Here is a 56,467-nt window from a genome sequence, read left to right on the forward strand (position 1 = left end):
TGCATCTGGGCCGCCGCATATCGCGGCGCAGTGCCGGGCAACGCCCCGCCAGCGGTCCCGCACCGCTGGCGGGGCTCCCCGTCTGCTGCAGGTGCAGCGCTTCGCCGCTGCACGCCTTCGCCGGAATTGAATGAGCGACCCCACCTCTTCCCCCAAGTTTATGGATGCCCTGCGCAGCCTGGCAGGATCACTGGTGGCAATGGTGCAGACTCGCCTTGAACTTGCCAGTGTCGAACTCGCGGAAGAACGCTCCCGGCTGATGAAGATGGCCTTGCTGGCCTGTTTCGGCCTGGTGTTCTTTGGCCTGGCCATGGTGACGCTGACCGTATTGATCGCCATCGTGTTCTGGGACACCTACCGCTGGCAGGCCCTGGGCGTGCTGGTTGCCTTATACCTGGCCGCCTGCGCGATCTGCCTCGCGGTTGCCCGCCATCTGGTGCGCAATGCCCCGCCCCTGTTCGAAGCGACGCTGGCCGAGATCGATAAAGACCGGGAGATCCTGCGCCGATGAGCACACCACACACCCCAGGCGAGCCGGCCGACAACACGGCCGGCACCGCATCCACCGCCAAAGCGCCTCGCTCGCACCAACGCCCCGTACGTTTCGCGCGGGAGGTGCGCCTGCCCCTTGCCATTCGCAAGGAGCTGCTGATCACGCGTGCCGCGCTTGAGCGCTACGACTGCGCCCAGGCGCTCCATCACGTCCGTGGTAGCGCGACCCGCCTAGGCCGTTTCAGCGCCTGGCTGCCGCGCATGACCCGGCCCGCCTCCTGGCTCAAGCTGCTCGGTCTCGCCAAGGAATACCCGCTGCTCAGCTCAGCCGTGTCCCTGGCGCTGCCGCTGCTGCGCAAGACCCCGGTGCTGCGCTGGGGCTGGAAGCTGTCCAAGCTCGGCGCGCTCGCCGCAGCCGGCTACTGGGCCTACGAGACCTTTCAAAAAAGCTCCGTCCAGGATGCCCGCAAGACCCCGTCCGACACCGTCGACACAGGGTTCCGCGACCCGCTGGTGCGTTAGCACCGCGATACGCCATGCAAGGCCGCCACCTGCGCCGGCCTTGCCTACCTAAGGCCTGCCATACGGCAATGAAGGCAATCAGCGCCACGCGCCGCGGCGAGCCGCCGTACGCCACCATAGCAGCGCGCGCTCCAACGCTTTTTCGACGCAAGGTGACAGCGCAATGACCCAACGAGTGGAAATGCAGCAAAAGGCGTTCTACCTGCTGCTGGCAGTAGTGTCGATAGCCTTCTGCTTCGTCCTGCGGCCCTTCTTCGGCGCCGTGTTCTGGGGCGCCATTCTGGCCATCATCTTCACGCCGCCCAACAACTGGCTGACCCGGCGCATGGGCGGCCGGCGCAACCTGGCATCGCTGACCACGTTGACGCTGTGCCTGCTGATCGTTGTGCTGCCGCTGATCTTTGTCACTGGCGCCCTGATCCAGGAAGGCAGCACCGTCTACCAGCAGATCAAGTCCGGCCAGCTCAATTTCGGCGCCTACTTCCAGCAAGCCTTGCACGCCCTGCCGCCGTCGGTGACAAGGGTGCTGGACCGCTTCGGCCTGACCGATATCAGCGACCTGCAGCAAAAGCTCACCACGGGGGCCGCCCAGGCCAGCCAGATCATCGCCGCGCAGGCGCTCAGCATCGGGCAGAACACATTCCAGTTCGTGGTCAGCTTTGGCGTGATGCTGTACCTGCTGTTCTTCCTGCTGCGCGATGGCCCGCAGCTTTCCAAGATCATCATGCGGGCGATCCCGCTGAGCGAGCCGCACAAGCAGCACCTGCTGCGCAAGTTCACCACCGTGGCCCGCGCCACCGTCAAGGGCAACATCGCCGTGGCCGCGGTGCAGGGGGCGCTGGGCGGCCTGGCCTTCTGGTTCCTCGGCATCCAGGGCTCGCTGCTGTGGGCCGTGCTGATGGGCTTCCTGTCGCTGCTGCCTGCGGTAGGTGCCGCACTGATCTGGGGACCGGTGGGGATCTACTTCCTGCTGACCGGCGACGTGGGTAAAGGCTCCATCCTGATCGGCTTCTGCGCGGTGGTGATCGGCGCGGTGGACAACGTGCTGCGCCCCATCCTGGTCGGCAAGGACACCCGCATGCCCGACTGGGTGGTGCTGATCTCCACGCTGGGCGGCATGGCGCTGTTCGGGCTGAGCGGCTTCGTCATCGGCCCGCTGATCGCCGCGCTGTTTATCGCCAGCTGGGACCTGTCCACGTCCACGCGGGAAGAAATCGAGCGCCGGGATGCCGCGCACGACAAGGACCCGACGCCGCCCGCACCGTCCGACGGCACCACCGGGCAAGCCGCGCGTACGGATTGAGCCCTGCCGCCGTTTGCCGGCCCCAAACACACCAAGGAGTGAGCATTGCGTCAAGACAACCCATCGCCCGGTGCACAGGCGCCGGCAAAGGTGAAGCACTACAGCGTACGTGAACTGTTCCGCAAGCCGGACCGCTCCCAGTTCTCGATCTCGCCGGATGGCCGCCACCTGTCTTTCCTCGCCCGGCACCAGGGCCGCCAGAATGTCTTTGTGCAAGCCATCGACGCAGATGGCAACCTGCTGGGCGAAGCCCGGCCGCTGACCGGCGAGAGCGAGCGCGACCTGCCCTTCCACACCTGGAAAGGCAACGCGCACATCCTGTACGCGAAGGACTTTGGCGGCGACGAGAACTTCCACGTGCTGTCGGTGCCGATCGACGGCGGCGAACCGGTCGACCTGACCCCTTACCCGGGCGTGCGCGCGGAGATCATCGACGATCTCGAGGACGACGACAGCCATATCCTGCTGTCGCACAACAAGCGCGACCCGGAAGTATTCGATGTGCTGCGCGTCGATGTGGTCACGGGCGAGTCCGTGCAGATCGCGGAAAACCCGGGCAACGTGATGAGCTGGGGCACCGACCACGCGGGCCGCCTGCGGGTGGCGACCGCCAGCGACGGCGTGAACACCACCCTGCTCTACCGCGATACCGAGGACGAGCCTTTTCGCCCGATCCTGACCACCGACTTCCGCGAGACGGTCTCGCCGCTGTTCTTCACCTTCGACGACAAGCAGCTGTATGTGCAGTCGAATCGCGGCCGCGACAAGACGGCGATATTCGAATTCGATCCCCGGACCGCCAAGGAAGGCCGCCTGGTCTTCGAGCACGACGAGGTCGATGTCGGCGGCCTGTCCTACTCGCGGCATCGCCGCGTGCTGACCGCCGCCTGGTACACCGACTGGAAGACACACCGCCATTTCTTCGACGCCCACGCCGAACAGATCCATGCCGACCTGGAGCGGCAACTGCCGGGCTACGAGCACCACGTCACCAGCATCACGCGCGACGAGACCCGGATGATCGTCTCCGCGTCGAGCGACAAGACCACCGGCACGCGCTTCCTGTACGACAGCGGCACGCAAAAGCTGGTCACGCTAGGCAAGGTGCAGCCTTGGCTGGATGAAGCCGACATGGCCGGCATGCAGCCAATCCGCTTCACCTCGCGCGACGGCCTGCAGATCCACGGCTACCTGACGCTGCCGGTGGCCAGCGCGGGAGAGCCTGTGCCGCAAGGCCTGCCGCTGGTGGTCAACCCGCACGGTGGCCCGTGGACGCGCGACGTATGGGGCTTCAACCCCGAGGTGCAACTGCTGGCCAATCGCGGCTATGCCGTGCTGCAGATCAACTTCCGCGGCTCCACTGGCTACGGTCGCGCATTCTGGGAGGCGAGCTTCAAGCAGTGGGGCAAGACGATGCAGCACGATATCGATGACGGCGTCGACTGGCTCGCCGCGCAAGGCATCGTGGACCCTAAGCGCATCGCGATCTACGGCGCCAGCTATGGCGGCTATGCAACGCTGGCGGGCGTTGCCTTCACGCCGGAGCGCTACGCCGCGGCCATCGACTATGTCGGCGTATCGAACCTGTTCACGCTGCTGGAGACCATTCCCGCGTACTGGAAACCGATGCTGGACATGCTGTATGAGATGGTCGGCAACCCCAACGTGGAAGCCGAGCGCCAAGCCCTGCACGATGCCTCGCCGGTGTTCTTCGCGGACAAGATCCGCACGCCGCTGCTGGTGGCGCAAGGCGCCAACGATCCGCGCGTCAAGCAAGCGGAGAGCGACCAGATCGTCCAGGCGCTGCGCTCGCGCGGCGTGGATGTGGAATACCTGCTAAAGGAAAACGAGGGCCACGGCTTCCACAACGAGGAAAACACCTTCGACTTCTACGAAGCCATGGAAGCGTTTCTCGCCAGGCACCTGGCCAAGGAAGGCTGATTTGCGACGGCTCCGCGCCTGATCTTCGAGCGCGGAGCATGAAACAAAAAAGGCGTAGCGGTTGCCCGCTACGCCTTTTCGCAATGCTGGTGGGTCGTGCGTGACTCGAACACGCGACCAACGGATTAAAAGTCCGCTGCTCTACCGACTGAGCTAACGACCCGGAAAAACTGAAGCCGCGATTATAGGAATATCTTGGCCCTAAAGTCAACCTTTTAACACGAACTACTCACGAACTACTCACGAACTACTCACGAACTACTCGTGCTAGATCATGCGCTCAAGGCGCCATATCTGGTAGCGGAAGCCCAGCACCGAGCCAAGCAGGATGCCGGCCAGCGCGATAAACGAGCCAATCGCCAGCGTGGATACGCCTGACAGCCCCTGGCCGATGGTGCAGCCCAGCGCGGTCACGCCACCCACGCCCATCAGGATGCCACCTACCAGATGGTTGCCGACGTCCTCGGCGTTGCCAAAGCCTTCCCAGCGAAAGGTGCGGGTCACCAGTGCGTACGCAGCGGCGCCGGCCACCACGCCGAACACGCTGACGATGCCGATGGTCAGCACCTTGCTCTTGTCGCTGAACATCATCAGCCAGTCGAGCGTGTAGGCGTAGGGAGCGACAAAACTCAGGCTCTCCATGCGGCCGCTGTTGCTGGCAACGAACAGCTCCTCGAGCGTATTGGGATCCTCAGCGACGTAGCCGAGATGCCCGGACACGTACCACATGGCCACGATGATCAGGCCCACGGCCAGGCCACCAAGCAGGTTATCGAAGGTACGGAAACCGCGTCCCGCCAGCGCCCAGATCACCAGCGCCCCGCCCACCACCAGCGCGATGCCGACTTGCAGGGTGGCGCGCGCCATGCCGCTGGCGTGCGCCAGCACGGAGGGCAGATCCTGCGTGGTGGGCAGCGTGAGCGCCACGGCATCGACGGTGTTCACGCGAATCACGCCAAACAAGCCGCGCAGCGTCATATAGGCCGACAGCCCCAGGAAGACGAAGACCACCAGCGACTTCAGGTTCCCCGCGCCGATACGCACCAGCGTCTTGCTGCCGCAGCCCGAGGCCAGCACCATGCCGAAGCCGAACATCAGCCCGCCCACCAGGGCGGAGAGCCAGCTGAGCTTGCTGGCGGCATAGATGGTCTTGGTGGGATCGATGTAGCCGCCCGCGGCCAGCGCGGCGGTGCCGATCATGGCCACGCCGATGGCCAGCCCCCACATGCGCATGCGGGTCCAGTCGCCCATATTGACGATGTCGGAGACCGCGCCCATGGTGCAGAAGTGCGTGCGCTGAAGCACGGCCCCAAACAGGAAGGTCAGGATGAAGGTGCTAGCCAGTATGGTACGGCTGAGCGCGGCAATATCGATTTCGGGCATGGGTGTCCGGCGGGGGAAGCGGAACGCGTGGGTGCGCGCAAGCGCGCTGGTGGCAACGGCAACTGTCAGGCCGCGCCCTGGTAGCGGGTGGGATCGGGCACGCCAGCGGCCTCGAAGCCCGCGCGGCGGATGCGGCAAGAGTCGCACACGCCACAGGCCCGGCCGTCGTCGTCGGCCTGATAGCACGACACCGTCATGCCGTAGTCCACCCCGAGCCTGACGCCGGCGCGGATGATCTCGCCCTTGGTCATGTCGATGATGGGCGCGTGCACGCGGATGCGCTCGCCTTCGACGCCGGCCTTGGTGGCCAGGTTGGCAAGCGCCTCGTAGGCCGACACGTACTCGGGCCGGCAATCCGGATAGCCGGAGTAGTCGACCGCGTTGGCACCGAAGAACAGGTCGCGGCCGCCGACGGCCTCGGCCCAGCCCAGGGCCAGCGACAGCATGATGGTATTGCGGGCCGGCACGTAGGTCACCGGAATGCCGCCGACGGCACCGTCCGTAGGCACCTCAAGGCTATCGTCGGTCAGCGCGGAGCCGCCGAAGCGGCGCAGGTCCAGGTCGATGATCTCGTGGCGCACCGCGCCCAGGGCGGCGGCCACGCGCTTTGCGGCCTCCAGTTCCGAGGAGTGGCGCTGACCGTAGCGCATCGACAACGCATAGGTCTCGAAGCCCTGCGCATTGGCCATGGCAAGGACGGTGGCGGAGTCCAGGCCGCCGGAAAGCAGGACGATAGCGCGTTTTTTCATGATGGCAGGGCGCGGCGCCCGGAGGCGCCACGCAAAATTCGGGGCGAATCGCGTATTTTAGCGCGACCAAGACAAAGGGCCCGCGAAAAGCGGGCCCTTTGTCTTCTGTCTGCCACCTGGGCCGCGCACCGGCGCCCCAACCTCCCGGGCGCTTACTTCAGCGTCTTGAGGCGGTTGCTCGCCGCCTGCGCGCCCTCGGTGCCGGGGTATTTGGCTACCACCTGCTCCAGGGTCTTGCGGGCCGCGGGCTTCTGGCCCGATTCGATCTGGTTGTTGGCGATGGCGATCAGCGCATCCGGCACCTTGGGGTGATCCGGATAGGCCTGCACCATGTTCTGCAGCACCGAGGTCGAGCCGCGGTAGTCCCGCTGCGCGTACAGCGAGTTGCCTAGCCAGAATTGCGCCAGCGGCACGTACGGGCTCTGCGGGTACTTCTTGATGAAGCTCGCGAACACGTTGCCGGCACCCTTGAAGTCCCCGGTCTGGAACTGCTTGAGCGCGGCATCGTACTCGGTCTTCTCGCCAGGTTGCGACAGCCCTTCGCGGCCATCCACGGTGACCTGCTGCGGCTCGAATTTCTTCAGGCGCGCGTCCAGGTCCGCGTAGTAGTCCTTCTGCTGCTTTTGCAGCGTCGTCACCTCGTTCTGCAGCATCTCGTTCTGGCCGCGCAGCCGCGCCACTTCCTGGCGCAGGCCTTCGAGCTGGTTCTGCATGTCGAGCTGGGCGCGGCTGTTCTGGTCGATGCGCTGCGATGCCGTCGCCTGGAAACCGTTGAACTGGTCCCGCATGTTGACGATGGCTTTGCGCGCCTCGTCATCGTCGAACACGCCAGCCCGCGCCTGTGCCACCGGCAGCAGGCTGGCGCAGGACATCGCGGTAAGCAATACCAACTTGGAGACGCGTGCTTTCATGAGATGGCTGTCCGCGGATTAGTACGTGATGTCCGCGCGGCGGTTTTCCGCCCAGGCGGCTTCGTCGTGGCCGGTTGCCTTGGGCTTTTCCTTGCCCAGGCTGACGGCTTCCATCTGGGTTTCCGGCACGCCCAGCGAGGACAGCGAGCGGCGCACGGCTTCGGCGCGCTTCTGGCCCAGTGCCAGGTTGTATTCGCTGGTGCCGCGATCGTCGGTGTTGCCCTGAATCAGGATGCGGCGGCCCTTGTTGGTGGCCAGGTACTTGGCGTGCTCCGACAGCATGCCCTGGTAGTCGGACTTGACGCTGTAGCTGTCGAAGTCGAAGTACACGCTACGCTTGGCCAGCGGGCTGTTCGGATCGTTCAGCGGATCACGCGACACGTCCACCGGCGCCACGGCGCGGGCGTCGGTCGAAGGCGTGCCCTTGTTGCCGGCACCGGCGTTAGCGGTGTCGTCCAGCTTGACGCCGGAGCTGCAAGCGCCGAGGGCCAGCAGAGCGGCGACGGCAAGCGTTTTGGTCATCATATTGGTCATGGCTAGGAACTCCTCGTTTATTGCATGAATGGTCCCCAGGACGGCTCGCGAACCTCGCCGGACTGGAGCGACAAAACCTGCCGGGTACGCCCGTCAGTGGACACTGCCGCCAGCACCGAGCGACCTCCCACCCGGGTGGCATAAAGAATGTACTTGCCGTTGGCGGCGAAGCTCGGGGCCTCGTCGTTGGCGGTGTCGGTCAGCGAGGTCACATCGCCGTTGCCGATATCCATCAGCTGCAGCTTGAAGCCGCCGCTGCGGGTGATGTAGGCCAGCTGCTTGCCATCCGGGGAAATGCGCGGGCTCACGTTGTAGCTGCCCTTGAAGGTCACGCGCTGGGCTGCGCCGCCTTCTTCGCCGCCGGCCGGCATGCGGTAGATCTGCGGCGCACCGCCGCGATCGCTGGTGAAGTAGATGCTGCGGCCGTCGGGCGCATATTGCGGCTCGGTATCGATGGCGCTGCTGCGGGTGAGGCGCTTGAGCCCGGAGCCATCGGCGCCAACCTGGTAGATCTGGGTATTGCCGTCGCGCGACAGCGCCACCGCCAGGCGTTGGCCGTCAGGCGACCACGAAGGCGCGCTGTTGTTGCCCTTTTGGTTCGACACCAGCGTGCGCTTGCCGGTCGCCAGGTCGTGCACGTAGACCACGGGCTTCTTGGCTTCAAAGGACACGTAAGCGACCTTGCTGCCATCCGGCGACCACGAAGGCGAGATGATCGGCTCGTTGCTGGTCAGCGCCACCTGAGAGTTCTGGCCGTCGGAGTCCGAGATCAGCAGCTGGAAACGCCCGCCGACCCGCGAGACATAGGACAGCCGCGTGGCAAACACGCCGCGCTCGCCCAGCAGCTTCTCGTAGATGTAGTCGGCGATCTTGTGGCCGGTCACGCGCAGCTGGTTGCCGCTGACAGTGAAGGCCAGGCCACCCAGGCTGGTGCCCTTGACGGTGTCGTAGAGGCGAAAGCGCACGTCGTACTGGCCGTTGCCGGTGGGTGTGACGCTGCCGGCCACGAAGGCATCGGCGCCGCGCGCCTTCCAGCTGCCAAGGTCGGCATTGGCGGACTCCGCCACCGTGGCGCCGCCCGGGTCGACATTGCGGAAGCGGCCGCTGCGCTGCAGGTCGCTGCGGATGATGGCGGTGAGATTTTGCGGGGCCTGAGCTTCGCCCTGGAAATTTGCCGTGGCGATGGGGAGCTGGCTGGCGCCAACACCGGTGATTTCAACGTTCAATTGCGCCTGTGCGCTGCCGGCCGAACAAGCCAGCACCACGGCCAGCCCGGCAAACAGGGCGTGCGCGCGGGTGCCGTGCCGCTGCGCGGCCAGCCAAAGGGGGGCCCAAAGCTTTCGCATGCTGCTCCTCAATCGAGATCAATATTCATCGAGCGCGGCCGGCAAACGGGAGCCGTGGAACGGGCAAGCATGCTGAAGGCTTGTCGCATGCCCGTATCGCGTGCCCTGGGCACATTTGCCGGCTGCGTCAGGCAACCTGTCATCGTAGCGTTGGGACTGCAGTGCATCGACGTAGGTTGCAATATGTTGCAATTCGAGTGTTCCCGTGCCGTCGACATCGCCGTCCCTCTTAATCCTTAGGCTTGAAGGTGATCGTGAAGCTGGCTGGCGCCTTGCCGTTTTCGTCGCGGGGGAGCGGATCCGAGCGCTCCACGGCGCGCAGCACGGCGTTGTCCCAGCCCGAATTGCCGCTGGACTTGGACAGCCGCGCGGACATCAAGGAGCCGTCCGGCGCCAGTTGAACCGACACCACCGCGGCCGGATTGCCAGGCACGTCTTCAGTAAATACGATATTCGGCTTGACGCGGCGACGCACGCGATCCGGGTAGCCAGGCGAGGCCTTGCCGCCCGACCCCGCACCGCTGCCAGCGCTGCTGCCGACACCGCCGGCGCCGCCAACTGCCGCCCCGCCGCCGGCCATGGCCTGCAGCCGCGCCAGTTCACTGTGGCGCTGGGCATTGGCGGCGGCGTCGCGCTTGGCCTTGGCATCCGCATCAGCCTTGGCTTTCGCGTTGGCGGCGGCCTTGGCTTCGGCGTTAGCCTTGGCCTTGGCGTCAGCGGCTGCCTTTGCCTTGGCGTCAGCCTCGGCGCGCGCCTTGGCATCGGCCTCGGCACGGCTCTTGGCCTCGGCGCGGGCCTTGGCGTCGGCTTCCTTGCGCTCGCGCTCAGCCTGCTCCTTGCGCTGCTCCTGCAGCACGGCCTGCCTGCGCGCGTCTTCCTTGCGCTGGGCTTCCTTCTTCAGCTCGTCCTTCTTCTGTTCTTCGCGGCGCTGCTCTTCGCGGCGCAGGTCGTCCTTGTGCTGGGCATCCTTGCGGGCCGCCTCCTTGCGGGCCGCTTCCTGCCGCTCGGCTTCCTGGCGCGCGCGCAGGTCGGCCTGCTGGCGCGCCTCTTCGCGGGCGGCGGCCTCGGCCTGGCGGCGCTTTTGCTGCTGGAGGGCGATCTCGGCGTCTTCTTCGGCACGAGACCTCACCGCTGGCGCAGGCGGCGCCGGACGGGCTTGTACGATGGGCAGGGGTGCGGGAGGCGGCGGTGGCGGCGGTGCGGTAGTGGCCGGGATCTCATCCCAGAGCTCGGCTTCGGCACCGACCGGGGTGCTGCTCTGCCAGTGCACACCGAAATACAGCACGATGCCCAGCAGCAGGTGCATGAAAACCGCGAGCAGGAAGGAACGCAGGGTTCCCCGCTCCGGGGCCGGCTGATAAGGATAGGCGGCGGTTTTCATCGCGTGGGGCGGTGCTTACTTGGGCTTGACCATCAGGCCGACGCGCTTCACGCCGTCGGCCTTGAGCACTGACATGACGTCCAGCACGGCTTCGTACTTGACCGAGCGGTCGGCGGCGATCACCACCGGCTGATCGGGATTCTCGTTCTGGCGCTGATGCACGAAGTCGATCAGGCCCTGCTTGTCGAGCTTGCGCTCGAAGCTGTTGCCGGCGTTATCCTTGCCGCGCGCGGTCAGTGTGCCGTCCTCATGCACGGTCACGACGATGGGGGGCGCCTTTTGCTGCTGAGTGGCGTTGGCCACACTGGGCAGGTCAACCACGGCGGGATTCACGATCGGTGCCGCCACCATGAAAATGACGAGCAGCACCAGCATCACGTCAATGTAAGGCACGACGTTGATGTCGGCACTGGCCCGGCGGCGCGAGCCGCCACGGCGCTGTATCGCTGCCATTGCTGGTTCTCCTTGACCGAAGACGTTGGTGGTTTCGGCGCTTTAGCGGGTCTGCCGTTGCAGGATGTTCAGGAACTCTTCCATGAAGCTCTCGAAGCGGATGGCCAGGCGATCTACTTCGGTGGCGTAGCGGTTGTAGGCAATGACCGCCGGAATCGCCGCGAACAGGCCGATGGCGGTGGCGACCAGCGCCTCCGCAATGCCGGGCGCCACGGCTGCAAGCGTTGCCTGTTGCACATTGGACAAGCCGCGGAAGGCGTTCATGATCCCCCATACGGTGCCGAACAAGCCGATGTACGGACTGACCGAACCGACCGACGCCAGGAATGGAAGATGCGATTCCATCACATCCATCTCGCGCTGGTAGGCCGCGCGCATCGCACGCCGCGCGGCATCGAGCAGCGCGCCGGCGTCATTGTTGCGCTCGCGCGCCTTCAGGTACTCGCCCATGCCGGATTCAAAGATCCGTTCCAGCGCGCCGGTGTTGTGACGATTGTTGGCTGCGCTCTGATACAGGGCCTGCAGGTCGCCGCCGGCCCAGAAGTCGCGCTCGAACCCCTCGGTCTGGGTCCGCGCGGCGCGCAGGGAGAAATGCTTGCGGAAGATATATGTCCACGAGAACAGGGACATCACCAGCAGCAGGGCCATGACGGCCTGTGCCAGCACACTGGCGTGCAGCACCAGCGAAATGATCGACAGGTCTTGCGTGACGGTCACGGGATTCATCGAGCGGTCTTGATGGTTGCAAGGACAGGAGCGGGAATGGGAGTCGGGCGAAATGTGCTACGATCAACACACCCAACCCGGATGGCGCCAGTAGCCAGCAATTGCTCACCACGCCAGGCTTCCTGGGCGAATTGGACCGACGCCGGGCCAACCCGTTCAATCTGTGTCCGGATCTCAAGCAAGTCGTCCAGACGGGCGGGGGCATTGTAGTCCACCGCCGTGCTTCTGACGATGAAGACGACGCCGGTCTCATCGGCCAGCGCTTGCTGTTCGATGCCAAGCGAGCGCAGCCACTCGGTACGGGCGCGCTCGAAAAACTTGAGGTAATTGGCGTAGAACACTACGCCGCCCGCGTCGGTGTCTTCCCAGTACACCCGCAAGGCCCACACATTGTTGCTCATGGCCGCGATTGTAACGGGAGCCGGCCCGACCCGGTGTAAACCCTTGTCTGACATTACAACAATTACATAGCTTGACAGACAAGGCATTGACTTTCGGTCTCAGGCCCCGCAGCACCGTCTTGCAGCGAGCCAGCGCCTCGCGTTAAACTGCCGCCAACCATTCCATCTTGCGCGACTGGCGAAGTCAGTGGGTACTACCACGAGGAAGCGCAAAGTTCTCTGGCGCGATGTTTCAAGCGCCTGCCGCTCGCCTGGGCAGCGAATGGGAAGCAGGGTGCGCCCTGCGCCGGATAGCTAACGCGACCGGCGCCGGTCGCCTGTGCCTTCCCCGCGCGCCCTACCCCGAAGCCATTCGGAATTCCCCTTTTTTCAGACGAGTTTTCGCCATGTTCGAACGCAGCCGCTATACGATCGACCAGATCGACCCCGAGCTTTTTGCCGCCATCCAGAAGGAAGACCAGCGCCAGGAAGAGCACATCGAGCTGATCGCCTCGGAAAACTACACCTCGCCGGCCGTGATGGCCGCGCAAGGCTCGCAACTGACCAACAAGTACGCCGAAGGCTATCCCGGCAAGCGCTACTACGGTGGCTGCGAGTACGTCGACGTCGTGGAGCAACTGGCCATCGACCGCGTCAAGCAACTGTTCGGCGCCGAAGCCGCCAACGTGCAGCCCAATTCCGGCTCGCAGGCCAACCAGGGCGTGTTCTTCGCCGCCCTGAAGCCGGGTGACACCATCATGGGCATGAGCTTGGCCGAAGGTGGCCACCTGACCCACGGCATGGCGCTCAACATGAGCGGCAAATGGTTCAACGTGGTCAGCTACGGCCTGGACGCCAACGAAGACATCGACTACGACGCGCTGGAAAAGCTGGCGCAGGAAAAGAAGCCCAAGCTGATCATCGCCGGCGCCTCGGCCTTCGCCCTGCGCATCGACTTCGAACGCATCTCCAAGGTAGCCAAGTCCATCGGCGCCCTGTTCATGGTCGACATGGCCCACTACGCCGGCCTGATCGCCGCCGGCGTGTACCCCAACCCGGTGCCGCACGCCGACTTTGTCACCACCACCACCCACAAGAGCCTGCGCGGCCCGCGCGGTGGCGTGATCCTGATGAAGGCCGAGCATGAGAAGGCCATCAACTCGGCCATCTTCCCCGGCATCCAGGGCGGCCCCCTGATGCACGTGATCGCCGGCAAGGCAGTGGCGTTCAAGGAAGCCCTGTCGCCCGAGTTCAAGACCTACCAGCAGCAAGTGGTCAAGAACGCCCGTGTGCTGGCCGAAACGCTGATCGAGCGCGGCCTGCGCATCGTCTCCGGCCGCACCGAAAGCCACGTCATGCTGGTCGACCTGCGCGCCATGCAGATCACCGGCAAGGAAGCCGAAAAGGTCCTGGGCGAGGCACACATCACCGTCAACAAGAACGCCATCCCCAACGACCCGGAAAAGCCGTTCGTCACCTCGGGCATCCGCCTGGGCTCGCCGGCCATGACCACCCGCGGCTTCAAGGAAGAAGAAGCCCGCCTGGTGGCCAACCTCGTCGCCGACGTGCTGGAAAACCCGCACGACCTGGCCAACATCGCGCGCGTGCGCGAGCAAGTGGCAGCCCTGACCAAGCGTTTCCCGGTCTACGGCTAAAGCCCGGCGCCACCCGCCACGCGCGGGTGGCCGGCAGCCCCGCCGCGGCGCGCGCCGCGCCTGCGGCGGGCCTTGCCAACCCAGCCCGGCGCGACACAGAATGACAAAACGCTGCCTGCGCGGCACGCGCCCCGGCTCAAACTTCGAGGTGGTCAGGCATGAAATGCCCTTTTTGCGCCCATTCCAACACCCAGGTCCTGGACACGCGCATGTCGGAAGAAGGCGATACGGTGCGCCGCCGCCGCCGCTGTGAATCCTGCGACCGCCGCTTCACCACCTATGAGCGGATCGAGCTGTTCTTCCCCGCCATCGTCAAGAAAAACGGCTCCCGCGCGGACTATACCCGCGACAAGCTGAAAGACTCGATGCGCCTCGCCCTGCGCAAGCGCCCGGTCTCGGCTGAAGCCATCGACGCCTCCATCACCCGCATCGAAGAGAAACTGCTCGCCCTCGGCGAGAAGGAAATCCCCAGCAGCCAGGTCGGGGAACTGGTCATGCGCGAGCTGCGCCGGTTGGACAAGATTGCTTATATCCGGTTTGCTTCGGTGTATCGGAGCTTTGAGGACGTGTCGGAATTCCGCGACATGCTGGACGAGTTTTCGGCGTCTACCCCACGGAAGGGGTAGCAGACTTCCAAGGAAAGCGGTTTAATCTGCACTGCCTTCTTATATAAGAACAGAAGGTACGGTGGACTCGCCCGGAGAGGCGAAACACACCAACAAGAAAAAAAAACAGTTTTCGGACGGGAGTCGAACATGGGTCAGCCTTCCTGCCTTGCGGCAGCGGGCTTGGTTGCGCTTGTGCGCACCAGGCTATCGTGGGCACCGGGGAAAGCGCTGCGCAGTGCATGGGCAGCGCTGGCCGATTCACGCCCCTACGCCCTCTGGCACGCTGCCAACCGCTCCTCCCTCCCCTCTGCGCTACGCGCCACTCGGCAAGCCGGCTTCACTCTCATCGAACTGATGGTGGCGCTTTCGGTTCTCGCCATCCTGGCGGCAGCAGCAGTCCCGAACTTCAGCTCCTTCATCCATCGCAGCAGGATGACGACGGAATCATCCAATCTGGTCAGCGACGTGGAGATCGCCCGTAGCGAAGCAGCACGTCGCAATACAACAATCACCGTCTGCCCCACCGCCGACGGCACCAACTGCACCAGTGACTGGGCCCAGCGTCGCGTGGTCTTTGTCGACAGCAATGGCGACAACATCATCAGCAAAGGTGAAGAGGTGATCCGCAAAAGCGATCCGCCTGCCAGTTCCATGGCCATCGTGGCCAGCAGCTTGAGCACCGGCGCCACCAGCATCCGTTTGCGCTCCTGGGGCGCGCCAGATTCGCTTGGCTCCTGGCAGTTCTGCGCGAAGTCATCGACCAGCGCCGGCCAACGCGTCTCACTCACGGGCAGCGGCAAGCCCACCTCGCAGCAAGTCGCTTGCCCTTGATGCCATGAAGATAGCGCATCCCGAACGCACGCACAGCCGGCGTCGCCCCGCTTCCGGATTCACCCTCATCGAGGCCCTGGTGACGATCGTGGTGCTGTCATTCGGCGTGCTAGCGCTGGCTGCCCTGCAGTTGCGCACACTGGTCGATGGCCGTACGGCTTCCATGCGCAACGTCGCGACCGTGCTGGCCTACAACCTTGCTGACCAGTTACGAAGCAACGAAGCCGCGATGACCGCGGGTGCCTACAACCAGCCCGTCGGCCTGACCACGGTCGCCTGCTTCACTACCGCAGGGTGCACGCCAGCGCAGATGGCCGCAAGCAGCTACAAGGCCTGGCTCGACGACACGGCGGCCGCGTTGCCCAGCGGGCTCGGCACCGTCTGCATCGACAGCACGCCGGACGATGGCACGCCGGCCAATCCGCAGTGCGACAACGCAAGCGGTGCCCCCTACGCGATCAAGATCTGGTGGCAGGAAGATAAGGTGCCGACTAACCAGGACCCGGTCTATCAACGTTTTGTCACGGCGTTCGTACCATGAGAAAGGCAGGCCGCAAACTGACGCGCCGCGCGCGCGGCTTTACGCTTGTCGAGCTGATGGTCGGCTTGGTCATCAGCATGCTGCTGCTGATCGTGATCTCGTCCTTCTACCTGTCACAGCGGGCGTCCTACGGCACGCAGACGGACCTGGCCGGCATCCAGGAGAACGCGCGCGCGATTGCTCAATTGCTCCAGCGCGACGTGCGCCAGGCCGGCTACAGCGACTTCCCGGCAGGCACCACCTTTGCCAACGCCAACACCATCGACGCGACCAACGACACCGGCACTAACACAAGCGACACGTTGACGTTCCGTTATTTCGGTTCGGACGCGCTGGCCGCCGCCGCGTCCGTGCCGACGCCAAACCCTGACGGCACCATCGTCGACTGCACCGGCAAAGGTGTCAGCAATATCGTGCTGCAGGCGGAAACCTTCTCGATCGCCAACGATGCATCCGGCATGCCGTGGCTACAGTGCACCGCGAATGGCACCACCACGCCCCTATTCCCCGGCGTGGAGCGCTTCCAGGTACTGCTGGGCGAGGACACCGATGGCGACCAGGCGATCAATCGTTATGTGCCGCCGGGTGTCGCGGTCATGGCCAATGTCCGGGCGATGATGGTTTCTGTGGTGCTGGTCGGTGACAGCCGGACCAACCCCGCGCCGCTCTCAACCACATTGAGCCACTTCGGCACAGCCTATGCGCCCGCCAACGTGGCACCCGCCAGCGATGCAGGCAGCGTCGTGCATCTGCCTGTGGACGGGCGCCTGCGCAAGCATTTCACGTTCTATATCGCAGTCCGCAACCGCTTGAACTAGGCCAGAGATGAACAACCGACCCGACCGTCCCATGACCTGCCGCGGCGCCCCAGTGCGCACGCAACGCGGCATGTCACTGATCGTGGTGCTCCTGTTTCTCGTGATCCTGACGATGCTGGGATTGTCTGCCAGCCTGACCAGCCTTTCCGGCGAACGCATGGCGCGAAACTCCCGCGACCAGAACATCGCCCTGCAGGCGGCGGAAGCGGCTTTGCGGGATGCGCGCACCGATATCAGCATGACACGCGCCCTGAGCGGCCGCACCGGCGCGTCGGACACCTGCGATGTCGCCAGCTTCAAGGGCTTCTGCATACCGGCCACCTCGGGACAACCGGTATGGGAACGCTACATCGAAGATGGCGCGCACTCCGTCACGCTCGGCGAAATGACCCAGCAGGCAGCGCTGACCGCCGGGAATGTGTCGAAGCAACCGCGCTACATCATCGAATCCCTTCCGGACATCGCCGACGGCAGCCTGCGCGCCGGCTCCACCCGCTATGTCTTCCGCGTAACCGCCATTGGTTACGGAGCCAATCCGAACACCAAGGTCATGGTGCAGGAAGTCGTCCGGTTCTGAGCCGTTCTGCGCAACCATCCTAAACATCCGTCGAGCGCACCATGACCCAGCAAGCCCGTTTCCGCCCCGTCACCGGCCTCCAGTTGTTGCTGGCCCTCGCGTCCGCCATCCTGGCCGTCGCATCGGCATGCGCCACGCAGCTGAACTTGGCAAAGCGCCCCCTCTATGCGGGCGGCAATGTGCCGCCCATGGTGATGATCGACCTGTCCAAGGACCATACACTGCACCAGAGGGCCTACAACGACTACACCGACCTGAATGGTGACGGCGTGCTCGACACGACCTATACCAACAGCATCGACTACGCCGGCTACTTCGATTCGTACAAGTGCTACACCTACGATGGCAGCACCCAGCATGCCTTCGTGCCGTCAGCCGTCACTACCGACAAGTACTGCAACGGCTCCGCCTGGAGCGGCAACTTCCTGAACTGGGCGAGCATGAGCCGCATCGACGAAGTGCGCAAGATCTTGTACGGCGGCTTCCGCTCCACAGATACCGCGACCACCACTGTGCTGGAACGTGCCTTCCTGCCGATGGACGCGCACGCATGGGCCAAGTTCTACAACGGATCCGATGTCAGCAAACTGGTTCCGCTGACGGTGGAAGCGGCCGGGCCCACATTGACGTCGAGCACCACGGTCACCGTCGCGGCCAATGTCATCACCGGGATCAAACTCAGCTCGGTCGCGAACATCAGCATCGGCGACCAGATTGTCATGACCGCCAACTCACCCGCACCGGCCAACACGACCCTGACGGGCTGGGTCATGAGCGTGGATACCAGCAGCAACAAGACCATCAGCCTTGCGGTCTATCCAGACGGGGTTTCCAAGCCTAGCGGCGCCGCAAACAGCTACAACAGTTGGGCGGTGACCAACCTGACCCGAGGCGGGCTCACTATCTGCAACGTGACTCCTAAGGATTCAAGCAACGTCAACTCCCAGAGCAATACCCAGGCGCCGCAACTGCGGGTTGTCTCCGGCAATTACGCCACTTGGGGCGCCAGCGAAAAATGGCAATGCAACTGGTCGGAGGAGCAAAATAATACGCAAAGCTCCTTCCTGACCAAAATCAACGGCACGAGCGTAACCGGCTCATCCAACGGCAACCGGGCAGCCCTTTCCGGCATCAATGCCTCGGCAGAGAATCCAGTGAAAGCGGCCCGCGCCCTCGGCACCGGCGAAAGCAGTGGCACCTTCAATGCACGCGTGCAGGTCTGCGTGCCGGGCCTGCTTGGCACCGAGAACTGCAAGCAGTACGGCTCGTCCTCCTACAAGCCCTTCGGCCTGCTCCAGAAATACGGTGAAAGTGGCCAGATGTTGTTCGGGCTGATGACCGGCACCTATGACAAGAACATCTCGGGTGGCGTGTTGCGCCAGAACGTAGTGAATTTCTCCCAGGAAGTCGATCCGTCGAACGGCACCTTCACCTACGCGGCGAGCTCGCCTGTGAAAGGTATCGTCTGGAATGTCAATAAGCTGCGGCCGTACGGCTACAGCTACAGCGACGGGAGCTACGTCAATGCTGACAGTTGCAACTATCAGCAGACTTCCATCGTACCCAACAACGGTTCCACATCGCAAAACCAGCCAGCTAACGAAGGCAACTGCTCCACCTGGGGCAATCCGATCTCCGAGATCTACCTGGAGTCCTTGCGCTATTTCGCCGGAAAGACCGCGAATTCCAGCTTTGCACCGAAGAGCAGCAACAGCAAGGATGCGGCGCTGAGTCTGACCACGCCCACATGGGCGAATCCAATGGACTTGCCCTCCACCAACGCGAACAAGGCGCCCTACTGCACGCCGTTGAACACGCTGGTGTTCAACTCAAGCGTCTCTTCGTACGACAACGATCAACTCGCTGGCTTCACGGATCTGAACACAGCCGATGCCAACAGCACTTGGACCGATAAAGTCGGTGCCGGAGAGAGCATCAATGGCGGTAGCTGGTTCATGGGTGGGGTCAACGGTGGCCTGATCGACAACCTGTGTTCCGGCAAGACAATCTCCAAGCTGAGCGACGTACTTGGCATTTGCCCCGAAGGTCCTTCACAGAAGGGGACGTTCCAGATCGCAGGTGCTGCGCTCTACGCGCACATGAACCGGATTCGCTCCACCAGCCAGGCGGCAACGCTGGGCGTGCCAACGGCCGACGCCACCTCCCTCAAGGTCACGACCTACGCCGTCCAGCTGGCCACCAACACGCCCAAAATCAACGTGAATGTAGGCGGCAAAACCGTCACCATCATGCCTGCGTACCAGTTGCACCCGCAGTCGCCCAACTCGGTAACTGCGGACGCCAGCACCGGAACACTAGTGGACTTCAAGGTCATTTCGCAGACGGCCTCGAGCGGCAAGTTCTACGTCAACTGGGAAGACTCTGTCGCCGGCGGCGATTATGACCAGGATGTCTGGGGCATCCTCAGCTATACAGTGACGGGCAATACAATCCAGGTATCGACCCAAGTGGTCTCCGGCTCGTCGGCGAACGGCCAGGGCTTCGGCTATGTCATCTCCGGCACAACTAAGGACGGCCCACACTTCCATTCAGGCATCTACAACTTCAAGTACACCGACCCGGCACCTGTCGCCGTCACGCCTTCGAGCGCGCCCATCAACACATCAGGCGGCTGCAATCTGTGTAACTTCGGCGATCCCCAGACCACCGTCAGCTACACGGCCAGCGGGACAGTGGCTTCGCAGTTCATGGATCCGCTTTACTACGCAGCAAAATGGGGCGGCTTCAAGGACCTGAACGGCTCGGGCACACCCGATCAGGTCTCCGAATGGGATGTACGCTTGTCCGATGGCAGCGGCGGTTCCGACGGCTTGCCGGACAACTATTTCTACGCCACCAACCCAGGCGCGCTCAGCAGCGCGCTGGAGCGCGCGTTCCTGTCGATCCTGCAGACTTCCTCGGCGGCATCGGTGGCGACCAGCTCCTCGTCACTCACGACCGGATCGACGATCTACCAGGCTCGTTTCAATGGCACTGACTGGTCCGGTCAATTGCTCGCATACGCTGTCGATACCAACGGCATCGTCAGCAACCCTGCCCTGTGGGATGCGGGCGCAAAAATGAAGACGGTCAACGCGACCGCCCGCAACATCCTCACTTACGATGGCACGTCATCGGCAAATGCCGGGATTCCGTTCCGCTGGGGCAACCTGCCGGCAAGCTATCAGAGCACGCTTAACCGCAGCGACACGCTAGGAAGTGCACGCCTTAATTGGATTCGCGGCGACCAGAGCAATGAAGGGACTGCAACCGGCAAATTCCGCGTCCGGCCCAACTCGGTCCTTGGCGACATCGTCAATTCCAGCCCGCAGTATGTTGGCCGCCCCAACGCGGGCTACGTGGACGCCGACTATGCCACCTTCGTCCTGGGCAAGAAAAACCGCAAGCCCATGCTCTATGTCGGCGCTAACGACGGCATGCTGCATGCGTTCTCCGCGAACCCGATTACGAGCGGCAGCGACGCCGGTACGGAGTTGTTTGCCTACGTGCCTTCCGCGCTATACGCCAATCTGCCCGGGCTCAGCGACCTTGCCTACACGCACGCTTACTATGTCGACGGCACGCCCGCGGTGACGGATGCCAAGGTCAATGGCAGCTGGAAGACTGTGCTGGTGGGCGGGCTTGGCGGTGGCGGAGCGGGCATCTACGCATTGGATGTGACCAACCCGGAGAGCATCAGCGAGGGCACGGCCGCCTCGACCGTCCTCTGGGAGTTCACCAGCAACGTCGATGCGGACCTGGGCTATACCTTCGGGCAGCCCTCGATCATCAAGATGGCGAATGGCAGGTGGGCAGCAATCTTCGGCAATGGCTACAACAGTGCCGCAGGCAAAGCGTACTTGTACGTCGTGTTTCTTGACAGGCCCGCAGGCTCGAAAAGCTGGGTCCTGGGCACCGACTATCTGAAGCTGGCCACGGGTGCCGGCTCGGTCTCCACGCCGAACGGGCTTTCGCAACCGTTCCCCGCTGACGTCGACGGCGATGGCACTACCGACTTCATCTACGCCGGCGACCTGCTTGGCAACTTGTGGAAGTTCAACATGAAGAGCACCACGGCTTCTGCCTGGGGCCTGCAAACCGCGAACACGCCGCTGTTCGTCGCTACCGATGCCAGCGGCACCCGGCAGCCGATCACATCGTCCGTGGATGTCACGCGCAACCCCGCGGGCGGCTATGTCGTGCTGTTCGGCACGGGCCGCTATGTAGACACGGCTGACCCCGTGAATATGTCGACGCAGACTTTCTACGGCATCTGGGATCAGAATTCACCCACTTTGAGCACGGTTGCCCGCAGTTCACTGGTCGCGCAGACCATCAACCGGGAAGTCGATGCCAACGGCTACACCTATCGTATGGTGAGCCAGAACCAGGTCCTCTATGCCGCCAACGGCAAGCAAGGCTGGTATCTCGACCTGGTGTCGCCCGCTTCCGGCATTCAGGGCGAGCGGGTGGTCTACAGCCCACTGGCGCGCGGAGACCGCATCATCTTCACGACACTGATCCCTTCAGCGAACTCCTGTGACAGCGGAGGGACCAGCTGGTTGATGGAACTCGCATCGCTATCCGGCGGGCGCCTGACGGTCACGCCATTCGACGTGAATAATGATCGCACCTTCTCTTCAGCCGATTTCCTCAACGACGGCGCCAATGGCAACGTGCCGGTTGGCGGACGGAAATCCACCGTCGGCATTACGCCGGCGCCCACGGTCACAAAGTGCGGGACGAGCAAGGAATGCAAGTTCATGACCGGCACCACTGGCAACCAGGAGACCGTGGGAGAGAGCGCATCGAGCCAGACGGGGCGGTTGTCTTGGCGGGAGATCCTGCATTGACCTCGCCACGTAGCATCAAGATCATGAGGAATATCGCCATGAAAGCAGTACGTTTGGCGCGAACACCCGCACGGGGCTTTACGCTGATGGAGGTGATGGCCGTTGTGGCCATCGTCGGGATCCTGACGGCAATCGCCATCCCGAACTACACGCAGTACGTGCTGCGTGCGAAGCGAACCGAAGGCAAGGCCGCCCTGCTGAAGACGCAGGGCGCGCTCGAGCGCTACTACACGGTGAACAATACCTACACGCAGGATCTCACTGCCCTGGGCGCGAGTGCTTTCTCCGGGGATAACGCCGCGGGTAGCGCCTATACCATTGCGGTTGTCCCTGGCGTCAACGGCATCGCGGTGAGCTATACCGTCAACGCGACGCCGGTCGGACAGGACGCGCTATGCGGGGTCCTGTCCATTGACTACCAAAACACCAAGACGGCCAGCGGCACGGGAACACAGTCACAGTGCTGGTGAATCACCAGATCACGCAGGAAGAGGGTTAGCGGTTTCGAGGTCGAAGTGAAGGTCAAGAAATTTGCCCCCTGGCCCTTTTGAGAATTCTCCTCAGTCAAACTCTACAATTCGGAACATTTGCAGCGCACCATCCTGGTTATCTTCTGGCATCCCGTCTTTGATGCGAGATTGCCATGCCGCTGGGAACCGGACGACTGCCTCACCCATCATCCGTAAAGCAGGGGCTCCCCTCCCCGCCTCGCGGCTTCATCCTCATCGAATCCCTCACCGCCCTCGCCGTGGTCGGCGTCGGGCTGCTCCCGCTTGCTGCGCTGGCGCCGTTCGCTCTAGGCGCGCTGCGCGGCTATGAGGCCCTCGGCCAAGCTACACGTGCAGCCGCGGAACTAGCGGAGTTGGAGGATCCGGGCCTTGCGCTGTCGCCCCTTCAGGCCCGCGGCATTGGCCCGAATGACCTCCAGCTGTGCCAGTCGCTTGCTTCGGCGGAGGATGGCGGGTGCTCGCCGGGATCAAGGCTGGCGGTCGTCGGGCCGCTGTCCTTGGCTTCGTCGAGACCTGCCGGCGGCGTGCGGGGCGCGGCCGCGCTGCGCGTTGTTGCCCTCTGGATCCGGCCATGAGGGCTCGTCGCGCACAAGGATTCTCGTTGATCGAACTGATGGTTGGCCTGGCTCTCGGCCTGCTGGTCAGCGCGCTGGCTGTGTCTGCGTTCCATGCCGTCCAGGTCGCTTACCGCACCGCCGTCGATCTCGTGCTGCTGGAAGAACGCGGCCAGCGGGCGCTTGCGATCCTCACCCACCTGGTCCGGCATAGCGGTTGGCAGCCGGTCGGCGCGGCCTTGCCGGCCAATGCGCCACCGGCGCTGTCAGGGCGCGACGATTGCGGCCAGCCGGGCATTGCCGCGCTGCCCACCTGCCCTCGCCGTGGCGTCAATGGGAGCGATGCACTGCTGGTGCGATTCAGCGGCAGCGGGCGCGCGCAGGATCCGACGTTGCCGGACCAGACCATGATCGATTGCAGCGGGTATGCGTTGCCGGCGGTAAGCGTTGGCGGATCGGCTGGTGACGCAGCCCGCGCTTATGCGGGAGAGAGCTTGCTCTATATCGCCACCGGCGCGGATGGCGAGCCGCAGCTGTTGTGCCGCTATGCCAGCCGGCGCGACGGGCGGGTGCTAGGGGGAAGATGGACTTCGGGCGCCCTGGTGCGTGGCGTGGAGGCCATGCAGCTGAGATACGGCATCGATACCGATGGCGATGGCAAGGCCGACACGTTCCTGCGCGCCGAGGAACTGCGCGCCAGGGGTGAGGCGGCCTGGCGCGAGGTATTGGTGGTGCAAGTGGCACTGGTGCTGCGTGGTGAGCGCCCACTGGCACTGGCAGCGACGCCACGCGAGCTCACCTTGTTCCCACCAGGCGCCCCGGGCGCGCATGGCGGCGCCGGCCTCCATGCCGACGACCTCGTTTTCACGCCGCGTGACCGGCCTGCCTTGATGCGCCGGGTGTACTCGGCATCCGTGCGGCTGCGCAATGCCTTGCCCTGCACAGAGACACTATGCTGAGCGCCAAGGTTGCGCCTTGCCTGTGGCGCGGCAGCCGGGGCAAAGGGAGCACCACGCTCCTGCTGACGGCCACGATGCTTCTGCTTGTGGCCGCCACAACCCTGGCTGGCCTTCAATTCCTGCTCGCCAGCAGGCAAGTGACCACTTACCTGCTCGAACAGGAGATCGCCTTTCGCGCGGCGGAGACAGCCTTGCTCGACGCGGAAGCGGAGTTGATGGCGGCGCTCAGCAACGGCGCGTCCGGCGTGGATAGCCGCCTTGCCGCATGGCCGCCGCCGGGCCAATGTGGCGCCGGCGCGCAGCGGGGACTCTGCCGGCCCGCCCCGGGCATGCCGCCGCCATGGCTGAACTGGCTCGATTCGCGCCGGCCGGATGAGGCCACCGGCATCGCGATGGGCACCTTCAGCGGCGTTACCCTGCCGGCCTTGCCACTCGGAGCGGCTGGGGCGGGCGCCATGCCGCGGTACGTTGCCGAGTTGATGCACGAGCGCCCTCCAGGCGAATGGCTGGGATCCGACTACGCGCCAGGCGCGGGGCAACGGCTGCGTTTTCGCATTACTGCGCTAGGGTTGGGGCGCGACCCGGCGGTACGCAGCTTGCTACAGAGCGAGTTCCAGCCATGACCCGCCCCGCCCGGTACCACAACTCGCTGATTGCGCTCGCCGCCGGGCTGCTGTTTGCAGGCACGGCACAGGGCGCGGGGAGCACGCCGCCTGTCCTGGTACCGCCCCCCAAGTGGATACCTGGCTGGCCGGGCCACGCGGAGTTCGTCGGTCAGCACGGCTCGCGCGCTGCGCTGGCCTGGCTGGGCATGCGCGATGGCAGCCTGCGCGCGTTCAATGCGACGTCCGGCGACGAAGTACTCGCTTACCAGCCGCGCCCAATGCGAAAACAGGGCGCCACGCCCTGCCCCCACCCCGAGGCTGCCGACGTCTCGCTCGAACCCGGCCGCTGGCGCACCGTGCTGCTGTGTGGCCTTCCGGCGAACGCAGCCGATCCACAGGCAAGCGTTTTCGCCCTCGACATCACGAATGCAACGGTGCGGCCACCAGTAGCGCCGCTCTGGGAGGCCAAGGCCTCCGACACGCTGCCGCTGGCCCCGTCGGGCCCCGTCCGCGCATTGGCGCTCTCCACGCATGAAGGCCCGCGCTGGTACGCCATGGTGACGCTGGGCGCCTCGCACGGTCGCCAAGCCCACCGAGGCGGGCCGCATCGCGATCCGCCCGGGCAGCAAGCCGGCATCGCCATGCTGCCCCTGGACAAACCCACGTACGCGCCGTGGCAAGGACGCCACGCGATACGGCGGCTGCTCCTGCCGACCGGCGGTTGCGAGAGCGCCGGACCCAACCCCGCACTGCTTGCCGCGAGCATCCTGCCAGATACTTCCGGCGTGGCCCTGGCGGCGTATGCGGTGGACGCCGCCGGCGGGCTCTGGCGTTTCGATTTGCGTGGCGCGATGCCATGGCACGATAGCGGCCGGCGCGTCGACTGCATTTACCGGATGGACAACCCAGCGCCATCGTCGCGCGCGATCGTGCCCCCTGCCCTGATCAGCGCCGCCGGCGGCCACCTGGTGGTGTACGGAAACGGCACCCATGTCAGCGCGGTGTTCGACAGCACTGCCCTCGCGGACACAGGCAGCCCAAGTCGCGGCGGCGCGCGCATTGTGGCCCTGCCCCAAGGAGGCGGCGTGGTGCTGCGCCGGCAGGTTCACACGCCGGATATGCAAGGCCGACCAGCATCCACCGCGGGCTGGCACTTGCCTCTTCCCAATCCCGGCGAGCATCTGGAACGGCTTCTCCCGGCCGACCCGGGCTACCTCGGCTTTGTCACCCGGACGCCCGACGCGCGCCAGCGCGCGTACCTGATCCACGCGCTGAGCGGCGAATCCACTGCCAGCGCACAGGCTGGCGGGCCTCTCACTCACGTAGCAACCGGGTTCGAGGCCAGCGCCAAGGCGACCGTCGTTCTCGAACGCGCAGCACTACCGCCAACACTTGCGCCGCTACCGGGTGTCACGTCGCAAGAAGACGTGACCCTCACGCTCTGGTCCCTGGAGCAAGGAAGCGCCGTGCTACTCAACCGCACCGTCGCCAGCCGCCGCACCGGCCGCCTCAGCTGGCGCGAGCTGATCCGCTCCGGGTCGCCGTGAGACTCGGATGCGCCCCCCAGACCCATCCACTGCCAACCGCGCCACCGCATCCCGGAGACCCATGCATGACACCCCGCCATCGCCCAACCGGCTTCACCCTGCTCGAGTTGCTGATCACGCTGACTGTCTCCGCCATCCTGATGGCAATGGTGATGCCTGCCTGGCACCAGCATATGGAACGCGGCAGGCGCGCCGAGGCGCGCAGCGCACTGATCGGCTTGATGCTGGACCTGGAGCGCCATGCGCTCGCCAGCACGAGCTTCGCCGCCCAGCCGGGCGGCGCGACGGTGGCCGGCAAGTGGCCGCAGTCGGTGCCCGCCCAAGCGGCGCACCCGCGTCATTGGATCAATGCCAGTGCCTGCCCGGGCAGCGGGCTGGCGCATTGCGTGGAACTGCGCGCCGTGCCGCAGACGCCGGACGCGTCATGCGGCACGCTGATACTGCGCAGCACCGGCGAGTGGCTTGCCCAGCCCGCTTTTGCCGCGGAGCCGGTGCCGCTGCCCCAGGCGTGCTGAGGCGGCCGTGCGTCGGATCTGGCACTGGCATTGGCATCGGAATTGGCACCGGCATTCGCGTCGCGGCGCAACGCTTGCCGAACTGCTGACCTGCGTGGCTGTGCTCGCCATCCTGGCGGCGCTGGCTTTCCCGTCCTGGCAGCGCTTGCAGGCGCGCCAGCAGGTGATGCTGGCGGCAGACCGCCTGGCCGGCTCGCTGGCGGTGGCGCGCTCGGCCGCCATAGCCCGGCGATCCGACGTGGTGCTGACGCCCTTGCCGGGTGCTTCGTCGCTGGACCACGGCTGGCGGCTGGCACTGGAGCCAGGAGACGAGCCGGACCAGGACAATGCCGGCTTGCTCGCTGTCGTCGAACTGCGCGACGCCTGCCTGCGCATCGTCCTGCGCTCGACCGCGCAAGGCAGCAATACGCTGCGCATGACAGCTGTGGGATACTCTCGCTCAGAGCAAGGCGGGTTTCTCGCCGCCACCTTCACCGTGACCTGCCGGGGCGAACAGCGGCAGCTAAGGCTCGGTGCCCACGGCCGCGTCCGCTTGTGCACGCCGGGGCAGGATGCCGATTGCGACGGCCTCGCACAGTCCGAGCCGCCCTGATACCTGATGACTGTAACCCTATCCAACTCACCGCCCGCGCGGCAGGAAGCACCAGGCCACATGTTCTCCGATACCGACCACGCAGCCATGGCACAGGCTCTCGCGCTCGCCGAGCGTGGCATGTACACCACCACGCCCAACCCGCGCGTTGGCTGCGTTTTGTCCAAGGACGGCAAGATCATCGGCCAGGGCTTCACCCAACCCGCCGGGCAGGATCACGCCGAGATCCAGGCGCTCAAGGATGCCGCGGCGCGCGGGAACGATCCCAAGGGTGCCACGGCCTTTGTCACGCTTGAGCCCTGCAGCCATTTTGGCCGGACGCCGCCCTGCGCGGACGCGCTGGTGCGCGCCGGCATCGCGCGCGTGGTGGCCGCCATGGAGGACCCGAACCCGACGGTTTCGGGCCGTGGCTTGCAGCGGCTGCGCGAAGCCGGCGTGGACGTACGCTGCGGCCTGCTCGAAAAAGAAGCCCGCGAACTCAACATCGGCTTTGTCAACCGGATGACGCGCGGCCTGCCCTGGGTGCGTGTCAAGGTGGCCGCCTCGCTCGACGGCGGCACCGCGCTGCACGACGGCAGCAGCCAATGGATTACCGGCCAGGCGGCACGCGACGACGGCCACGCCTGGCGTGCGCGCGCCAGCGCTATCCTCACCGGCATCGGCACCGTGCGCGACGACAACCCGCAGCTCAATGTGCGTGCCGTGGACACGCCGCGCCAGCCTCAGCGCGTGGTGGTGGACTCCCGGCTGGAGATTCCCCTGGATGCGCGCCTGCTGACACCGGACACCGGTGACTTTGCCAAGCCCGTGCTGGTGTTCTGCGCCTTTGACGATACAGCGCGCCGGCGCGCCCTGGAAGCCCGCGGCGCGGAAGTGGTGGTGCTGCCCAATCCGCACGGCAAGGTGGAATTGCGCCACATGCTGGAAGAACTTGGCCGGCGCGGCATCAACGAGCTGCACGTGGAAGCCGGCTTCAAGCTCAACGGATCGCTGATCCGCGAGCATTGCGCAGATGAGTTGCTGATCTACCTCGCGCCCAAGCTGCTAGGCGACGCGCAAGGCATGTTCCAGTTGCCGCCCCTGGCGCGGCTGCAGGACGCCGCGGCCTTCCGCTGGCACGACGTGCGCATGATCGGCGAAGACCTGCGCCTGATCGCGCGCCGCGCCGATCACGTCTGATCGCCTGACGGCAAGCTATGCGCAAAACGAATCCGCTGCGCACCTGCTAGCATGCGTGTTTTCCCATTGCATCAAGCATCGATCATGTTCACTGGCATTGTCGCGGCCGTCGGCCGCATCGAAACCGTATCCCCGCTGGGCGCCAGCGAAGCCGCAGCCGATGCCGGTGTGCGCCTGCGCATCCGTGCCAACGGGCTGGACCTGTCAGATGTCATCCTTGGCGACAGCATCGCTATCCAGGGTGCCTGCATGACGGTCATCGCGCTGGACGGCGACGCCTTCGACGTCGATGTCTCCCGCGAATCGCTCGACAAGACCGCTGGCCTGGACAAGCCCGGCCGGGTCAACCTGGAGAAAGCGCTGACCCTGGCCGACCGCCTCGGCGGCCACCTGGTCTCGGGCCATGTCGACGGGCTTGGCGAAGTCACCCACTTCGCGCCGGTCGGCGAGTCGCATGAACTGCGCGTGCGCGCCCCGCGCGAGCTGGGACGCTACCTGGCCTACAAGGGGTCGGTGGTGGTCAACGGCGTGTCGCTGACGGTCAACAAGGTCATCGACGACGAAGACGGCTGCACGTTCTCGATCAACCTGATCCCCCACACGATCGAGGTCACCACGCTGCAGGACCTGAAGCCCGGCGCGCGCGTGAACCTGGAGATCGACCTGATCGCGCGGTACGTGGAACGCATGTTGAGCGCGCCAAAGCCCGCCTGACACACGCCTTTTTGGCACCCGGGTGGCCCGCCAAGGCCACCCGTCTTTCCGCCCCCGCCGCCGCACGGAGGGCCATCTGCATTGGCCCTGCGGGCGCCGCGCGCCCTGCGGCGCCTGGTTGACGTACAATATTGGGCCAGACCGCTGCCGCGGCCAGCCGGTATACCGCTGAAGCGGCAGCCGGCCAGCAAGCCATCCCGCCCGAAATTCAGCCAGAATTCCAGCCCAAACCTCAGCCAGCTTCCCAGCCTGCAAGCTATGACAATCGCCCGTACAGAAGAAATCATTGCCGAAATCCGTGCCGGCCGCATGGTCATCCTGGTTGACGAGGAAGACCGCGAGAACGAGGGTGACCTGGTCCTGGCTGCCGATTTCGTCACACCGGAGGCGATCAACTTCATGGCCAAGTATGGCCGGGGCCTCATCTGCCTGACGTTGACCGCCGAACGCTGCCGCCAGCTCGAGCTGCAACCCATGGTGAGCCGCAATGGCACGGTGCATGGCACCAACTTCACGGTGTCGATCGAGGCAGCCGAAGGCGTCACGACCGGCATCTCGGCGGCCGACCGTGCCCGTACCGTGCAAGCCGCGGTGGCCAAGGATGCCCGTGCCGCCGACCTGGTCCAGCCCGGCCATATCTTCCCGTTGACGGCCCAGCCCGGTGGCGTGCTGATCCGCGCCGGCCATACCGAAGCCGGGTGCGACCTGGGCGCGCTGGCCGGCCTGACGCCGGCCGCGGTGATCTGCGAGATCATGAAGGACGACGGCACCATGGCGCGCCTGCCGGACCTGATCGAGTTCGCACAAGAGCATCACATCAAGATCGGCACCATTGCCGACCTGATCCACTACCGCAGCCGCACCGAGAGCATCATCGAGCGCGCTGGCGAGCGCACCATGCAAACGCCATATGGCACGTTCCACAGCATCATCTATCGTGACAAGCCGAGCGGCCGCGCCCACCTGGCGCTGGTCAAGGGCAACCCCCAGGCTGATCGCGAAACGCTGGTACGCGTGCACGAGCCGCTTTCCACGCTGGATCTGCTGGAAGTGTCGCGTACCACGCACTCCTGGAGCGTGCCGGCCGCGCTCGAGGCTATTGCGCAGTCCGAGCATGGCGTGATGGTGCTGCTGAACTGCGGCGACACGGCCGAACAGCTGTTCACGCAGTTCTCGGCGCTCGACACGCCGCAAAACCGCCCGCGCGTAAAGCCGGACCTGCGCACCTACGGCACCGGCGCCCAGATCCTCAAGGATCTCGGCGTGGGCAAGATGCGCGTGCTGGCATCCCCGCTGAAAATGCCGAGCATGACCGGCTATGACCTTGAAGTGACTGGCTACCAGCCCATGAGCGGCGGCCAGGCTAACTGAACTACCGGATACACGGCGGCCGCGAGCCTGTCGCGGGCCGCCACCCCGAACCCAGGAGAAGATAAGATGGATCACGGTTTCTACCCCAGCAACCTCGAAGGTGAAGGCCTGCGCATCGGCATCGTGCAAGCGCGCTTCAACGAGCCGGTTTGCGCCGAATTGCTCGAAGCCTGCGTTGCTGAACTGGAAAAGCTGGGCATCGAAGGCGAGGACACCCTGGTGGTGACCGTGCCGGGCGCGCTCGAAGTGCCGCTGGCATTGCAAAAGATGGCTGAAAGCGGCCAGTTCGATGCGCTGGTCGCGCTGGGCGCGGTCGTGCGCGGCGAGACCTATCACTTCGAGCTGGTGTCGAATGAATCGGGCGCCGGCATCAGCCGCGTCGGCCTGGACTTCAATGTGCCCATCGCCAACGGCATCCTGACCGTCGACACCGACGCCCAGGCCCATGCCCGTACCCGTGAGAAGGGCCGCGACTGCGCCCGTGCCGCGGTGGAAATGGCCAACCTGGTCTCCGCGCTGGATTCGCTGCGCAGCCAGGAAGCGGATGAAGACGAGGACGACGATGAGTGATGCGCCCGAGAGCAGCAACCCCGCCGGCAAGCCGGCGGACGACGCCGGCGCGAAGCCCGTCGCCAAGGCCGAGCCTAAGGCAGCGCCCAAGAGCGCGCGCCGCCGCTCGCGCGAACTCGCGCTGCAGGGCCTGTACCAGTGGCTGCTGAACCGCAACGATACCGATGCGATCCAGGCCCACCTGCACGACGCCCAAGGCTTCAACAAGGCTGACCGCGAGCACTTCGATGCACTGCTTAATGGCGCGATCCGTGAAGAAACCCGGCTGACGGGTGCTTTCGAGCCGTTCCTGGACCGCCCGGTCAGCGAGTTGTCGCCGGTCGAACGCGCGGCCCTGCTGATCGGCAGCTACGAGCTGATCCACTGCGTGGACATTCCGTACAAGGTTGTCATCAACGAAGCCGTGGAACTGACCAAGACCTTCGGCGGCGTCGAAGGCTACAAGTACGTCAATGGCGTGCTGGACAAGCTGGCCGCCAAGGTGCGCGCGCCGGAACTGGCCGCCCGACGCTGAACAACGGCAACCGGCGCCGTTCACGGTGCCATGCTTGCCGTACCGACACCCGCTCCGGCGGGTGTTTTTACTTCTACCGCGGCCAACACCCGCCTAATTGCAGCTTAACTGCGGCTTAACCGCAGCCCAACCCCGATCAACCCGCCTATCAGGCCCACCAAGCCTATCCCACCATGGATCTGCAGCGCCTCGCCACTGCCTCCCGTCTTGCCAATATCGATGCCTTCCACGTGATGGAGCTGGCCAAGCAGGCCGCCGAACTCGAGCGTGCCGGGCGCCACATCATCCACATGGGGATCGGCGAGCCCGATTTCACCGCCGCCGAGCCCGTGGTGCGGGCCGCCGAGGCTGCGATGCGCCGCGGCGTCACCCAGTACACCGGCGCGCTGGGCATTGCGCCGCTGCGCGAGGCCATCGCCGGCTATTACAAGACCATGTACGGGATCGACATCCCTGCGCGCCGCGTGGTGGTGACCGCCGGCGCCTCGGCTGCGTTGCTGCTGGCCTGCGCGGTGCTGGTGGAGATTGGCGCGGAGGTGCTGATGCCTGACCCTAGCTACCCCTGCAACCGGCATTTTGTTGCCGCCTTCGACGGCCGCGCGAAGATGATCCCGAGCGGCCCCGCCCAGCGCTTCCAGCTCACGGCTGAGCAGGTGGAGACACATTGGGGCGAGCAGACCCGCGGCGTGCTGCTGGCGTCGCCATCCAACCCCACCGGCACCTCGATCCTGCCGGACGAACTGGCGCGCATCCTGAAGGCCGTGCGGGCCCGCCAGGGCTTTGCCATCGTCGACGAGATCTATCAGGGGCTGTCGTACGATGCACCGCCGGTATCGGCGCTGAGCCTGGACGACGACGTCATCACCGTCAACAGCTTCTCCAAGTACTTCAATATGACTGGCTGGCGCCTGGGCTGGCTGGTGGTCCCGGATGAACTGGTAGGCGCCTTCGAGAAAGTGGCGCAGAACCTGTTCATCTGCGCGTCAGCCGTCGCCCAGCACGCCGCGCTGGCCTGCTTCTCCCCCGAGGCGCTGGCGATCTACGACGCGCGCAAGGCGGAGTTCCACCGCCGCCGCGATGCCATCGTGCCGGCGCTGGAGTCGCTGGGCCTGCGGGTGCCGGTCAAGCCAGATGGCGCCTTCTATGTGTATGCGGACTGCCGTGGCGTCAACCACCCGTCCGCCGGCGATGCCGACGCCCTGACCCAGGCCATGCTGCACGATGCCGGCGTGGTGCTGGTGCCGGGCCAGGACTTCGGCCCCTACACGGCGAGCGACTACATCCGGATCTCCTACGCAACCTCGATGGAGAACATCGAGGAGGCCATGGCGCGCCTGGGCAAGTTCTTCGCCTGAACGCCAGCCAGAGCCGTCAGGCAACGAAAAAAGCACCCCGGAGGGTGCTTTTTTTCTGTGCTGCCCGAGATACGAGGATCTCGCGATCAGGCGCTTTTCGGCACGTTGCCTGCCGCTTCCAGCTTGTCGCCGGCCGTGCCGTGACGATGCTCGGCCTGTGCCTTGGCATCCACCGCCACTTCCGGCTTGGCCGACACCGGCTCAGCCGCGACGCTGCGCACGCCAGGCAGTTGGCGCAGGCGGGCACGCTCTGCCAGCACCTTGGCGCCATATCCGCCATCGGTGTTGGTGGTCGCCGCACCCACGTAATACTTCAGGCCGCCTTCCAGCGAACCGGCGCGGGCGATGCAGTCCTTGAGCACCAGCGCACCGATCTTGATGTTGGCGTACGGGTTCAGCGCGGCTGCCACGCCGCCCACGGCCTCGTACTTGTCCTGATGGACCTTGGTCATCACCTGCATCAGGCCCTGCGCGCCCACGCCGCTCTCCGCGTACGGATTGAAGCTGGACTCGATCGCGATCACACCCAGGATCAGCAGCGGATCGATGCCGACCTCGCGCCCCGTCAGGTATGCGGCCTTCACCAGTTGCGCCGTGGCCTGCGCCGCCACGCGATACTTGCGAGCGATGTACTCAGCCACCACAGCCTGCTCGCGCGCGCTGCCCAGCGTGGCCGGGTTACGCGCGTCAAGCGCCACGCGCTGCGCCGGGATCTGCGCGGCCAGGTGCGCCACGGAGGGCACCTTGCCGGCGGGCTGCTGGCCCCAGTCGTCCGTGCCGGACACGGTCGGCAATCCTGCCGGCTTGGACTGCGCCATCGTCAGGCCCAGCTTGGCCGCGGCCACGTCGGCCGTGGACGCAGGCACTGCCGCTTCCATCAATACCGCAGGCGCTTCCTCGCCGGCCAGCGCACCGGCCAGGGCCGTACGCCATTCCTGGCTGACAGACAGCGATACCGCGGCGACTACAGACACAACCCCGAGAGTGTTCAGGGCATATTTCAACGTTGCGCGACCGCTGCGTAAAGCGCGGCCAGCGACCGGATGCGCAAGGCGGACCTGCAATGCCCGACTCACTCCGGGTACCGGGTGTCTGAAACGGACCTGCAATGCCCGCCCGACTCCGGGAAGATGAAGGGTTTTCCAACCACTCATACTTACCTCCATCCGCTGTCCGCTTCGTGCCACGCTGCTGCGCCACACGCCCGTTGACCGCGTATTCAAGTAAGGATGCCGCGCCGCCCAGCAAAGACGTCCAGCACCTGTTGGTGGGCGCTCCCCATGCGCCCAACGAGAAACAGGGTAGGCTCTTGGGGGAGCCTGCCCTGCCGCGAACTACTCAAAGCACCCGGCCACGGCCGGGGCGATCGATCGAATCCGTCCTGCTCAGACGCATCCGCTCATATGATCAGATATGGATAATTCCCCACTAATCCCCTTGACAGGGCAGAAGAAAATGTGCTGCACCGCAACACTCCAACGAGCAGAACCGGATTGTAGGAACCCTTTTATACATCGTCAAGAATAACGTTTCGAATAAACAAAGCTTTTGGTTATATGTAACAAGGGTCTTTGACGCACTTCCGTGCCCCCTCCAATGGGTGAAACTCAGTACTGGCAAAGCATGGAGGCCATCCTTGCCGACCGAGGCGGAGTCAAAAAATTTACAATTTGGACATGCAAATTGGGACGATTTTTTTGTGCCCCACCCTATTAATGTGAATATTGCATCACACAACTTGCATGGACAGGTGCGCTAACGTGCCTGCGCCTCAATCGAATAAATCATGAAATACAACGACTTGCGCGATTTCCTGGGCCAACTGGAAGGCCTTGGCGAACTGAAACGGATCGGTGCGCCGGTGTCCCCCAACCTCGAAATGACCGAAATTTGCGACAGGCTGTTGAGAGCGGGCGGGCCGGCAGTCGTGTTCGAAAACCCGAGCGATCCCCATCGGCCTGGTCACACTTATAGCGTGCCCGTACTGGCCAATCTGTTCGGCACGACACGCAGAGTCGCCCTCGGCATGGGCGCGGAAAGCCTGGCCGACCTGCGCGACATCGGCCGCGTTCTGTCAGCGCTCAAGGAGCCCGAGCCGCCCCGTGGCTTGCGCGAAGCCGGCAAGCTCTTCACCCTGGTCAAATCGGTGTGGGACATGGCGCCCAAGCGCGTCAGCAGCCCGGCCTGCCAAGAGGTGGTGTGGGAAGGCAACGACGTGGACCTGGCGCGCCTGCCGATCCAGACGTGCTGGCCGGAAGACGCGGCACCGCTGATCACCTGGGGCCTGGTGATCACCAAGGGTCCGCACAAGAAGCGCCAGAACCTTGGCATCTACCGCCAGCAGGTGATCAGCCGCAACCAGGTCATCATGCGCTGGCTGGCGCATCGCGGCGGCGCGCTGGATTTCCGCGAGCACGCGCTGGCCAACCCCGGCAAGCCGTTCCCGATCGCGGTAGCGCTGGGCGCGGACCCCGCCACCATCCTCGGCGCCGTCACCCCGGTGCCCGACACCTTGTCGGAATACCAGTTTGCGGGCCTGCTGCGCGGCAGCCGCACCGCGCTGGCCGGCTGCATCACGCCGACGCTGTCCGAGCTGAGCGTGCCGGCCTCGGCCGAGATCGTGCTGGAAGGCCACATCCAGCCCGACCCGGATCACCCGTCCGGCTACCAGCATGCGCTGGAAGGCCCGTACGGCGACCACACCGGCTATTACAACGAGCAGGACTGGTTCCCCGTCTTCACCATCGACCGCATCACCATGCGGCGCGATCCGATCTACCACTCCACCTATACCGGCAAGCCGCCCGATGAGCCCGCGGTGCTTGGCGTGGCGCTCAATGAAGTGTTCGTGCCGCTGCTGCAAAAGCAGTTCCCGGAGATCACCGACTTCTACCTGCCGCCGGAGGGCTGCAGCTACCGCATGGCCGTGGTGCGCATGAAGAAGCAGTACGCTGGCCACGCCAAGCGCGTGATGTTCGGCGTCTGGAGCTTCCTGCGTCAGTTCATGTATACGAAGTTCATCGTGGTGGTGGACGATGATGTCGATGTGCGCGACTGGAAGGAAGTGATCTGGGCCATCACCACCCGCGTCGATCCCGCGCGCGACACCGTGCTGGTGGAGAACACGCCGATCGACTACCTCGACTTTGCCTCGCCGGTGTCGGGGCTGGGCTCGAAGATGGGCATCGATGCCACCGATAAATGGCCTGGCGAGACCACCCGCGAATGGGGCCGTCCGATCCAGATGGATGCCGCGGTCAAGGCCCGGGTCGACGGCATGTGGGACGCCTTGTTCGAAGCCCGCGCCAACGCATGATGGCGGGCAGCAGGTAAGATCACACCAAAACCGCACCGCAACCCATCCGCACGTCCGCGCGAGACGGACCCGAGGAGGAGACATGACTACCCTTGAAGAAGGGCAACTGAGATGGACGCCGTCGCAGGCGTTCCGCGACGGCAGCCGCATTGCGCACTTCATGCGCTGGCTGGAGAGCGAGCGCGGCCTCGCCTTTGCCGACTACAGCGCACTGTGGCAATGGTCGGTGACCGACCTGGAAGCCTTCTGGGACGCCATCCGCGCCTATTTCGACCTGCGCTTCGATACCCCTGCCGAGCGCGTGCTCGGCAGCGCGCAGATGCCCGGCGCGCGCTGGTTCGAAGGCGCCAGCCTGAACTACGTGCAACAGGTGTTCCGCCATGCCGGCAGCGGCGCCGCGCGCCAGCGCACGGCCATCCGCTACGCCGGTGAATCCATCGCGGTCACCGATCTGAGCTGGGATGTGCTGGAGCAGCAGGTTGCCTCGCTGGCGCATGCCTTGCGCGGCATGGGCGTGGCGCGCGGCGATCGCGTGGCGGGCTACCTGCCGAACATTGCCGCCACGGTCGTCGCCTTCCTGGCCACCGCCAGCCTTGGCGCAATCTGGTCGGGCTGCGCGCCCGACATGGGCCAGGTGGCGGTGAGCGACCGTTTCCGCCAGATCGAACCCAAGGTGCTGATCGCCGTCGATGGCTACCGTTATGGCGGCAAGGCCTACGATCGGGCGCCAGTGCTGGCCGACCTGGCCGCCGCCCTGCCCTCGCTCACCGACCTGATACTGGTGCCGGGCGAGCACACTGACGCGCATGCCGCGCCCGACGCCATCCCGCTTCCCGCCAACGTGCGTCGCCACGCATGGCAGACGGTGCTGGCGCATCGCGTACCGCTGGCGATCGAATCCGTGCCATTCGACCACCCGCTGTGGATCGTCTACTCCTCCGGCACCACCGGCATGCCCAAGCCCATCGTGCACGGCCACGGTGGCATCGTCATCGAGCAGCTCAAGCTGATGGCGTTTCACAACAACCTCGGGCCAGACGACGTCTTCCACTGGTACAGCAGCAGTGGCTGGATCATGTGGAACGCGCAGATCGCGGGGCTGCTGCTGGGCAGCACCATCGCGCTCTACGACGGCAATCCCGCCTGGCCCGATGCCGGCGTGCTGTGGCGCTTCGTGGATGCCGCGCGCGTCACCGCCTTTGGCGCGGGCGCGGCGTTCTTCACGGCCGGCATGAAGGCCGGGATCGAGCCCGCGCGCGTGGCCGACCTTTCCCGGCTGCGCGCGCTCGGCTCGACCGGCTCGCCGCTGCCGGCCGAGGCCTATGACTGGATCTACCGCCACGTGGGCACGGACATCTGGCTTGCGCCGATGAGCGGCGGCACCGACTTCGCCGGCTCGTTCGTGGCAGGCTGCCCGATCCTGCCGGTCTACTCGGGCGAGATGCAGTGCCGCTGCCTGGGTGCGAAGGTCGAAGCCTTCGACGAAGCGGGCAATGCGCTGGTGGGTGAGGTGGGCGAGCTGGTCTGCACGGCGCCGATGCCGTCGATGCCGCTGTTCCTATGGGGCGACACCAACGGGCAGCGTTACCGCGACAGCTACTTCGACACCTATCCCGGCGTGTGGCGCCACGGCGACTGGATCAAGATCACCGCGCACGGCGGCGCCATCATCTACGGCCGCTCGGACGCGACCATCAACCGGCATGGCATCCGCATGGGCACCAGCGAGCTGTACCGCGTGGTGGAGGACCTGCCGGAAGTGCTCGACAGCATGGTGGTGGACCTCGAATACCTGGGGCGCGACTCGTATATGCCGCTGTTCGTGGTGCTGCGCGAGGGCATGGTCCTGGACGATGCATTGCGCGACACCATGCGCGCACGCATCCGCAGCGCGCTGTCCTCACGCCATGTGCCCAACGAGATCCTGCAAGTGCCCGGCGTGCCGCGCACGCTGTCGGGCAAGAAGATGGAAGTGCCCATCAAGAAGCTGCTGCTGGGCCACGCGCCCGACAAGATCGCCAACCGCGACGCCATGGCCAACCCGGAAACGCTGGACTGGTATTTCGCCTACGCCGAGCGATTTATCGCGGCGCGCGCCAGCGAGTCCGCAGCGGCGTGAAAGGAGAAAGGGCGCACCGCAGCCTTGAACGCCGCGATGCGCCCTCTTCTTTCTCCTGGCAGGACAGTCAGAACTCCACTTCGAGTTCGCTGATTTCGTCGGGCTCCTTCTTTGCCGCGGCAATCCACTCCTGCAACTCCGGCATGGCGAGGATCTGCTTGCAGTACTCCACCGGCGCCGGATCCAGCATCACGCCATAGGTCACGAAGCGCGTCACCACCGGCGCGTACATCGCATCGGCCATGGTGCGCGTTTCGCCAAACAGATAGGGGCCGCCGTATTGCGTCAGGCACTCGGTCCAGATCTGCGCGATGCGGTCGATATCGGCCTGCGCGCGCGACCACACCTTGAAGCCAGGAAAGTGCCCCTTCAAGTTCATGGGCAACGCCGCGCGCATGGCAGCGAAGCCCGAATGCATCTCGCCGCAGATGGCGCGGCAATGCGCGCGTGCGGCGCGGTCATCGGGCAGCAGGCCGGCCTTCGGGCGGACCTCGTTGAGATACTCGGCGATAGCCAGCGTGTCCCACACGGTCACGCCCTGGTGCAGCAGGCGGGGAACGAGAATCGAAGGTGACAGCAGCAGGATTTCCGCGCGCGCCGCGGCGTCATCGGGGGGCACCAGCACCTCCTCGAACTCCAGTCCCGCGAAGCGCACCAGCAGCCAGCCGCGCAGAGACCACGATGAATACGTTTTACTGCTGATGGTGAGTGTCGTCCTTGCCATCCCGCCTCCTTGCCACCTGGAAAAGCCATTGCACGGCGGGCGATTTCCGTCGTCTGTGTGCCAGCAAACGGTGCGCCCGTGTCTCCCGCTGCAGTGTCGCGCTATGCGTTGTGTGCTTTTTGTTCGCTGCTTCTACTATGAATTTGTACTACATCATGGCGGGGACATAGTTCCTGATTGCGCTTACCTTGCTCTTGCCTTGATGTGGCGCAATGGCCTGCGCCGCAGCCGAAACAAGCACGCACCACGCACGTATCACGCACGTATCACGCACGTATCAGACACGCCGTTTCACGGTTAAACATGCCGCGGCCACAGCGGCACCGGCACGGTGCACCGCATAGCACCAGCATGAGGCAGATGGTCTGGCGAAGATCCGCGCGCGCACTTCGCGCGCGGCGTTTGCGCCGCATACGAACCAGAACAGGTCACCCCGTTCCGCCATACGGGCAGGCCCGCAAGCCGCATGCCAACGCGATTCGCCGTGGCACGCATATTGCGGCTGATGAGGTCAACGCATCAAAGGGGGCCAGCCATGCTGTATCAGGTGTACCAGACTTATGCGGATCTCATGCAGCCCGCCTGCAGCCTGGCGCACATGGTGTCGAGCACGCTTGCAGAAAACCCGCGCCTGGCAGGATGCGAGCCGATGCTTGCCACGCGCGCGGCCTGCGAGGTGCTCGCACTGAGCCGCCTGACGCACCATCGCCCGCCGTTCGCCATCGACAGCGTCATGGTGAACGGCGCACCGGTACAGGTTACGGAGGAAGTGACCGCGAGCACGCCGTTCTGCTCCCTGTTGCACTTTCGCAAGCACGGCGTCTCTGGCCACCCGCGCGTGCTGCTGGTGGCGCCGATGTCGGGCCACTTTGCCACGTTGCTGCGCGGCACCGTGCAGACCATGCTGCGCGATCACGATGTCTACATCACCGACTGGCACAACCCGCGCGACATCTCGCTGGCGCACGGCCGCTTTGGCTTTGACGAGTACGTCTATCATCTGATCGATTTCCTGCGCGTGCTGGGCGGCGGCACGCACCTGATGGCGGTGTGCCAGCCCACCGTGGCAGCGCTCGCCGCCGTGGCGTTGATGGCGGAGGATAACGATCCGGCGCAGCCGCCGAGCCTGATCCTGATGGCCGGCCCCATCGACGCGCGCATCAACCCGACCAAGGTCAATGAGCTCGCCACCAGCCAGCCCATCGAATGGTTCGAGCGCTCGCTCACCAGCTACGTGCCGCTTCGCTTTGCCGGCGCGATGCGCCGCGTCTACCCCGGCTTCATCCAGCTGATCGCCTTCATGAGCATGAACAGCGAGCGCCACCAGCAAGCTTTCCGCGACCTCTACGATCTGCGTGCCAGCGGCCAGCATGACCGCGCGGATGCCATCCAGGTGTTCTACGAGGAATACTTCGCCACCATGGACCTGACCGCGGAGTTCTATCTCGAAACCGTGAGCATGGTGTTCCAGGAATTCCTGCTGGCGCAGGGCCTGCTGGACGTAGGCGGGCGCCGCGTGAACCCGCACGCGATCCACCGCACGGCGCTGCTCACGGTGGAGGGCGAGCGCGACGATATCTGCGCCATCGGGCAGACCATGGCCGCGCAGGAACTGTGCGGCAGCCTGCGGCCCTATATGCGCATGCACCACGTGCAAACCGGCGTGGGGCATTACGGCGTGTTCAACGGCAAGCGCTGGGATCTGCAGGTCTATCCGCTAGTGCGCAACGCCGTCTATATGAGCGCGTGAGGTTGAACGCATGAGGTTGAATGCATGAGGTTGAACGCATATGGCCGCGCGGCGCGGCCAGGCGGCCAGGTGTCTAGGCAGCGGTCTGGTCTGCCGGCCACGGCGTCACCGCCGGCACCGCGCACGGGCCCTCGACCTTGACGGTGCCAAAATCCGCCGGCCCCACGATCTCCAGGTACTCCATGTCCGGCGAGTAGTCGAACAGAAAATGCGTAATGCCGGGGCGCTGGTGCACGCAATCGCCTGCCGCCACCAGTGTCTCCTTGTCCTCGTACATGAAGCGCGCCCAGCCCTTGAGCATCAGTACCACATGGAACTGCGCCTCGTGCCGGTGCCAGCCGGTGCCTTGCTCGGGCGGCAGGTTGGCCTTGACCAGTTGCACCAGCAGCTTGCCGCCGGTGGCCTCCGCAATGCCCAGGTCGCGATACAGGAAGAAATCGCGCAAACCCTGGTCGACGAAGGCAGTGTCTTGCGGGCGCACGTGGGAGAACTTCGTGGGAGAGGCGTCCGTGGCGGCATCGCCGGCGGACGCGGTGGACTTGCTGAGGGACTCGGCCATGACAAGCTCCTTTCGCTGAGGGAAACGCTCTGCGCTGCGACGCAACATTCACGCCAGCGGCCGCGTGCCCACGCAGCGCCGAAAGCGGCGAGAGCCGGTCCGAATGTGGCGCACCGATCGCTGCAAAAGGCGCATGCCTGATGAACGCCCGACGCCTGTGCACCCGCCGGGGGCGCAACCGAGCACCGGACATGTGCCGCGGCACGGCGCGTTGACGGCTATCATGCAGCGATGCCCACTCCCGCCGCTACTTGCATGCCGCCTCTCAATTCTATGCATTTCCAAGGCCAGGAACTGATCCGGGTCGGAGACGAGTCCAGCTTCATGCTGCTAGCCCCGCAGTTCGGCGCCCGCCTGGTGCGCTGGGTACATCGTGGCGAGGACATCCTTTACTGGCCAGAAAACGCCGACTGGTCCCAACTGGCCCGTGTGCGTGGCGGCAACCCGATACTGTTCCCCTTCATTGCCAGGCACTTCGTCGACAACGCGCCCGGCGCGTGGAAAGACGCCAGCGGCACCGTGCGGGCGCTGCCGATCCACGGCTTCGCACGCGACCTGCCCTTCGCGGTCACGCAGTTTGAGGCGGGACGCAGCCTGACCATGACGCTGCAAGCGTCGGACGCGACGCGCGCGGCCTACCCCTTCGAGTTCCTGTTCGAGGTCACCTACCGGCTGCTCGACGACAGCCTCGAGGCCACGTTGCGCACGCGCAATGCCGGCGAGCAGGCCCTGCCTTACTACGCTGGCCACCACTTCTACTTCCCGCTGGCCCACCAGGCCCGCGCCGCTTCCACGCTGGCCATGCCGGCCGCGCAACGGATGCGCCAGCACCCCGACGGCTCGCTGGCATCGAACGGCCAAGGCGCCGAGACCTATCAGCTCGACGACCCGCGCCTGCAAGACACCTTTCACGTCCTGCACGCGCAGGCTGCGGCGCCACGCCACTGCACGCTGGCCACGCCGCCCGATGCCACCGCCCCGCATGGCCGCAAGCTGGCGATCGAGCTGGACACGCCGGGCAGCACGCCGTGGTTCGCGGTCACCACCTGGTCGGAGCGCGCCGACTCCGACTTCTACTGCGTGGAACCCTGGCTCGGCCTGCCCAACGCCATCCACCACGGCACGGGGTTGCGCTGGCTCGCGCCGGGACAGGAGGAGGCGGCGGTCTGCCGGCTGCGGGTGGCGCCATAGGGCGCCATCGCGCCTTCACGTTTCCCCCCGATCGGCCATTGATCGAAATAGCGCCCACATCACCCAGAGGCGCTTCAGCACAGCGCGCCTCGACCACGAGGAGTCGCCGCCTCCGGATAGTGGACAAGCACTTTCCTGACGGAATCCCTCTACGCCGGTCTCTTTCTCACGGCAGATAGCTTTTACGTGGTGGGTACTTTGTCCGCTCTGCCGACACTTGGCGGCCTGCATCCCGAAGCTTGACGCGGCAACTCGCCCCGGGGCCCCATTTCTCCCCTTCCGCCAGGAGCTACCACCCCATCAACTATAATCGCGCGGTCGCGACGGGCATTCCGCCGCTGTTTAGAGTCGAGCGGAGTTTATGACGTTCCGAGCAACAAAGCTGGCTACCTTTGCCAGTGCCCTGGTCCTGGCATTTCCAATTCTTCTTCTCTGTGTGCCGCGTGGTTCAGGGATCTTTCTGGCCGCTGTGGTGGTGCTAGTGTTATGCGCTAGCCACCGAATGACCAAGACTTGGGGGACATACCGTGACCTGCTAAATCCCTTGGGTCTGGCCATTCTGGCCCTGATGGTCGTTTACCTCGGATCAAAGGTGTACTTCGGCGTGCCGTGGAACGTGATTGACAACCCGTCAAGAATTCTGCTTGCCCTACTGGCCTGCCTTGTAGTCATGCGCACCACCCCGGATCCCACGGCAATCTGGCGCGGGATCACTATCGCACTGGCAGCTAGCCTCGCAATCGTCGCCATTCAGCACTACACGCTGGGCGAGGAACGACCGTCCGCGTGGACACAGGCCATTGCATTTGCCAACATGGTCGCAGCTCTTGGTCTGATCGGCTTTGCTCGACCGGGCACCAGTCGTTGCGCGCACGCGTTGGCCTGGGGGAACCTTGCGCTTGCAGCGATGATCCTGTTCTTGAACGGGACACGAGGGGCGACGCTCGCCATGCTTCTTACCGCGCTTCCGCTGCTCTTTGTCCGGTACCGCAGACTGAGCGTAGCAAGATTCTTTGCTTCAATAGCGTTTTTTGCGGCATTGGGTGTTGGCCTTTATCTGATCCCTAGCGGTCCCGTGGCGCAGAAGATTGATCAGGTGCGCAGTGAGGTCGAGCGGTTCGAGAAAGGGGATGTGGATACTTCCGTCGGCGCGCGCCTGGAGGTGTGGAAAATCGCGACAAAGTCGATCACCGCGCACCCTTGGATGGGTGTGGGCGTGGGGCAGTTTGCCCGCATTCTGCATGCATCTGACTTCTGCGAGAGCACCAAGTCCGTCGCCTGCAATCTGGAGCATGCACACAACGACGTGGTGGAGGCTGCCGCAACCACCGGCCTACCCGGCATGCTAGCGCTGCTGGGGATATTCCTTATTCCTGCGGTCCTGTTTCTGCGGACGTTGCGCGAATGCTGCAGCAATGACAACGCGCTCGGCGTCAGCCTTAGCGGGGCTGGCCTTGGCGTCGTGATGGCAAGCCTGATCAGTGGCCTTACGCAAGTGACGATGGCGCACCAGGCGAACATCGTTTTCTACGCCGGCATTGTCGGGCTGTTGCTTGGGCTAGCGGGGGTACAAGCAAAGCTCCCCCGCGCAGACAAGGCAGATGCCTAGGAAGCCCTACCAAATGAATTGCCGAATAGCTCCCGAACGCGGAAATATGGACGCGTCGAAAACCATGCTAGAATCCGCCTCCAGCAAGCCTTAGCGGGCGTCGTATAATGGCCATTACCTTAGCTTCCCAAGCTAAAGACGTGGGTTCGATTCCCATCGCCCGCTCCACATCAGATTGAGACGAGCCGCCTTCGCCACTGGTCGCATACCCGATCAGGATCGCCCGGCGGCTTTTTTGTTGCCATGCTCCCCCAAGACCCCAGTTCCGACCCGACGCCAGCCGACGACGCTGACAACGCGCCCGCCAAGGCTGCCGACGGCAGCGACGTGGCGCACCCGCGCCGCATCCGTTCCTTCGTGCGCCGCGCGGGGCGAACCTCCACCGGCCAGCAGCGTGCCATCGATGACCTGGGGCCGCGCTTCATCCTGCCCTACGCACCGCAGCCGCTCGACTGGGAGGCCACGTTCGGCCGCGCCGCGCCAGCGATCCTCGAGATCGGGTTCGGCATGGGCGAGACCACCGCGCATATCGCGCAACTACGCCCTCAGGACAACTTCCTGGGCTGTGAGGTGCATGAACCTGGCGTGGGCGCCCTGCTCAAGCTGCTGGGCGAGCGCGAGATCGGCAATGTGCGGATCATGCCGCATGACGCCGTGGAGGTCATCGCGCACATGCTGACGGAATCCTGCCTGGACGGCGTGCATATCTTCTTCCCCGACCCGTGGCACAAGAAGCGCCACAACAAGCGGCGCCTGGTGCAGCCGCCGCTGGTCAAGCTGCTGGCCAACCGCCTCAAGCCGGGTGGCTACCTGCACTGCGCGACCGATTGGGAAGAGTATGCCCACCAGATGGTGGAAGTGCTGTCGGGCGAACCCACCCTGGCCAACACCTCGGACGCCGCCGGCGGCTTTGCGCCGCGGCCGGACTACCGCCCGGTGACCAAGTTCGAGCGCCGCGGCGTGCGGCTGGGCCATGGCGTGTGGGACGTGGTGTTCCGCAAACGGGCCTGAAGGCAAAGGCCGCGCCGCACGCCGCACGTCGTCGGCACCATGAAAAAAGCGTGGCCTGGAGCCACGCTTTTTTTTCCTGCGACGGTTGCCGCCGGCGTTATCTACCGCGACCGCCTTCAGGCATGCCAGGCAATCAGCCCCGAGTATGCGGTCGCCAGCACAACGATGCCGAAGATGATCCGGTACCAGGCAAACGGCTTGAAGTCATGGGTGGCGACAAAGCGCAGCAGCCAGCGCACGCACAAGAAGGCGGACAGGAAGGCGAAGACGAAGCCGATGCCGAAGATGCCCAGGTCGTCGGCGGATAGCAGCGCGCGCGACTTGTACAGCTCGTAGACGGTGGCGCCGAAGATCACCGGGATCGCCAGGAAGAAGGAGAACTCGGTCGCTACCTGGCGCGACAGCCCGAACAGCATGCCGCCGATGATGGTGGCGCCGGAGCGCGAGGTGCCCGGGATCAGCGCGAAACACTGCGCCAGCCCGACCTTGATCGCATCGCGCCAGTTCAGGTCGTCTACCGACTCGATCCGCGGCGCGCCGGCCTTGGCGGCCTCCAGCAGCGCGTTGCCCTGCGGGTGCGATACCTGGCCGCGATGGCTTTCCCGCCATTCGGCCCACAGGATCACCACACCACCAATGATGAATGCGGTGGCCACGGTGATCGGGTTAAACAGGTGAGCCTTGATCCACTTGCCGAATACCAGCGCCAGCACGATCGCCGGCACGGTGGCCACGATCACGTTGATGGCAAAACGCCGGGCCTTTTCATCGCTGGCCAGTCCGCTCACCACGGTGGCGATGCGGCGGCGGAACTCCCAGCAAACCGCCAGGATGGCACCGAACTGGATCACGATCTCGAAGATCTTGCCCTTTTCATCATTGAAGTCGAGCAACTGGCCGGCGAGGATCAGGTGGCCTGTGCTGGAGATGGGCAGAAATTCGGTCAGTCCTTCGACGATGCCGAGGATCACGGCTTTCAGGGCGAGGGCAATATCCATGCTGATTGGAATGTGTGGAATGCTGAATGGAAGAGCGAAGGAAAAGCCAAGGACAGGCGAGCAAGACGGCAACGGGCAACCGTCAGCCCTATGCCATCAGCCACGCACCAGGCGCCAGGAATCACAACTATCCGCCACGACCATGACACCGCAGTGGCTGGGCAAGGCACATGCCTGGGCGCGGCGCGTCATCAAGGCCGATTGATCTTGACGTTGATCCCGTTGGGCAAAACGGTGATTGTACCGGGTTCGACACTGGCGCCGGCGAGGCGCAGCTCGTCAGGACGGAAGGTATAGAGCGGATAGCCCTGCAGCAGCTGCTCCGCAAGGATGCCGCCGAGCGCATTGAGCTGACGCGAGAATTGCGGTGGCAAGCCTTTGACGTCGAACTGCTGGACCTGCGGATCCTGCAGCACCACCGCACGGCTGGCCGGATCGTAGCGCAGCCCGCTGTCCAGCGCGAAGCGGCCAGTCATCGGCTCGCCAGAGAACAGGCGGTTGTTCACCGTCGCGTCGAACTGCACGTTCACCCGGTTGCGGCTGGGATCGAGCGTGAGCTGCGGGTTGGCGAGCTGGATGTCGAACAGCTCCATATAGCGCTTGTTGAACGGGAACTTGCGCTCCAGGGCCGATTGCAGCTGGCTCTGCGAGAAGGTGTAGTCGTTGCCCATCATGCCGCAGCCGACGAGTGCCGCGGCCAGCGCGACGCTGGCGCTTGCTGCCAGCCAGCGCCGGCGATTGATCATGACCATCTGTTTGTTCCTTGCGGGTTCAGGCGGCGCGGCCGGGCGCGGTGGCAACCTCGAGTTGCGTCAGCCAGGCCAGCGCATGCCGGCGGGTTTCGCCGCACATGTCGGCAGAGGGCTTGAGCCCGGCGCAAAATGCCGGCCGCGTGGGCTCGCCAAAAATCGCGCAGCGCCGGTCGGGCAGCAACTGCACGCAGGGTACGCCGGCCGGCTTGCCGCCGGGCATGCCGGGAATCGGCGAGGTGATGGAGGGCGCGGTGCAACAAGCGCCACAATCGGGCCGGCAAGAGAGTTCAGACTGTGGGGACATGGCAATGGTTCAGGCGCGGACGACGCCCGGCAGACCATATTGTGCCCCAAGCCGTACGGCCCTCCCCGCGCTTGACCGGCGGATTCCCCTCCACTACATTACTGACCCAAGAGTTATTTATTTGCACCTCTCGCGGAGTGCTCCCCGCAGAGGTGCACAGCGCCCCAGTGAAAAACCCGCCAGACCAGAGCCAGAATCAGGAATCCGCCAACACCAAACGCTGGGCTCGCCGCAAGGCAGCACGCCCGCAGGAACTGGTGGCCGCCGCGCTCGATCTCTTCGTCGAACGCGGCTATGCGGCCACCCGGCTGGAAGATGTTGCCGCCGCGGCGGGCGTGTCCAAGGGCACCGTCTATCTGTACTTCGCTAATAAGGAAGAGCTGTTCAAGACGGTGGTGCGCGAAAACCTGGTGCCGACGCTGGCCAGGGGCATCGACCTGGTGGAGAACTACCAGGGCTCGACGCCGGAGCTGCTCAGGGAATTGCTGCGCGGCTGGTGGGGCCTGGTCGGGGCGACGCCGGTGGCCGGCCTGACCAAGCTGATCATGGCCGAATCCAGCCATTTTCCGGACATTGCCCAGTTCTACCACGAGGAAGTGGTGTTGCCGGGCGATGAGTTGTTCGCGCGCGTGCTCAAGCGCGGCGTGGCGCGTGGCGAGTTGCGCGACATGCCGGCCAACCCGACCACAACGCTGATCTGCGCGCCGCTGATGTTCCTGATGCTGTGGCAGCGTGCGTTCAGTGCGTCGTCGCGCATCGAGATCGACCCCGAGGCGTTCCTCGACAACCTGCTCCAGATGTTGCTGTTCGGCCTGACCACCGGCGCGGCCCGCGATACGCCGCTGCCACCCAAGGTCGGCCCCTACGTCTGGGAACAGATACAACAAGAAGCCCTGGCACAAGCGCAGGGGCAGCAGGCCGCGCGGGAGACCCCAGCGCCGCCGCCGGAGACCGCATGACCCGACGCAAGAAAATCCTGATCGCCGCGATCGCCACCATCGCGGTGGTTGCCGTGCTCAGCGCCGCTGCCGCCGTGCGCAAGGCAAGCAATGGCAAGCCCGGCGCAGCCCCGGCTGCCGCGGTGCAAGACCTGGTGGAGTTCCTGCCATCCGACCTGGTCGAGGCCACCACGCAAGACTTGCGCGTGTCGCTGCCGCTGTCGGGCGGGCTGCGGGCGCTCAACCAGGCCTCGGTCAAGGCCAAGGTCGCGGGCGAGGTACAGCAAGTGCTGGTGCGCGAGGGCGAAGCCGTGCGCGCCGGCCAGGTCATCGTGCGCATCGATGCGACCGAGTACCAGGCCAAGGTGGCGCAGGCGCGCGGGCAGATGCTGGCGGCGCGCGGCCAGTATGAGAATTCGAAACAGACCTTCGAGCGCAACCGCGAGCTGGTGGCCAAGGGCTTCATCTCAAAGACCGCCTTCGACAACTTCCAGAGCAACCTGGACGTGGCGCGCGCCAATCTCGATGCCGCCCAGGGCGGCCTTGAAGTCGCGCAGAAAGCGCTCGCCGACACCATCGTCAAATCGCCGCTGGATGGCCTGGTGGCCGCGCGCGCGGTGCAGCCGGGCGAGAAGGTCTCGCCCGACACGCGCCTGATCGACGTGGTCGACCTGCGCGCGCTGGAACTCGAGGCGCCGATCCCCATGGCGGATGTAGCTCGCGTTGCCATCGGCCAGGCCGTGCAGCTCGACGTGGAAGGCAGTGGCCGCTTCGAGGGCAAGCTGGTGCGCATCAACCCGGCGGTAAGCCAAGGCACGCGCAGCATCATGGTTTATGTGCGGGTGGACAACCCCGAGGCGCGCCTGCGCGCGGGCATGTTCGCCCAGGGCTCGCTGGTGCTCGGCCACCACGCAGGCGTGGTGGCGGTGCCAGCCACAGCGGTGCGCAACGATGGCGAGCGCGCGTTCGTCTACAGCGTGGAGAATGACGTGCTGGCGGAACGCCAGGTCAAGCTTGGCATCCACGACGATGTGAGCGGGCTGGTGGAAATCACCAGCGGCCTGGCCACCGGTGCCAAGGTGGTGCGCAACAACCTCGGCACCCTGCGCGCGGGCAGCCGCGTCAAGCTGGTCAAGGCGTAGGAGCCCCCGCCCATGTGGTTCACCCGCCTGTCCATCCACAACCCGGTGCTGGCCACCATGATGATGATGGCCTTCATCGTGATCGGCCTGTTCTCTTACCAGCGCCTGCCGGTTGACCAGTTCCCTGACATCACCTTCCCCATCGTCGTGGTGCAGACCGAGTACCCCGGCGCCGCGCCGGAATCGGTGGAGTCCGACGTCACCCGCAAGATCGAAGAAATCGTCAACACCATCTCGGGCATCGACGAAATCTTCTCGCACTCCTACCAAGGCACCTCGGTGGTGGTGATCAAGTTCGACCTGTCCGTCGATGTCGGCCAGGCAGCGCAGGATGTGCGCGACAAGATCGCGCTGATCCGCCCGCAATTCCGCGACGAGGTGAAAGACCCGCGCGTGCTGCGCTACGACCCGTCGGACGCGCCGGTGTTCTACCTGTCCGTGTCGAACGCGCCAGGGGCCGAGCGCACGCAGCGCGAGCTGACCACCATCGCCGACCAGATCGTGCGCAAGCGGCTGGAGACCGTGCGCGGCGTGGGCGCCATCAGCCTAGTTGGCGGCACCAAGCGCGAGGTGGAGATCCGCATCCGCCCTGCCCAGCTGGAGGCGCTCGGCATCGGCGTGAACCAGGTGATGGACGCTATCCGCAACGAGAATCAGGAACTACCCGCGGGCGAGCTGCGCTCCACCTCCACCGAGACGGTGGTGCAGATCAAGGGCCGCGTCATCACGCCGGATGCCTTCCGCCACATCATCGTGGCGCGCCGGGCCGGCCAGCCGGTCACGCTGGAGCAGGTCGCCGACGTGCGCGACGGCGAGGAGGAGCAAGAGAGCCTGGCCATGCTGGACGGCAAGCGCGCGCTGTTCCTGGCGGTGGTGAAGGCACAGGGCCAGAACACGGTCGACACCGTCGACGGCCTGATCAAGATGACCGATGAAGTGCGCAAGCTGGTGCCCGCGGGCGTGCAGCTCACCGTGGTCAACGACGCCGCGCGCGGCATCCGCAGCAGCGTCAAGGAAGTCCGCTCCACGCTGCTTGAAGGCGCCTTCCTGACGGTGGCCATCGTCTTCCTGTTCCTCGGCTCGTGGCGCAGCACGGTCATCACCGGGCTGACCCTGCCGATCGCGCTGATCGGCACGTTCGGCGTGATGTACATGTTTGGCTTCACGCTCAACGTGATCACGCTGATGGCGCTGTCGCTGTGCGTGGGCCTGTTGATCGACGATGCCATCGTGGTGCGCGAGAACATCGTGCGGCACAACCTGATGGGCAAGAACCATCGCACGGCAGCGCTCGACGGCACCAACGAGATCGGGCTGGCGGTACTGGCCACCACCTTCTCCATCGTGGCGGTGTTCCTGCCGGTGGGCTTCATGGGCGGCATCATCGGCCGCTTCTTCCACCAGTTCGGCGTGACCGTGGTGGCGGCGGTGCTGATCTCCATGTTCGTCTCGTTCACGCTGGACCCGATGCTGTCCTCGGTCTGGCACGACCCCGACCTGCACGGCACCGGCAACAAGAAGAGCCTGTACGGCCGCACCGTGGGCCGCATGCTGGACTGGTTCTCGGCGCGCATGGATGCGCTCGGCCACGGCTATGGCTCGATGCTGGGCTGGGCGCTCAAGCACCGGATGGCCACCGCCATCATCGCGGCGGTAACGTTCTTGGGCAGCTTTGCGCTGGTGCCGCTGATCGGCACGGAATTCGTACCGGCCGCCGACCTGGGCGAAACCCAGGTGGGCTTCACCACGCCGGTGGGCACCTCGCTGGCCGTCACCGAAGCCAAGGTCAGGCAGGTGGAAACCGCGCTCAAGGCCTTCCCCGAGGTGGCCTACACCTACGCCACCATCAACTCGGGCAATACCTCCGGGCGCAACAACGCGCTGGTGTCGGTGCGCCTGACCGAGCGCCGCTCGCGCAAACTCACCACCAAGCAGCTTAACCCGATGATCCGCGAGCGCATGGCCAGCATCGCCGGCATCACGCTAACCATGGTCGGCATGCCGGACGGCGCCGGCGGTCAGAAAGCACTGCAGGTGTCGATCCAGGGCGACGACCTGGAAACGCTGCGGCGCCTGTCGCTGGAAGCCAGCCGGCGCATGGCCGCGGTGCGCGGCCTGGCCGACCTCGACTCCAGCATGAAGGACGACCGCCCCACCGTCGAAGTGCGCATCCGCCGCGAGCTTGCATCCGACCTGGGCGTGGGCATCGTGCAGATCGGCAACGCGCTGCGCCCGCTGCTGGCCGGCGACGCCATCAGCTCATGGCGCGCCCCCGACGACCAGAACTACGACGTGCGCGTGCGCCTGCCCAAGGACGCCCGCACCGGCATGGCGGATCTCAGCGCGCTGATGATCGCCAGCAACCAGAACAATGCCGACGGCTCGCCGCGCATGGTGCCCCTGCGCCAGATCGCCGAACTGGTGCCAACCACCGGCGCCAACCAGATCAGCCGGCGCGACCTCTCCCGCGAAGTGGAGCTGACCGCGAATACCGCCGGGCGCTCGCAAGGCGAGGTGGCACGCGAGATCAAGGCCGCGCTGGATGGCATGAACTGGCCGGCGGGCTACAAGTACCGCTTCGGCGGCTCCACCAAGTCGATGAATGAGTCGTTCGGCTTCGCGGTGTCGGCGCTCGCGCTGGCGGTGATCTTCATCTACATGATCCTGGCCTCGCAGTTCGCCAGCTTCTTCCAGCCGATCGCCATCATGACCTCGCTGCCGCTCACGCTGGTGGGCGTGTTCGCGGCGCTGCTGCTGTTCCGCTCCACGCTGAACATGTTCTCCATCATCGGCTTCATCATGCTGATGGGGCTGGTGACCAAGAATGCCATCCTGCTGGTGGATTTTGCCAACCAGGCCCGGCGCGGCGCCGACGGCCAGCCGCCGATGTCGCGCGAGGCCGCGCTGGTTGCCGCTGCCCGGGTGCGGCTGCGGCCGATCCTGATGACCACGCTGGCCATGATCTTCGGCATGGTGCCGCTGGCCTTCAGCCTGGGCGAAGGCGCCGAGCAACGCGCACCGATGGGCCAGACGGTGATCGGCGGCATCATCACCTCGTCGATCCTGACCCTGGTAGTGGTCCCGGTGATCTATACGTACCTCGACGACTTCAGCGCGTGGCTCGGCCGCAAGTGGCGCGGCAAGCAAGCCCAGGCGGCTCCCGCCACCGCGCCGGCGGCCGACGACACGGCGGCGCACAAGCCAGCAAGCGCGGAATGAGGCAAGCCACCCCGGAATGCCTCAGCCAAGGCCGGACTGCGGCATGGAGGCCACAACTTCGGCGACGCGCTTGGGCAAGTGTCTTGGTGCGGGGTTAAAATATCAGGTTTGACGGATTTCCCCGGCCCCTCGCACCGCGCGGCCGGAACTCTGAACTGATTAGCGGTTGGCATTGGAAGGAATGGCAAGATGGACCTCGAGAAAGCCCGATTCAATATGATCGAACAGCAAATCCGCCCCTGGGATGTGCTGGATCAGGAAATCCTGGACCTGCTGGCGGTGGTCAAGCGGGAACAGTTCGTGCCGCAGGCCTACGCCGCGCTGGCCTTCGTCGACATGGAAATCCCCCTGCCGGGCGGCCAGAACATGCTGGCCCCGCGCGTGGAAGCCCGCATCCTGCAGGACCTGGCCGTGCGCAAGCATGAACAAGTGCTGGAAATCGGCACCGGCTCTGGCTACATGGCTGCCCTGCTCGCCCACCGCGCGCGCCACGTGCTGAGCGTGGACATCTTGCCGGAACTGGCCGAGCTGGCCCGCAAGAACCTGGCCGACGCCGGCGTGACCAATGTCGACGTGGCCCAAGGCAATGCCGCCACCGGCTGGGCCGCGAGCGCCCCCTACGACGTGATCTGCATTTCCGGCGCGTTGCCCTCGGTGCCCGCGTCCATCCTGTCGCAAGTCAAGGTCGGCGGGCGCATCGCCGCCTTCGTCGGCGCGCTGCCGGCCATGGAAGCGCAGATCATCACGCGCGTCAGCGAGAACGAGTACAAGACTGTCAACCTGTTCGAGACCGCCATCACGCCGCTGATGGGCGCCGAGCAGCCGTCGCGCTTCCATTTCTGAGCGGGAAACAAGACATGCAGGTAATCAACGCACCCGAACTGGTGCAATGGCTGGCGGATGCCAGCCGGCCGCAGCCGGTGCTGCTCGACGTACGCGAGGGCTGGGAGGTGCAGACCTGCGCCATGCCCGGCATCACGCATATCCCGATGGGCCAGATCCCGGCACGCGCCGGCGAGCTTGACGAAGACGCGGACATCGTCTGCATCTGCCATCACGGCGCGCGCAGCATGCAGGTGGCAAGCTTCCTCGAGCGGCAAGGCTTTGCCAAGGTCTACAACCTGACCGGCGGCGTCCACGCCTGGGCCGAGCAGGTCGACCCGGCCATGCCGAAGTACTGAGCACAGCAAGCATCAACCCCAGGGCGCCGGCCTCCCGCGGCGCCAATTCCCTTGAACGCTGATCGTTAGAATCGTTAGCCGCGCGCCCGCTGCCCGGCAGACTGGAGATGTCATGAGGTTTGCGCTTTTCCCTGCGCGGGGCGTGCCCAAGACGCGCCTGGCACTGACGGGTTCCCTGCTTGCGCTGCTGCATCTGCCGGCCGCGCATGGCGCCGACTTGCTCCAGGTCTACCGCGATGCACAGGCCAACGACGCGCAGTTCGCCAGCGCGCGCGCGCAGCTGGTGGCCAGCCAGGAAAAGCTGCCCCAGGGACGCTCCGGCTTGCTGCCGCAGGTCAGTGGCACGCTAAACGCCACGCGCACCAATGTGGACCAGACCGTGCCCTTGGTGTCGGACCGCTTTATCAACAACAATAACTGGTCGCTGCAACTGATCCAGCCGCTGTTTCGCTGGGATCGCTGGGAAACCTACAAGCAGGGCGAACTGGCCGCGCTGGCTGGCGAAGTGACCTTCAGCCAGGCGCAGCTCGACCTGATCACCCGCACCTCGCAGGCCTACTTCGACGTGCTGGCCGCGCAGGACAACCTCTACCTGGCCGGCGCGCAGAAGAAGGCCATCGGCGAGCAACTGGCGCAGGCCAAGCGCAACTTCGAGGTCGGCACCGCCACCATCACCGACGCCAACGACGCGCAGGCCCGCTATGACCTCGCCACCTCGACCGAGATCGCGGCGCAGAGCGACCTCGAAATCCGGCGCGCCAACCTGCAGCAGATCACCAGCAAGCCGGTTGACGAACTGCTCGGATTGCGCACCGCCGCCACGCTGCCCGGCCCGCAGCCGCCCGATGTGAACACCTGGGCCAACCAGGCCGAGAACACCAACCCGCAGGTGGGCCTGGCGCGCTACAACCTCGACTCTGCCCAGCGCGAGTACAACAAGGCACGTTCCGGCCACCTGCCATCGGTCGACCTGATCGCGTCGTACGGCTTCGTCAATGCCACCGGCAATGCCGCGCAGCAGGTCAATGTCTCCAGCCGCTACAACAGCGCCCAGATCGGCGTGCAGCTGAGTGTGCCGATCTACAGCGGTGGCCAGATCCAGTCGCGCGTGCGTGAAACCGCCGCGCTGGCCGACAAGGCCGCCAGCGACCTCGAGTTTGCCCGCCGCACCGCAGCCCAGAGCGCGCGCCAAACCTACTCGGGCGTGTCCAACGGACTCGCCCAGGTCAAGGCCCTCGAGGCCGCCGAGCACTCCGCACAGAGCGCAGTGGAATCCAACCAGCTCGGCTACGAAGTCGGCGTGCGCATCAACATCGACGTGCTGAACGCCGAAGCGCAGTTGTTCTCCACTCGCCGCGACCTGGCCAAGGCGCGCTACGACACCATCATGAACGGGCTGCGCCTGAAGGCCGCTACCGGAGCGCTGACCGAGGACGACGTGGTGCAGATCAACACCCTGCTGACCTCAACCCCGGGCTCGATGTACAAGCTGCCAGAGAAGGTCAAGCTTGGCACGGCATCGCCGGCAGGCACGGCACCGGCAAGGCGCCCCGCCACGCGCAAGGAAGCGATTGCCGGAGCGCCCGCGCCACGCAGCTGAATGTGAATGCCGGGCGCCTGGCAGCCATCGGCATCCGCTCAGGACAAAAGCAAAAACGCCGCGGCTGTGAACCGCGGCGTTTTACTTTCTGGTCCCACATTGCTCAGTTAGCCCGGGTGCGAGACTCCACGCTCAACAACTGCCAGCGAATCGCGGACGCATCCATCGGCGGGTTCTCCACCCGCGTTTCGCGCACCCGCAAGGTGTACGCCACGCCCGGTTCGAAATCCAGCCCCTCGATCGGTCCATACCAAAGCGTCCAGGGCGCGTCCGGGTTCTCGCGCACGCGGTAGCAGGTCTGCCGGCCCATGCCTGAGCACTCCACCCGCTGCGAATCCACGTACACCGTCTTCTCCACGCCGCCGGCGGCCGCCTGCGCATCCATCTTCGCGCCGCGCCGGCCCACGCCCTCGCGCTCGACGAACTGCAGCAGGTCGCCGTCAACTGTCTTCCAGATGATCTGGCGGCCCGTTGACCCGGCCGACGGCTGCGTGCCCACGGTGGTGAACGGCGACTGCATTGCCTTGAGCAGCGCGCTCTCCAGCTCGCCGCGCGGCGGCACGCAAGCCATGCGGGTTCCCGCCAGCCGATCGAAGCGCATGCCCGTTGCCGTCTTGCCATAGCCCCCGGTGAAGCGATTGCAGCCGCTGTATCCGCTCACCGTGCCCTGCGCGGAATCGATCCCGCCATTGAACTCAAAGATGATCGGCTCGCCGTTGTCGCCATGGGGAATGGACTTCAGCGTGCCATCGGCCAGCTGCCAGCGCACCAGCTCCCAGCGGCTAGGACCGCCAGTCTGCGCCTGGTTCAGGCTGGTGCCGGCACCTGGCGAATCCGGCGCGGGTGACGTGGCGCAGGCACCCAGGGCGGCAGCGAGCAAGATGGCGGCAGCCGCACGCGCAGCCAGCGCACCAGAAGTGAGACGAATGGATATCTGCATCTGAAAGCTCCTGAAAGGGGGCCGCGGCTTGGTCGGCCACCGCGGCTCCGAGGAGGCTGGCGAGCCCCGTGGGGAGGCCAGTCCGGGCCTCACGCCGGACAGTGTAGCGAACTGTGTGGAGGCAGC

At 65.2% G+C, this 56,467-nt stretch carries 51 protein-coding genes, 2 tRNA genes and 1 riboswitch; of the genes, 36 read left to right on the plus strand and 17 right to left on the minus strand.

The window, feature by feature from the left end; genetic code table 11:
• Window positions 1-130 precede the first annotated feature (130 nt).
• From ACX12D_RS14350 to ACX12D_RS14365, 4 genes are all read left to right on the plus strand, one after another.
• Window positions 131-511: a phage holin family protein gene (locus ACX12D_RS14350; protein WP_150984121.1), complete on the plus strand. Its 381-nt coding sequence runs from the start codon at window positions 131-133 to the stop codon at window positions 509-511.
• Window positions 508-1,014, plus strand: coding sequence for a DUF3318 domain-containing protein (locus ACX12D_RS14355; RefSeq protein WP_459371614.1), 507 nt, complete (start codon window positions 508-510; stop codon window positions 1,012-1,014). Before ACX12D_RS14350 ends, ACX12D_RS14355 begins: the two co-directional genes overlap by 4 nt.
• Before the next feature lie 163 nt (window positions 1,015-1,177).
• Window positions 1,178-2,317 carry an AI-2E family transporter gene (locus tag ACX12D_RS14360; RefSeq protein ID WP_459371615.1) on the plus strand — a complete coding sequence of 380 codons (1,140 nt, stop codon included), beginning with the start codon at window positions 1,178-1,180 and terminating at the stop codon, window positions 2,315-2,317.
• A gap of 45 nt (window positions 2,318-2,362) precedes the next feature.
• The gene (locus ACX12D_RS14365) at window positions 2,363-4,258 is read left to right on the plus strand and encodes a S9 family peptidase (RefSeq protein WP_459371617.1); all 1,896 of its coding nucleotides are present in this window, start codon (window positions 2,363-2,365) and stop codon (window positions 4,256-4,258) included.
• A gap of 87 nt (window positions 4,259-4,345) precedes the next feature.
• On the opposite strand, the gene ACX12D_RS14370 is transcribed toward ACX12D_RS14365, so the two are convergent.
• The 10 genes from ACX12D_RS14370 to ybgC form a co-directional block, all read right to left on the minus strand.
• Window positions 4,346-4,421: transfer RNA gene (locus ACX12D_RS14370), tRNA-Lys, on the minus strand.
• 104 nt (window positions 4,422-4,525) lie between these two features.
• Window positions 4,526-5,641 carry a YeeE/YedE family protein gene (locus ACX12D_RS14375; protein WP_459371619.1) on the minus strand — a complete coding sequence of 372 codons (1,116 nt, stop codon included), beginning with the start codon at window positions 5,639-5,641 and terminating at the stop codon, window positions 4,526-4,528.
• Between the two features lie 65 nt (window positions 5,642-5,706).
• A complete protein-coding gene (gene queC, locus ACX12D_RS14380; RefSeq protein WP_459371620.1) occupies window positions 5,707-6,390 on the minus strand; it encodes a 7-cyano-7-deazaguanine synthase QueC in 684 nt (227 codons plus the stop codon).
• A 152-nt stretch (window positions 6,391-6,542) separates the two neighbouring features.
• Window positions 6,543-7,301 (minus strand): tol-pal system protein YbgF, encoded by a 759-nt coding sequence (gene ybgF / locus ACX12D_RS14385; RefSeq protein WP_459371621.1) that lies wholly within the window; start codon window positions 7,299-7,301, stop codon window positions 6,543-6,545.
• Window positions 7,302-7,319: 18 nt separating this feature from the next.
• A complete protein-coding gene (gene pal / locus ACX12D_RS14390; protein WP_441634318.1) occupies window positions 7,320-7,835 on the minus strand; it encodes a peptidoglycan-associated lipoprotein Pal in 516 nt (171 codons plus the stop codon).
• Between the two features lie 17 nt (window positions 7,836-7,852).
• Window positions 7,853-9,181, minus strand: coding sequence for a Tol-Pal system beta propeller repeat protein TolB (tolB, locus tag ACX12D_RS14395; RefSeq protein ID WP_459371624.1), 1,329 nt, complete (start codon window positions 9,179-9,181; stop codon window positions 7,853-7,855).
• Between the two features lie 229 nt (window positions 9,182-9,410).
• On the minus strand, window positions 9,411-10,562 hold the full coding sequence (gene tolA / locus ACX12D_RS14400) for a cell envelope integrity protein TolA (protein WP_459371625.1): 1,152 nt from the start codon (window positions 10,560-10,562) through the stop codon (window positions 9,411-9,413).
• A 15-nt stretch (window positions 10,563-10,577) separates the two neighbouring features.
• Complete coding sequence (tolR, locus tag ACX12D_RS14405) at window positions 10,578-11,015, minus strand: protein TolR (RefSeq protein ID WP_441634312.1); 438 nt, start codon at window positions 11,013-11,015, stop codon at window positions 10,578-10,580.
• A gap of 42 nt (window positions 11,016-11,057) precedes the next feature.
• Complete coding sequence (tolQ, locus tag ACX12D_RS14410; protein ID WP_043348531.1) at window positions 11,058-11,741, minus strand: protein TolQ; 684 nt, start codon at window positions 11,739-11,741, stop codon at window positions 11,058-11,060.
• Window positions 11,738-12,142: a tol-pal system-associated acyl-CoA thioesterase gene (ybgC, locus tag ACX12D_RS14415; RefSeq protein ID WP_253928679.1), complete on the minus strand. Its 405-nt coding sequence runs from the start codon at window positions 12,140-12,142 to the stop codon at window positions 11,738-11,740. The genes tolQ and ybgC overlap by 4 nt, the downstream gene beginning before the upstream one ends.
• Window positions 12,143-12,303: 161 nt before the next feature.
• Window positions 12,304-12,406, plus strand: a riboswitch (ZMP/ZTP riboswitch).
• A 122-nt stretch (window positions 12,407-12,528) separates the two neighbouring features.
• Between ybgC and glyA the strand changes: the two genes are divergently transcribed.
• From glyA to ACX12D_RS14510, 19 genes are all read left to right on the plus strand, one after another.
• Window positions 12,529-13,776 (plus strand): serine hydroxymethyltransferase, encoded by a 1,248-nt coding sequence (gene glyA / locus ACX12D_RS14420; RefSeq protein ID WP_441634310.1) that lies wholly within the window; start codon window positions 12,529-12,531, stop codon window positions 13,774-13,776.
• Window positions 13,777-13,934: 158 nt separating this feature from the next.
• Window positions 13,935-14,402: a transcriptional regulator NrdR gene (gene nrdR / locus ACX12D_RS14425; RefSeq protein ID WP_441634308.1), complete on the plus strand. Its 468-nt coding sequence runs from the start codon at window positions 13,935-13,937 to the stop codon at window positions 14,400-14,402.
• A gap of 129 nt (window positions 14,403-14,531) precedes the next feature.
• Window positions 14,532-15,215, plus strand: a complete 684-nt coding sequence (locus tag ACX12D_RS14430) for a GspH/FimT family pseudopilin (RefSeq protein WP_459371626.1) — start codon at window positions 14,532-14,534, stop codon at window positions 15,213-15,215.
• A 4-nt stretch (window positions 15,216-15,219) separates the two neighbouring features.
• Complete coding sequence (gene pilV / locus ACX12D_RS14435) at window positions 15,220-15,756, plus strand: type IV pilus modification protein PilV (RefSeq protein ID WP_459371627.1); 537 nt, start codon at window positions 15,220-15,222, stop codon at window positions 15,754-15,756.
• A gap of 77 nt (window positions 15,757-15,833) precedes the next feature.
• Window positions 15,834-16,574 carry a PilW family protein gene (locus ACX12D_RS14440; RefSeq protein ID WP_459374025.1) on the plus strand — a complete coding sequence of 247 codons (741 nt, stop codon included), beginning with the start codon at window positions 15,834-15,836 and terminating at the stop codon, window positions 16,572-16,574.
• 70 nt (window positions 16,575-16,644) lie between these two features.
• Window positions 16,645-17,151 carry a pilus assembly PilX family protein gene (locus ACX12D_RS14445; RefSeq protein WP_459371628.1) on the plus strand — a complete coding sequence of 169 codons (507 nt, stop codon included), beginning with the start codon at window positions 16,645-16,647 and terminating at the stop codon, window positions 17,149-17,151.
• A gap of 41 nt (window positions 17,152-17,192) precedes the next feature.
• Window positions 17,193-22,004 carry a pilus assembly protein gene (locus tag ACX12D_RS14450; protein ID WP_459371629.1) on the plus strand — a complete coding sequence of 1,604 codons (4,812 nt, stop codon included), beginning with the start codon at window positions 17,193-17,195 and terminating at the stop codon, window positions 22,002-22,004.
• A gap of 38 nt (window positions 22,005-22,042) precedes the next feature.
• Window positions 22,043-22,474, plus strand: coding sequence for a type IV pilin protein (locus tag ACX12D_RS14455; RefSeq protein WP_459371630.1), 432 nt, complete (start codon window positions 22,043-22,045; stop codon window positions 22,472-22,474).
• Window positions 22,475-23,084: 610 nt separating this feature from the next.
• Window positions 23,085-24,026: a PilW family protein gene (locus ACX12D_RS14460; RefSeq protein ID WP_459371631.1), complete on the plus strand. Its 942-nt coding sequence runs from the start codon at window positions 23,085-23,087 to the stop codon at window positions 24,024-24,026.
• Window positions 24,020-24,649, plus strand: a complete 630-nt coding sequence (locus ACX12D_RS14465) for a pilus assembly protein (RefSeq protein ID WP_459371632.1) — start codon at window positions 24,020-24,022, stop codon at window positions 24,647-24,649. Before ACX12D_RS14460 ends, ACX12D_RS14465 begins: the two co-directional genes overlap by 7 nt.
• On the plus strand, window positions 24,646-26,178 hold the full coding sequence (locus ACX12D_RS14470; RefSeq protein ID WP_459371633.1) for a pilus assembly protein: 1,533 nt from the start codon (window positions 24,646-24,648) through the stop codon (window positions 26,176-26,178). Before ACX12D_RS14465 ends, ACX12D_RS14470 begins: the two co-directional genes overlap by 4 nt.
• Before the next feature lie 65 nt (window positions 26,179-26,243).
• Window positions 26,244-26,693: a type IV pilin protein gene (locus ACX12D_RS14475; RefSeq protein WP_441634289.1), complete on the plus strand. Its 450-nt coding sequence runs from the start codon at window positions 26,244-26,246 to the stop codon at window positions 26,691-26,693.
• 94 nt (window positions 26,694-26,787) lie between these two features.
• Window positions 26,788-27,285 (plus strand): GspH/FimT family protein, encoded by a 498-nt coding sequence (locus ACX12D_RS14480; protein WP_459371634.1) that lies wholly within the window; start codon window positions 26,788-26,790, stop codon window positions 27,283-27,285.
• A gap of 60 nt (window positions 27,286-27,345) precedes the next feature.
• Window positions 27,346-28,464: a bifunctional diaminohydroxyphosphoribosylaminopyrimidine deaminase/5-amino-6-(5-phosphoribosylamino)uracil reductase RibD gene (gene ribD, locus ACX12D_RS14485; protein WP_174422587.1), complete on the plus strand. Its 1,119-nt coding sequence runs from the start codon at window positions 27,346-27,348 to the stop codon at window positions 28,462-28,464.
• Between the two features lie 84 nt (window positions 28,465-28,548).
• Window positions 28,549-29,178 carry a riboflavin synthase gene (locus ACX12D_RS14490; protein ID WP_400093254.1) on the plus strand — a complete coding sequence of 210 codons (630 nt, stop codon included), beginning with the start codon at window positions 28,549-28,551 and terminating at the stop codon, window positions 29,176-29,178.
• 258 nt (window positions 29,179-29,436) lie between these two features.
• The gene (gene ribBA / locus ACX12D_RS14495) at window positions 29,437-30,549 is read left to right on the plus strand and encodes a bifunctional 3,4-dihydroxy-2-butanone-4-phosphate synthase/GTP cyclohydrolase II (protein ID WP_459371636.1); all 1,113 of its coding nucleotides are present in this window, start codon (window positions 29,437-29,439) and stop codon (window positions 30,547-30,549) included.
• A 66-nt stretch (window positions 30,550-30,615) separates the two neighbouring features.
• Window positions 30,616-31,119: a 6,7-dimethyl-8-ribityllumazine synthase gene (ribH, locus tag ACX12D_RS14500; protein WP_267604010.1), complete on the plus strand. Its 504-nt coding sequence runs from the start codon at window positions 30,616-30,618 to the stop codon at window positions 31,117-31,119.
• Window positions 31,112-31,633, plus strand: coding sequence for a transcription antitermination factor NusB (nusB, locus tag ACX12D_RS14505; RefSeq protein ID WP_150984095.1), 522 nt, complete (start codon window positions 31,112-31,114; stop codon window positions 31,631-31,633). The genes ribH and nusB overlap by 8 nt, the downstream gene beginning before the upstream one ends.
• Window positions 31,634-31,806: 173 nt before the next feature.
• Window positions 31,807-32,988, plus strand: coding sequence for a pyridoxal phosphate-dependent aminotransferase (locus tag ACX12D_RS14510; RefSeq protein WP_174422591.1), 1,182 nt, complete (start codon window positions 31,807-31,809; stop codon window positions 32,986-32,988).
• Between the two features lie 86 nt (window positions 32,989-33,074).
• On the opposite strand, the gene ACX12D_RS14515 is transcribed toward ACX12D_RS14510, so the two are convergent.
• Complete coding sequence (locus tag ACX12D_RS14515; protein WP_459371637.1) at window positions 33,075-34,142, minus strand: lytic transglycosylase domain-containing protein; 1,068 nt, start codon at window positions 34,140-34,142, stop codon at window positions 33,075-33,077.
• A 632-nt stretch (window positions 34,143-34,774) separates the two neighbouring features.
• Between ACX12D_RS14515 and ubiD the strand changes: the two genes are divergently transcribed.
• Both ubiD and ACX12D_RS14525 read left to right on the plus strand, forming a co-directional pair.
• Window positions 34,775-36,304, plus strand: coding sequence for a 4-hydroxy-3-polyprenylbenzoate decarboxylase (gene ubiD / locus ACX12D_RS14520; protein ID WP_459371638.1), 1,530 nt, complete (start codon window positions 34,775-34,777; stop codon window positions 36,302-36,304).
• An 82-nt stretch (window positions 36,305-36,386) separates the two neighbouring features.
• A complete protein-coding gene (locus ACX12D_RS14525; protein ID WP_459371639.1) occupies window positions 36,387-38,423 on the plus strand; it encodes an acetoacetate--CoA ligase in 2,037 nt (678 codons plus the stop codon).
• A 67-nt stretch (window positions 38,424-38,490) separates the two neighbouring features.
• Here the strand turns inward: ACX12D_RS14525 and ACX12D_RS14530 are convergent, their stop codons facing one another.
• Window positions 38,491-39,147, minus strand: a complete 657-nt coding sequence (locus ACX12D_RS14530) for a glutathione S-transferase family protein (RefSeq protein WP_416049381.1) — start codon at window positions 39,145-39,147, stop codon at window positions 38,491-38,493.
• Between the two features lie 535 nt (window positions 39,148-39,682).
• Between ACX12D_RS14530 and ACX12D_RS14535 the strand changes: the two genes are divergently transcribed.
• Window positions 39,683-40,897, plus strand: coding sequence for a polyhydroxyalkanoate depolymerase (locus tag ACX12D_RS14535; RefSeq protein ID WP_459371641.1), 1,215 nt, complete (start codon window positions 39,683-39,685; stop codon window positions 40,895-40,897).
• 73 nt (window positions 40,898-40,970) lie between these two features.
• Here the strand turns inward: ACX12D_RS14535 and ACX12D_RS14540 are convergent, their stop codons facing one another.
• Window positions 40,971-41,456, minus strand: coding sequence for a cupin domain-containing protein (locus ACX12D_RS14540; protein WP_459371643.1), 486 nt, complete (start codon window positions 41,454-41,456; stop codon window positions 40,971-40,973).
• Window positions 41,457-41,711: 255 nt separating this feature from the next.
• Between ACX12D_RS14540 and ACX12D_RS14545 the strand changes: the two genes are divergently transcribed.
• The 4 genes from ACX12D_RS14545 to trmB all read left to right on the plus strand — a co-directional run bounded on the left by ACX12D_RS14545 (window position 41,712) and on the right by trmB (window position 45,267).
• On the plus strand, window positions 41,712-42,647 hold the full coding sequence (locus tag ACX12D_RS14545) for an aldose epimerase family protein (RefSeq protein ID WP_459371644.1): 936 nt from the start codon (window positions 41,712-41,714) through the stop codon (window positions 42,645-42,647).
• A 361-nt stretch (window positions 42,648-43,008) separates the two neighbouring features.
• Window positions 43,009-44,256: an O-antigen ligase family protein gene (locus ACX12D_RS14550; protein ID WP_459371645.1), complete on the plus strand. Its 1,248-nt coding sequence runs from the start codon at window positions 43,009-43,011 to the stop codon at window positions 44,254-44,256.
• Between the two features lie 93 nt (window positions 44,257-44,349).
• Window positions 44,350-44,424, plus strand: a tRNA-Gly gene (locus ACX12D_RS14555).
• Between the two features lie 75 nt (window positions 44,425-44,499).
• Window positions 44,500-45,267 (plus strand): tRNA (guanosine(46)-N7)-methyltransferase TrmB, encoded by a 768-nt coding sequence (gene trmB, locus ACX12D_RS14560; RefSeq protein WP_150984086.1) that lies wholly within the window; start codon window positions 44,500-44,502, stop codon window positions 45,265-45,267.
• A gap of 116 nt (window positions 45,268-45,383) precedes the next feature.
• Here trmB and ACX12D_RS14565 read toward each other — a convergent pair whose 3' ends face one another.
• From ACX12D_RS14565 to ACX12D_RS14575, 3 genes are all read right to left on the minus strand, one after another.
• Window positions 45,384-46,265, minus strand: coding sequence for an undecaprenyl-diphosphate phosphatase (locus tag ACX12D_RS14565; protein ID WP_459371646.1), 882 nt, complete (start codon window positions 46,263-46,265; stop codon window positions 45,384-45,386).
• A 191-nt stretch (window positions 46,266-46,456) separates the two neighbouring features.
• The gene (locus ACX12D_RS14570) at window positions 46,457-47,017 is read right to left on the minus strand and encodes a DUF1439 domain-containing protein (RefSeq protein ID WP_459371647.1); all 561 of its coding nucleotides are present in this window, start codon (window positions 47,015-47,017) and stop codon (window positions 46,457-46,459) included.
• Window positions 47,018-47,036: 19 nt separating this feature from the next.
• Window positions 47,037-47,321: a YkgJ family cysteine cluster protein gene (locus tag ACX12D_RS14575; protein ID WP_441633446.1), complete on the minus strand. Its 285-nt coding sequence runs from the start codon at window positions 47,319-47,321 to the stop codon at window positions 47,037-47,039.
• Window positions 47,322-47,488: 167 nt separating this feature from the next.
• Between ACX12D_RS14575 and ACX12D_RS14580 the strand changes: the two genes are divergently transcribed.
• From ACX12D_RS14580 to ACX12D_RS14605, 6 genes are all read left to right on the plus strand, one after another.
• A complete protein-coding gene (locus tag ACX12D_RS14580) occupies window positions 47,489-48,280 on the plus strand; it encodes a TetR/AcrR family transcriptional regulator (RefSeq protein WP_459371648.1) in 792 nt (263 codons plus the stop codon).
• Window positions 48,277-49,401 (plus strand): efflux RND transporter periplasmic adaptor subunit, encoded by a 1,125-nt coding sequence (locus ACX12D_RS14585; protein ID WP_459371649.1) that lies wholly within the window; start codon window positions 48,277-48,279, stop codon window positions 49,399-49,401. Before ACX12D_RS14580 ends, ACX12D_RS14585 begins: the two co-directional genes overlap by 4 nt.
• A 12-nt stretch (window positions 49,402-49,413) precedes the next feature.
• Window positions 49,414-52,620, plus strand: coding sequence for an efflux RND transporter permease subunit (locus ACX12D_RS14590; RefSeq protein ID WP_459371650.1), 3,207 nt, complete (start codon window positions 49,414-49,416; stop codon window positions 52,618-52,620).
• Between the two features lie 189 nt (window positions 52,621-52,809).
• On the plus strand, window positions 52,810-53,463 hold the full coding sequence (locus ACX12D_RS14595; protein ID WP_459371651.1) for a protein-L-isoaspartate O-methyltransferase family protein: 654 nt from the start codon (window positions 52,810-52,812) through the stop codon (window positions 53,461-53,463).
• Window positions 53,464-53,477: 14 nt separating this feature from the next.
• A complete protein-coding gene (locus ACX12D_RS14600) occupies window positions 53,478-53,801 on the plus strand; it encodes a rhodanese-like domain-containing protein (RefSeq protein WP_043348625.1) in 324 nt (107 codons plus the stop codon).
• A gap of 112 nt (window positions 53,802-53,913) precedes the next feature.
• Entirely contained in the window at window positions 53,914-55,401 is a 1,488-nt protein-coding gene (locus ACX12D_RS14605) for a TolC family outer membrane protein (RefSeq protein ID WP_459371652.1), read from the plus strand.
• 103 nt (window positions 55,402-55,504) lie between these two features.
• Here the strand turns inward: ACX12D_RS14605 and ACX12D_RS14610 are convergent, their stop codons facing one another.
• Window positions 55,505-56,341: a DUF4377 domain-containing protein gene (locus tag ACX12D_RS14610; RefSeq protein WP_459371653.1), complete on the minus strand. Its 837-nt coding sequence runs from the start codon at window positions 56,339-56,341 to the stop codon at window positions 55,505-55,507.
• Between the last annotated feature and the right edge of the window lie 126 nt (window positions 56,342-56,467).

This window comes from Cupriavidus sp. PET2-C1, assembly GCF_054515855.1.

Excerpts from the sequence above, each read along its gene's own strand:
- ACX12D_RS14350 (WP_150984121.1), top strand. The coding sequence starts at position 131 with ATGAGCGACCCCACCTCTTCCCCCAAGTTTATGGATGCCCTGCGCAGC.
- ACX12D_RS14355 (WP_459371614.1), top strand. The coding sequence starts at position 508 with ATGAGCACACCACACACCCCAGGCGAGCCGGCCGACAACACGGCCGGC.
- ACX12D_RS14360 (WP_459371615.1), top strand. The coding sequence starts at position 1,178 with ATGACCCAACGAGTGGAAATGCAGCAAAAGGCGTTCTACCTGCTGCTG.
- ACX12D_RS14375 (WP_459371619.1), bottom strand. The coding sequence starts at position 5,641 with ATGCCCGAAATCGATATTGCCGCGCTCAGCCGTACCATACTGGCTAGC.
- queC (WP_459371620.1), bottom strand. The coding sequence starts at position 6,390 with ATGAAAAAACGCGCTATCGTCCTGCTTTCCGGCGGCCTGGACTCCGCC.
- ybgF (WP_459371621.1), bottom strand. The coding sequence starts at position 7,301 with ATGAAAGCACGCGTCTCCAAGTTGGTATTGCTTACCGCGATGTCCTGC.
- pal (WP_441634318.1), bottom strand. The coding sequence starts at position 7,835 with ATGACCAATATGATGACCAAAACGCTTGCCGTCGCCGCTCTGCTGGCC.
- tolB (WP_459371624.1), bottom strand. The coding sequence starts at position 9,181 with ATGCGAAAGCTTTGGGCCCCCCTTTGGCTGGCCGCGCAGCGGCACGGC.
- tolA (WP_459371625.1), bottom strand. The coding sequence starts at position 10,562 with ATGAAAACCGCCGCCTATCCTTATCAGCCGGCCCCGGAGCGGGGAACC.
- tolR (WP_441634312.1), bottom strand. The coding sequence starts at position 11,015 with ATGGCAGCGATACAGCGCCGTGGCGGCTCGCGCCGCCGGGCCAGTGCC.
- tolQ (WP_043348531.1), bottom strand. The coding sequence starts at position 11,741 with ATGAATCCCGTGACCGTCACGCAAGACCTGTCGATCATTTCGCTGGTG.
- ybgC (WP_253928679.1), bottom strand. The coding sequence starts at position 12,142 with ATGAGCAACAATGTGTGGGCCTTGCGGGTGTACTGGGAAGACACCGAC.
- glyA (WP_441634310.1), top strand. The coding sequence starts at position 12,529 with ATGTTCGAACGCAGCCGCTATACGATCGACCAGATCGACCCCGAGCTT.
- nrdR (WP_441634308.1), top strand. The coding sequence starts at position 13,935 with ATGAAATGCCCTTTTTGCGCCCATTCCAACACCCAGGTCCTGGACACG.
- ACX12D_RS14430 (WP_459371626.1), top strand. The coding sequence starts at position 14,532 with ATGGGTCAGCCTTCCTGCCTTGCGGCAGCGGGCTTGGTTGCGCTTGTG.
- pilV (WP_459371627.1), top strand. The coding sequence starts at position 15,220 with ATGAAGATAGCGCATCCCGAACGCACGCACAGCCGGCGTCGCCCCGCT.
- ACX12D_RS14440 (WP_459374025.1), top strand. The coding sequence starts at position 15,834 with ATGCTGCTGCTGATCGTGATCTCGTCCTTCTACCTGTCACAGCGGGCG.
- ACX12D_RS14445 (WP_459371628.1), top strand. The coding sequence starts at position 16,645 with ATGTCACTGATCGTGGTGCTCCTGTTTCTCGTGATCCTGACGATGCTG.
- ACX12D_RS14450 (WP_459371629.1), top strand. The coding sequence starts at position 17,193 with ATGACCCAGCAAGCCCGTTTCCGCCCCGTCACCGGCCTCCAGTTGTTG.
- ACX12D_RS14455 (WP_459371630.1), top strand. The coding sequence starts at position 22,043 with ATGAAAGCAGTACGTTTGGCGCGAACACCCGCACGGGGCTTTACGCTG.
- ACX12D_RS14460 (WP_459371631.1), top strand. The coding sequence starts at position 23,085 with ATGAGGGCTCGTCGCGCACAAGGATTCTCGTTGATCGAACTGATGGTT.
- ACX12D_RS14465 (WP_459371632.1), top strand. The coding sequence starts at position 24,020 with ATGCTGAGCGCCAAGGTTGCGCCTTGCCTGTGGCGCGGCAGCCGGGGC.
- ACX12D_RS14470 (WP_459371633.1), top strand. The coding sequence starts at position 24,646 with ATGACCCGCCCCGCCCGGTACCACAACTCGCTGATTGCGCTCGCCGCC.
- ACX12D_RS14475 (WP_441634289.1), top strand. The coding sequence starts at position 26,244 with ATGACACCCCGCCATCGCCCAACCGGCTTCACCCTGCTCGAGTTGCTG.
- ribD (WP_174422587.1), top strand. The coding sequence starts at position 27,346 with ATGTTCTCCGATACCGACCACGCAGCCATGGCACAGGCTCTCGCGCTC.
- ACX12D_RS14490 (WP_400093254.1), top strand. The coding sequence starts at position 28,549 with ATGTTCACTGGCATTGTCGCGGCCGTCGGCCGCATCGAAACCGTATCC.
- ribBA (WP_459371636.1), top strand. The coding sequence starts at position 29,437 with ATGACAATCGCCCGTACAGAAGAAATCATTGCCGAAATCCGTGCCGGC.
- ribH (WP_267604010.1), top strand. The coding sequence starts at position 30,616 with ATGGATCACGGTTTCTACCCCAGCAACCTCGAAGGTGAAGGCCTGCGC.
- nusB (WP_150984095.1), top strand. The coding sequence starts at position 31,112 with ATGAGTGATGCGCCCGAGAGCAGCAACCCCGCCGGCAAGCCGGCGGAC.
- ACX12D_RS14510 (WP_174422591.1), top strand. The coding sequence starts at position 31,807 with ATGGATCTGCAGCGCCTCGCCACTGCCTCCCGTCTTGCCAATATCGAT.
- ACX12D_RS14515 (WP_459371637.1), bottom strand. The coding sequence starts at position 34,142 with ATGAGTGGTTGGAAAACCCTTCATCTTCCCGGAGTCGGGCGGGCATTG.
- ubiD (WP_459371638.1), top strand. The coding sequence starts at position 34,775 with ATGAAATACAACGACTTGCGCGATTTCCTGGGCCAACTGGAAGGCCTT.
- ACX12D_RS14525 (WP_459371639.1), top strand. The coding sequence starts at position 36,387 with ATGACTACCCTTGAAGAAGGGCAACTGAGATGGACGCCGTCGCAGGCG.
- ACX12D_RS14530 (WP_416049381.1), bottom strand. The coding sequence starts at position 39,147 with ATGGCAAGGACGACACTCACCATCAGCAGTAAAACGTATTCATCGTGG.
- ACX12D_RS14535 (WP_459371641.1), top strand. The coding sequence starts at position 39,683 with ATGCTGTATCAGGTGTACCAGACTTATGCGGATCTCATGCAGCCCGCC.
- ACX12D_RS14540 (WP_459371643.1), bottom strand. The coding sequence starts at position 41,456 with ATGGCCGAGTCCCTCAGCAAGTCCACCGCGTCCGCCGGCGATGCCGCC.
- ACX12D_RS14545 (WP_459371644.1), top strand. The coding sequence starts at position 41,712 with ATGCCGCCTCTCAATTCTATGCATTTCCAAGGCCAGGAACTGATCCGG.
- ACX12D_RS14550 (WP_459371645.1), top strand. The coding sequence starts at position 43,009 with ATGACGTTCCGAGCAACAAAGCTGGCTACCTTTGCCAGTGCCCTGGTC.
- trmB (WP_150984086.1), top strand. The coding sequence starts at position 44,500 with ATGCTCCCCCAAGACCCCAGTTCCGACCCGACGCCAGCCGACGACGCT.
- ACX12D_RS14565 (WP_459371646.1), bottom strand. The coding sequence starts at position 46,265 with ATGGATATTGCCCTCGCCCTGAAAGCCGTGATCCTCGGCATCGTCGAA.
- ACX12D_RS14570 (WP_459371647.1), bottom strand. The coding sequence starts at position 47,017 with ATGGTCATGATCAATCGCCGGCGCTGGCTGGCAGCAAGCGCCAGCGTC.
- ACX12D_RS14575 (WP_441633446.1), bottom strand. The coding sequence starts at position 47,321 with ATGTCCCCACAGTCTGAACTCTCTTGCCGGCCCGATTGTGGCGCTTGT.
- ACX12D_RS14585 (WP_459371649.1), top strand. The coding sequence starts at position 48,277 with ATGACCCGACGCAAGAAAATCCTGATCGCCGCGATCGCCACCATCGCG.
- ACX12D_RS14590 (WP_459371650.1), top strand. The coding sequence starts at position 49,414 with ATGTGGTTCACCCGCCTGTCCATCCACAACCCGGTGCTGGCCACCATG.
- ACX12D_RS14595 (WP_459371651.1), top strand. The coding sequence starts at position 52,810 with ATGGACCTCGAGAAAGCCCGATTCAATATGATCGAACAGCAAATCCGC.
- ACX12D_RS14600 (WP_043348625.1), top strand. The coding sequence starts at position 53,478 with ATGCAGGTAATCAACGCACCCGAACTGGTGCAATGGCTGGCGGATGCC.
- ACX12D_RS14605 (WP_459371652.1), top strand. The coding sequence starts at position 53,914 with ATGAGGTTTGCGCTTTTCCCTGCGCGGGGCGTGCCCAAGACGCGCCTG.
- ACX12D_RS14610 (WP_459371653.1), bottom strand. The coding sequence starts at position 56,341 with ATGCAGATATCCATTCGTCTCACTTCTGGTGCGCTGGCTGCGCGTGCG.